General features: G+C 60.1%; 42 protein-coding genes, 1 pseudogene and 1 riboswitch (2 of these 44 cut by a window edge). Of the genes and pseudogenes, 17 read left to right on the forward strand and 26 right to left on the reverse strand.

Annotated features, from left to right (window positions below; genetic code table 11):
• The 8 genes from fabF to RSF91_RS09740 all read right to left on the reverse strand — a co-directional run.
• On the reverse strand, positions 1 to 345 hold the start of the coding sequence (fabF, locus tag RSF91_RS09705) for a beta-ketoacyl-ACP synthase II (RefSeq protein WP_332568224.1). 903 nt of this gene lie to the left of the window's left edge; only the first 345 of its 1,248 coding nucleotides appear in the window; it begins with the start codon at positions 343 to 345; its stop codon lies off the left edge, out of view.
• 37 nt (positions 346 to 382) lie between these two features.
• Positions 383 to 622: an acyl carrier protein gene (gene acpP / locus RSF91_RS09710; protein WP_003058049.1), complete on the reverse strand. Its 240-nt coding sequence runs from the start codon at positions 620 to 622 to the stop codon at positions 383 to 385.
• A gap of 159 nt (positions 623 to 781) precedes the next feature.
• Positions 782 to 1,525 carry a 3-oxoacyl-ACP reductase FabG gene (gene fabG, locus RSF91_RS09715; RefSeq protein ID WP_332568225.1) on the reverse strand — a complete coding sequence of 248 codons (744 nt, stop codon included), beginning with the start codon at positions 1,523 to 1,525 and terminating at the stop codon, positions 782 to 784.
• Positions 1,522 to 2,466 carry an ACP S-malonyltransferase gene (fabD, locus tag RSF91_RS09720; RefSeq protein ID WP_332568226.1) on the reverse strand — a complete coding sequence of 315 codons (945 nt, stop codon included), beginning with the start codon at positions 2,464 to 2,466 and terminating at the stop codon, positions 1,522 to 1,524. The genes fabG and fabD overlap by 4 nt, the downstream gene beginning before the upstream one ends.
• A gap of 51 nt (positions 2,467 to 2,517) precedes the next feature.
• Positions 2,518 to 3,498, reverse strand: coding sequence for a beta-ketoacyl-ACP synthase III (locus RSF91_RS09725; RefSeq protein ID WP_332568227.1), 981 nt, complete (start codon positions 3,496 to 3,498; stop codon positions 2,518 to 2,520).
• An 8-nt stretch (positions 3,499 to 3,506) separates the two neighbouring features.
• Positions 3,507 to 4,547 (reverse strand): phosphate acyltransferase PlsX, encoded by a 1,041-nt coding sequence (gene plsX, locus RSF91_RS09730; protein ID WP_332568228.1) that lies wholly within the window; start codon positions 4,545 to 4,547, stop codon positions 3,507 to 3,509.
• A gap of 197 nt (positions 4,548 to 4,744) precedes the next feature.
• Entirely contained in the window at positions 4,745 to 4,927 is a 183-nt protein-coding gene (gene rpmF, locus RSF91_RS09735) for a 50S ribosomal protein L32 (protein ID WP_099738243.1), read from the reverse strand.
• 236 nt (positions 4,928 to 5,163) lie between these two features.
• Positions 5,164 to 5,718 carry a YceD family protein gene (locus tag RSF91_RS09740; RefSeq protein WP_332568229.1) on the reverse strand — a complete coding sequence of 185 codons (555 nt, stop codon included), beginning with the start codon at positions 5,716 to 5,718 and terminating at the stop codon, positions 5,164 to 5,166.
• Between the two features lie 25 nt (positions 5,719 to 5,743).
• On the opposite strand from RSF91_RS09740, the gene RSF91_RS09745 reads away from it, so the two are divergent.
• Complete coding sequence (locus tag RSF91_RS09745) at positions 5,744 to 6,352, forward strand: Maf family nucleotide pyrophosphatase (RefSeq protein ID WP_332568230.1); 609 nt, start codon at positions 5,744 to 5,746, stop codon at positions 6,350 to 6,352.
• Complete coding sequence (locus RSF91_RS09750) at positions 6,349 to 7,137, forward strand: SAM-dependent methyltransferase (RefSeq protein WP_332568231.1); 789 nt, start codon at positions 6,349 to 6,351, stop codon at positions 7,135 to 7,137. The genes RSF91_RS09745 and RSF91_RS09750 overlap by 4 nt, the downstream gene beginning before the upstream one ends.
• Positions 7,138 to 7,250: 113 nt before the next feature.
• Here RSF91_RS09750 and RSF91_RS09755 read toward each other — a convergent pair whose 3' ends face one another.
• Genes RSF91_RS09755 through RSF91_RS09770 form a run of 4 tightly spaced genes read right to left on the reverse strand, consistent with a single transcriptional unit; the run spans position 7,251 to position 10,437 of the window.
• Positions 7,251 to 8,312 carry a S49 family peptidase gene (locus tag RSF91_RS09755; RefSeq protein ID WP_332568232.1) on the reverse strand — a complete coding sequence of 354 codons (1,062 nt, stop codon included), beginning with the start codon at positions 8,310 to 8,312 and terminating at the stop codon, positions 7,251 to 7,253.
• A gap of 1 nt (position 8,313) precedes the next feature.
• Positions 8,314 to 8,679, reverse strand: coding sequence for a Rieske (2Fe-2S) protein (locus RSF91_RS09760; protein WP_332568278.1), 366 nt, complete (start codon positions 8,677 to 8,679; stop codon positions 8,314 to 8,316).
• Positions 8,680 to 8,727: 48 nt separating this feature from the next.
• Positions 8,728 to 9,423 carry an HAD family hydrolase gene (locus tag RSF91_RS09765; protein ID WP_332568233.1) on the reverse strand — a complete coding sequence of 232 codons (696 nt, stop codon included), beginning with the start codon at positions 9,421 to 9,423 and terminating at the stop codon, positions 8,728 to 8,730.
• A 9-nt stretch (positions 9,424 to 9,432) separates the two neighbouring features.
• On the reverse strand, positions 9,433 to 10,437 hold the full coding sequence (locus RSF91_RS09770; RefSeq protein WP_332568234.1) for an RluA family pseudouridine synthase: 1,005 nt from the start codon (positions 10,435 to 10,437) through the stop codon (positions 9,433 to 9,435).
• Positions 10,438 to 11,033: 596 nt separating this feature from the next.
• Between RSF91_RS09770 and RSF91_RS09775 the strand changes: the two genes are divergently transcribed.
• The 4 genes from RSF91_RS09775 (at position 11,034) to queF (ending at position 16,913) form a co-directional block, all read left to right on the forward strand.
• Positions 11,034 to 14,159 carry an Rne/Rng family ribonuclease gene (locus RSF91_RS09775; RefSeq protein WP_332568235.1) on the forward strand — a complete coding sequence of 1,042 codons (3,126 nt, stop codon included), beginning with the start codon at positions 11,034 to 11,036 and terminating at the stop codon, positions 14,157 to 14,159.
• A gap of 104 nt (positions 14,160 to 14,263) precedes the next feature.
• A complete protein-coding gene (gene yaaA, locus RSF91_RS09780; protein WP_332568236.1) occupies positions 14,264 to 15,049 on the forward strand; it encodes a peroxide stress protein YaaA in 786 nt (261 codons plus the stop codon).
• Positions 15,050 to 15,091: 42 nt separating this feature from the next.
• Complete coding sequence (locus RSF91_RS09785) at positions 15,092 to 15,991, forward strand: 2OG-Fe(II) oxygenase (RefSeq protein WP_332568237.1); 900 nt, start codon at positions 15,092 to 15,094, stop codon at positions 15,989 to 15,991.
• Positions 15,992 to 16,067: 76 nt separating this feature from the next.
• The gene (gene queF, locus RSF91_RS09790) at positions 16,068 to 16,913 is read left to right on the forward strand and encodes an NADPH-dependent 7-cyano-7-deazaguanine reductase QueF (protein WP_099738253.1); all 846 of its coding nucleotides are present in this window, start codon (positions 16,068 to 16,070) and stop codon (positions 16,911 to 16,913) included.
• A gap of 106 nt (positions 16,914 to 17,019) precedes the next feature.
• On the opposite strand, the gene RSF91_RS09795 is transcribed toward queF, so the two are convergent.
• The 4 genes from RSF91_RS09795 to RSF91_RS09810 all read right to left on the reverse strand — a co-directional run bounded on the left by RSF91_RS09795 (position 17,020) and on the right by RSF91_RS09810 (position 24,100).
• A complete protein-coding gene (locus RSF91_RS09795) occupies positions 17,020 to 19,359 on the reverse strand; it encodes a hypothetical protein (protein ID WP_332568238.1) in 2,340 nt (779 codons plus the stop codon).
• 84 nt (positions 19,360 to 19,443) lie between these two features.
• The gene (locus RSF91_RS09800) at positions 19,444 to 21,000 is read right to left on the reverse strand and encodes a methyl-accepting chemotaxis protein (protein ID WP_332568239.1); all 1,557 of its coding nucleotides are present in this window, start codon (positions 20,998 to 21,000) and stop codon (positions 19,444 to 19,446) included.
• 135 nt (positions 21,001 to 21,135) lie between these two features.
• On the reverse strand, positions 21,136 to 22,353 hold the full coding sequence (gene dinB / locus RSF91_RS09805) for a DNA polymerase IV (protein WP_332568279.1): 1,218 nt from the start codon (positions 22,351 to 22,353) through the stop codon (positions 21,136 to 21,138).
• A gap of 214 nt (positions 22,354 to 22,567) precedes the next feature.
• On the reverse strand, positions 22,568 to 24,100 hold the full coding sequence (locus RSF91_RS09810; protein WP_332568240.1) for an amino acid permease: 1,533 nt from the start codon (positions 24,098 to 24,100) through the stop codon (positions 22,568 to 22,570).
• A gap of 531 nt (positions 24,101 to 24,631) precedes the next feature.
• A riboswitch (glycine riboswitch) is annotated at positions 24,632 to 24,730 on the forward strand.
• A 171-nt stretch (positions 24,731 to 24,901) separates the two neighbouring features.
• Here RSF91_RS09810 and RSF91_RS09815 point away from each other — a divergent pair.
• Both RSF91_RS09815 and RSF91_RS09820 read left to right on the forward strand, forming a co-directional pair.
• Positions 24,902 to 26,170, forward strand: coding sequence for a D-amino acid dehydrogenase (locus RSF91_RS09815; RefSeq protein ID WP_332568241.1), 1,269 nt, complete (start codon positions 24,902 to 24,904; stop codon positions 26,168 to 26,170).
• A 106-nt stretch (positions 26,171 to 26,276) separates the two neighbouring features.
• On the forward strand, positions 26,277 to 27,707 hold the full coding sequence (locus tag RSF91_RS09820; protein ID WP_332568242.1) for an amino acid permease: 1,431 nt from the start codon (positions 26,277 to 26,279) through the stop codon (positions 27,705 to 27,707).
• Between the two features lie 167 nt (positions 27,708 to 27,874).
• Here the strand turns inward: RSF91_RS09820 and RSF91_RS09825 are convergent, their stop codons facing one another.
• The gene (locus RSF91_RS09825) at positions 27,875 to 28,807 is read right to left on the reverse strand and encodes a DMT family transporter (protein WP_332568243.1); all 933 of its coding nucleotides are present in this window, start codon (positions 28,805 to 28,807) and stop codon (positions 27,875 to 27,877) included.
• Positions 28,808 to 29,161: 354 nt separating this feature from the next.
• On the opposite strand from RSF91_RS09825, the gene nhaA reads away from it, so the two are divergent.
• The 3 genes from nhaA to RSF91_RS09840 all read left to right on the forward strand — a co-directional run bounded on the left by nhaA (position 29,162) and on the right by RSF91_RS09840 (position 32,605).
• The gene (gene nhaA, locus RSF91_RS09830) at positions 29,162 to 30,550 is read left to right on the forward strand and encodes a Na+/H+ antiporter NhaA (protein WP_332568244.1); all 1,389 of its coding nucleotides are present in this window, start codon (positions 29,162 to 29,164) and stop codon (positions 30,548 to 30,550) included.
• 386 nt (positions 30,551 to 30,936) lie between these two features.
• A complete protein-coding gene (locus tag RSF91_RS09835) occupies positions 30,937 to 31,803 on the forward strand; it encodes a tetratricopeptide repeat protein (RefSeq protein WP_332568245.1) in 867 nt (288 codons plus the stop codon).
• A gap of 43 nt (positions 31,804 to 31,846) precedes the next feature.
• A complete protein-coding gene (locus tag RSF91_RS09840; RefSeq protein WP_332568246.1) occupies positions 31,847 to 32,605 on the forward strand; it encodes a tetratricopeptide repeat protein in 759 nt (252 codons plus the stop codon).
• Between the two features lie 55 nt (positions 32,606 to 32,660).
• Here RSF91_RS09840 and RSF91_RS09845 read toward each other — a convergent pair whose 3' ends face one another.
• A complete protein-coding gene (locus RSF91_RS09845) occupies positions 32,661 to 33,839 on the reverse strand; it encodes an alpha-hydroxy acid oxidase (RefSeq protein WP_332568247.1) in 1,179 nt (392 codons plus the stop codon).
• 198 nt (positions 33,840 to 34,037) lie between these two features.
• Between RSF91_RS09845 and RSF91_RS09850 the strand changes: the two genes are divergently transcribed.
• The 4 genes from RSF91_RS09850 (at position 34,038) to lldD (ending at position 39,670) form a co-directional block, all read left to right on the forward strand.
• Positions 34,038 to 35,696, forward strand: coding sequence for an L-lactate permease (locus RSF91_RS09850; protein ID WP_332568248.1), 1,659 nt, complete (start codon positions 34,038 to 34,040; stop codon positions 35,694 to 35,696).
• Between the two features lie 391 nt (positions 35,697 to 36,087).
• The gene (lldP, locus tag RSF91_RS09855) at positions 36,088 to 37,752 is read left to right on the forward strand and encodes an L-lactate permease (RefSeq protein WP_332568249.1); all 1,665 of its coding nucleotides are present in this window, start codon (positions 36,088 to 36,090) and stop codon (positions 37,750 to 37,752) included.
• Positions 37,753 to 37,769: 17 nt separating this feature from the next.
• Positions 37,770 to 38,540 carry a transcriptional regulator LldR gene (gene lldR, locus RSF91_RS09860; protein WP_332568250.1) on the forward strand — a complete coding sequence of 257 codons (771 nt, stop codon included), beginning with the start codon at positions 37,770 to 37,772 and terminating at the stop codon, positions 38,538 to 38,540.
• Entirely contained in the window at positions 38,537 to 39,670 is a 1,134-nt protein-coding gene (lldD, locus tag RSF91_RS09865) for an FMN-dependent L-lactate dehydrogenase LldD (protein ID WP_332568251.1), read from the forward strand. Before lldR ends, lldD begins: the two co-directional genes overlap by 4 nt.
• 160 nt (positions 39,671 to 39,830) lie before the next feature.
• On the opposite strand, the gene pbpC is transcribed toward lldD, so the two are convergent.
• The 8 genes from pbpC to argH form a co-directional block, all read right to left on the reverse strand.
• Positions 39,831 to 42,200 (reverse strand): penicillin-binding protein 1C, encoded by a 2,370-nt coding sequence (gene pbpC / locus RSF91_RS09870; protein WP_442878832.1) that lies wholly within the window; start codon positions 42,198 to 42,200, stop codon positions 39,831 to 39,833.
• A gap of 179 nt (positions 42,201 to 42,379) precedes the next feature.
• Positions 42,380 to 42,940 (reverse strand): HdeD family acid-resistance protein, encoded by a 561-nt coding sequence (locus RSF91_RS09875; RefSeq protein ID WP_332568253.1) that lies wholly within the window; start codon positions 42,938 to 42,940, stop codon positions 42,380 to 42,382.
• Positions 42,941 to 43,023: 83 nt separating this feature from the next.
• Positions 43,024 to 43,905 (reverse strand): endonuclease/exonuclease/phosphatase family protein, encoded by an 882-nt coding sequence (locus RSF91_RS09880; protein WP_332568254.1) that lies wholly within the window; start codon positions 43,903 to 43,905, stop codon positions 43,024 to 43,026.
• Between the two features lie 80 nt (positions 43,906 to 43,985).
• Positions 43,986 to 44,381 (reverse strand): VOC family protein, encoded by a 396-nt coding sequence (locus RSF91_RS09885; protein ID WP_332568255.1) that lies wholly within the window; start codon positions 44,379 to 44,381, stop codon positions 43,986 to 43,988.
• A 110-nt stretch (positions 44,382 to 44,491) separates the two neighbouring features.
• Positions 44,492 to 46,573, reverse strand: coding sequence for a BCCT family transporter (locus tag RSF91_RS09890; protein ID WP_332568256.1), 2,082 nt, complete (start codon positions 46,571 to 46,573; stop codon positions 44,492 to 44,494).
• A 367-nt stretch (positions 46,574 to 46,940) separates the two neighbouring features.
• Positions 46,941 to 52,955 carry an alpha-2-macroglobulin family protein gene (locus RSF91_RS09895; protein ID WP_332568257.1) on the reverse strand — a complete coding sequence of 2,005 codons (6,015 nt, stop codon included), beginning with the start codon at positions 52,953 to 52,955 and terminating at the stop codon, positions 46,941 to 46,943.
• 151 nt (positions 52,956 to 53,106) lie between these two features.
• On the reverse strand, positions 53,107 to 54,087 hold the full coding sequence (locus tag RSF91_RS09900; protein ID WP_332568258.1) for a Bug family tripartite tricarboxylate transporter substrate binding protein: 981 nt from the start codon (positions 54,085 to 54,087) through the stop codon (positions 53,107 to 53,109).
• 98 nt (positions 54,088 to 54,185) lie between these two features.
• Entirely contained in the window at positions 54,186 to 55,634 is a 1,449-nt protein-coding gene (gene argH / locus RSF91_RS09905) for an argininosuccinate lyase (RefSeq protein ID WP_332568259.1), read from the reverse strand.
• A 339-nt stretch (positions 55,635 to 55,973) separates the two neighbouring features.
• On the opposite strand from argH, the gene RSF91_RS09910 reads away from it, so the two are divergent.
• On the forward strand, positions 55,974 to 56,918 hold the full coding sequence (locus RSF91_RS09910) for a DMT family transporter (RefSeq protein ID WP_332568260.1): 945 nt from the start codon (positions 55,974 to 55,976) through the stop codon (positions 56,916 to 56,918).
• A gap of 129 nt (positions 56,919 to 57,047) precedes the next feature.
• A pseudogene (locus tag RSF91_RS09915) lies at positions 57,048 to 57,671 on the forward strand (sensor histidine kinase) (it continues 443 nt past the right edge of the window).

The following is a 57,671-nucleotide window of genomic DNA, read 5'->3' on the forward strand; positions in this document are numbered from 1 at the left end:
ACCTCCGATACCCGAGCCGATCACGCAAGCAATGCGTGTGGCCAGGTCTTCGGACAGGGCTTCGCCCGTAGGCAGGCCCGCGTCTAAAACGGCTTGCTCCGCAGCCGCGATACCGTAATGAATGAAGCTGTCCATGGTGCGCGCATCTTTCGCGCTCATGTACTTCTCCACATCAAATCCCTTGACCTCACCCGCAATTTTGCAGGAGAAGTTCGACGTATCGAACTTGGAAATGAGACCAATACCGGACTGGCCGGCCAACAGATTGGCCCAGGCGTCTCCCACCGTGTTACCCACGGGGGAAATGCAACCCAGACCGGTCACGACAACGCGACGACGGCTCATGCGTTCAAACCTTTAACTGATCGCTGAAAAAAGACCCTTAGGCCTTTTGGTGGGTGTTTGCGTAGTCGATGGCGTTTTGCACCGTCGTGATCTTCTCTGCGTCTTCGTCAGGGATCTCGATGCCGAATTCATCTTCCAGGGCCATCACCAGTTCCACGGTGTCCAGGGAGTCAGCGCCCAGGTCAGCCACGAAGGCCTTTTCGTTGGTTACTTGAGACTCTTCAACGCCGAGTTGTTCAGCAATGATTTTTTTGACACGTGCTTCGATATCGCTCATGGTTTCCCTCAGGGGGTTGTGAATGAACCCGCGATTCTAGCCGTTTCGGGAGAAGCCCCTTGGCGGCAGGCCGTCGCGAGGACACGGCCACTGAACTTGCAAAAGTGTTCAGCTTCTGGCAGCAGGTGTGACAAATGCCACCACTGCTACCGAAATTTCTTACATGTACATGCCGCCGTTGACGTGCAATTCCTGCCCCGTAACATAGCCTGCACCGGCCGAAGCCAGGTAGGCTACGGCATGTGCAATGTCGCTAGGCTGGCCCAGATCACCCATGGCGATTTGCGCCTTCAGCGCAGCCTTCTGCGCCTCTGGTAGGTCTGCCGTCATATCGGTGGCAATAAAGCCTGGAGCCACGCAGTTTGCGGTGATGCCGCGGCTGCCCAACTCCTTGGCCAGAGCACGCGTCATTCCAGCCACACCAGCCTTGGCTGCAGCGTAGTTGACCTGACCTGCATTACCCGATGCACCAACCACACTGGTGATGCTGATAATGCGGCCAAAACGCTGCTTCATCATGGGGCGAATAGCCGCACGGCTGACTCGGAAAACGGCCTTCAGATTGGTGTCAATCACGGCATCCCAGTCGTCATCCTTCATGCGCATGGCCAAGGTGTCGCGGGTAATACCGGCGTTATTGACCAAGACATGCAAGCCGCCATCGTTTTTCACGATGGAGTCAATCAGTGCGTCCACGGCAGCGCCGTCGGTCACATTCAGCGTAACGCCACGGCCGCCAAAGGCAGACAGAGCCTGCGTAATTTTTTCAGCACCGGCGTCAGAAGTCGCCGTGCCGATCACTTGATAGCCCTTGGAGGCCAGCTCCTGTGCGATGGCAGCGCCAATGCCACGGGTGGCACCGGTCACCAGGGCAACCTGGGGCTTGGTCTGGTTATCAGTCATGCGAGCAATTCTTTCACGTCAGCCAGAGTGGCTGGGTCATACAGTGCGGCACCCGTCAGGTCCGCGTCAATTCGCTTGGTCAGGCCCATCAGCACCTTGCCGGGACCGCACTCCACCAGATGGCTCACGCCACGGGCCTTAATGGCCTGCACGCATTCCACCCAGCGCACAGGACCAAAAGCCTGACGATACAGCGCATCGCGAATCGCGTCAGCGTCCGTTTGGACGGTAACGTCAATATTGTTGATTACAGGAATCTGGGGAGCAGCAAAGCTCAAATCGGCCAGCGCGGCCTTGAGCTTTTCAGCCGCAGGCTTCATCAGACTGGAGTGGAAAGGCGCCGACACAGGCAGCGGCAGAGCACGCTTGGCACCAGCCGCCTTCACCGCCTCACAGGCCTTTTCAACGGCCAGCTTGCTGCCAGCAATCACGGTTTGCGATGGGTCGTTGAAATTCACGGCTTCCACCACTTCAGCGCCGCCCAACTGGGCAGTCACTTCAGCGCAGATGGCTTGCACCTTGACCGCATCCATACCCAGCACAGCAGCCATGCCGCCCGTACCCACAGGCACGGCGTCTTGCATGGCAGCAGCGCGCAGGCGCACCAGAGGCGTCGCCTGAGCCAGCGTCAGCACACCAGAAGCAACCAGCGCCGAGTATTCACCCAGAGAGTGACCTGCCACCGCATCAGGCAGAGCACCGCCCTCAGCCTGCCAGACACGCCAAGCGGCCACACCAGCCACCAGCATCACTGGCTGGGTGTTGGTGGTCAGAGCCAGCGCTTCTTTGGGGCCTTCCTTGATCAGTTGACCGACATTCTCACCCAGCGCCTCAGAGGCTTCAGCCACGGTTTGTGCGACCACGGGATGATCAGCCCAGCCGTCCAGCATGCCAACGGACTGCGAACCCTGACCGGGAAATACAAATGCGAATTTCTTCATATTTCTTAGTATTAAATTTGCCTTAAACACCTACCTAGCTTGCGCTGAGTGCTACATCTTAAGGAGCACTGCACCCCAGGTAAAGCCACCGCCAACGCCTTCGAGCAACACGGTCTGGCCTTTTTTAACCTGACCGTTGCGAACGCCATGATCCAGCGCCAGCGGAATCGAGGCCGCCGAGGTGTTGCCATGCTGATCGACAGTGACAACCACCTTATCCATGGAAAGCTTGAGCTTGCGCGCCGTGCTTTGCATGATGCGGATATTGGCCTGATGAGGGATCAGCCAGTCTATATCAGCATCCGTCAGGCCAGCCTTGTCCAGCGCAGAGCGAGCAGCCTTATCCAGCACGCTCACAGCCAGTTTGAAGACCGCTTGGCCATCCATCTTCAGGACAGGGTCACCCAGCACATTGCCGCCGGACACATGGCCGGGCACGCAAAGAATGCCGACATGGCTGCCATCGGCGTGCAGCTCGGTTGCCAGAATGCCGGGTTCATCAGAAGCTTCCAGCACCACAGCACCAGCACCGTCACCGAACAACACACAAGTAGTGCGGTCGTTGAAATCCAGAATGCGGCTGAAAACTTCAGAACCCACTACCAGCACGCGCTTGGCTGCACCCGACTGAATCATGGAATCAGCCACCGTCAGCGCATAGACAAAGCCGCTGCAGACCGCCTGCACATCAAAGGCCGGGCAGCCATTGGTTATACCCAGCTTGTTTTGCAAGATGGCTGCGGTCGAGGGGAACACCATATCCGGCGTGGACGTGGCAACAATGATCAGGTCAATATCCTGCGCAGTGATACCTGCCGCTTCGATTGCCTTGCGGCTGGCTTCCAGAGCCAGGTCACTGCTAGCCACCTCAGGCGCAGCAAAGTGGCGCGCACGGATACCGGTGCGCTCAACGATCCACTCATCCGAGGTTTCAAGACCGCGCTGAGCCAGCTCGGCCGCGAGGTCGTTATTAGTCAGGCGACGGGGAGGCAGGTAGCTGCCAGTGCCAGTGATGCGTGCGTAGCGTCTCATGTCTTCTATCAGGGCGCCGAATTTCCAGGTTCCGTATGGGCCGCCAGCAGCAAAGGCGCTGCAGCAGCAATACGGCTACGGACACGGTCAAGCAGGTTGTTTTGTGCTGCATCATACGCGCGCTTAAGAGCGAACTCGAAAGCCATCACGTCAGCCGAGCCGTGGCTTTTGAAGACCAGACCACGCAGACCCAGCAAGGCAGCGCCGTTGTAGCGACGATGATCCACGCGCTTCATCAGTGCAGATAGCACCGGATAAGAGATGATGGCCGCGAATTTCGTAAAAATGTTGCGTTTGAATTCAGCCTTCAAAAGGCCCGAGATCATGGAAGCCACGCCCTCGGTCGTCTTGAGAGAAACGTTACCGACAAAGCCGTCGCAGACCACAATGTCCACCACACCCTTGAAGGTGTCGTTGCCTTCCACGTTACCGTAGAAGTTCAAGTTACCGGCCTCACCCGCTGCCCGCAGCAGCTCGCCGGCGCGCTTGATGACTTCGCTACCCTTGATCAGTTCTTCACCGATATTGAGCAGGCCCACGCTAGGGGCTTCCGTATTTTTGAGAGCCGAAACCAGCGCCGATCCCATGACGGCAAATTGCAGCAAATGCTCTGCCGAGCAATCCACATTGGCCCCCAGATCCAGCACCGTGGTTTCGCCACCGGTGGAATTAGGCAAGCCAGAAGCAATGGCAGGACGATCAATGCCATCAAGGGTTTTGAGGACATAGCGGGAGATAGCCATCAACGCGCCAGTATTGCCCGCAGAAACAGCCGCCTGAGCCGCGCCTTCCTTGACCTGCTGAACGGTCACGCGCATGGACGAATCCTTTTTCTTGCGCAGAGCCACTTCCACAGGGTCATCCATCCGCACTACTTCAGTAGCGGGAACAATGGTGACACGTTCATGCTTGAAATTTTCAAGCTCTTCCACCTTACCGACCAGCAGCAGGTGAGCATCAGAGTGAGTATTCAGAAACTGACGGCACGCAGCCAGCGTGACGCGGGGGCCATGATCGCCCCCCATGCAGTCAACAGCCAAAGTAATCATGGGCGACTGATAAGCCCATCAGGGCTTGGGTAAGAGGTTGTAGGGTCCAAGACCCGAGCAGGAGTTATTTACAAAAACAGCTTGATCATTGTGCGACAAGGTCGCAGCAAGGCTGATTTTGTAAATATCTCCTCGAAAAAACAAAAGCCCGTTGCTACAAATAATGTAGCAACGGGCTTTGCGAATGCAGTCGTCGCTTAGGCTTCAGACTTGTTCTTCAGCACTTGGCGGCCACGGTACACGCCGGTAGGGCTGATGTGGTGACGCAGGTGAGTTTCGCCAGTAGTCGCTTCAACAGCGATTCCAGGCACATTCAGTGCGTTGTGCGAACGGTGCATGCCGCGCTTGGAGGGAGACTTCTTGTTTTGCTGAACAGCCATGATGGCTCCTGTGTATCTTGAAAGGGTTGGTAACACGACCCACACATAAAGATCAGGCAAAGATTTTTGCCCTTTGACACACCCGTTAAGTGTGTGCTTTCTTGTCCGTGCAAGTCCTAAAAAAACGCGATCAGCCCATTAAAGACACGAGGGGGTTTCGCGCGAAGCTCACGATTATAGCGCAAACGCATTTCGTGACTCACGCAAAATCAAATCCCATCGTGTTCTTATCTGGATCAGTCGGCAGATTTGCCTACATTGAGGGATTGCAGCACGGCAAAAGGATTTTTCTTCTCCTCGCTTGCCTGCTCGAAGTCGGGGTCAACGACCTCCAGCTTGACCGGCACCGGGCAGACCTCGTGGCGTGGCACCACGGGGACTTCCATCAGCAGCTCGTCTTCAATCAGCTCTAGCAGATTGAATTCGCTGCTCATGGCCAGCACATCCTCATCGCTGTCGTCATCTTCCAATTCTGCCGTTGCTTCGTCTGTAACGAAGCGGAATGACCGATCCACATAAAGGGGAATATGTGCCTCAGTCAGGCAGCGCTGGCAGGTCATTGGCAGCTCGACCTCAGCAGACAGATGCAGCCAGACATGGCCTGCGCCGCCGGTTTCCTCAACCAGCTCGCCTTCAGCCTCCCAGTGCACCAATGGTTGCTCGCCCGTAATAGCCAGCGCATCCGCTGCCAGACGCTTGAAGTCCGACAATGGCGCTTGACCATGAAAATGACCATCGGCTTGCGCGAAGTTACGCACTTCAAGCCGGGTCGCAGAAAAATCCTTGCTCATGTAGTGAGTGTAAGAGAATCCCGCAATGCCTGACTTATTGATTACCGGACGCCTTGAGCGCCCATTGGTTCTCGGCTCCACCTCCCGCTATAGACGTGAGCTGCTTGACCGCCTGCAACTGCCGTTTGAAACGGTGTCGCCTGAGGTGGATGAAACCCCTTTGAGCAACGAAGCCCCTTATGACCTGAGCCTGCGCCTAGCACGAGCCAAGGCCCAGGCCGTGGCTCAGCTACACCCCGGCTCCATCGTGATTGGCTCTGACCAGGTGCCAGAGCTGGATGGACAACCGCTATCCAAGCCCGGCACGCACGAGCGCGCTACCGAGCAGTTGCGCCAGATGAGTGGCCGCCAGATGAATTTCCACACCGGTGTCTGCGTGACTTGTGCAGAAACGGGCTTCATGGAATCCAGCGTGGTGACGGTGCAGGTGCGCTTTCGCGAGCTGAATGATGCCGAGATTGAGCGCTATCTGCGCGCCGAGCAGCCCTATGACTGCGCTGGCTCCGCCAAAAGCGAAGGCCTGGGAATTGCGTTGCTCGACGCCATCATCAGCGACGACCCCACGGCCTTGATCGGCTTGCCGCTGATTCGCACTTGCCAGTTGCTGCGCGCTGCGGGAGTTGTTCTGCCATGAGTAACACTCCTAAAAACAAAGCAGGCACCCTTTATCTGGTGCCCGCTCCACTCGATTTTGGCTGCGATAGCCAGACCGTGCTGACTGAAGTTCTGCCCGAAGGCACACTGCGCCGCGCTGCATCGCTGACGAACTGGATCAGCGAGAACGCCAAGACGGCTCGCGCTTACCTCAAGCGTATTGATGCACTGTTTCCGCTGGCAGCTCCGCTGCAAGCCCAGAACATTGTCGAGCTTCCACGCGAAGCCCATAAAAAGGGTGACCACGGCAACAAGGGTGCTGCCGTGTTTGACCCAAAGCCCCTGCTGGCGGCAGCCCTTGCAGGCGAGGACATGGGACTGATCAGCGAAGCCGGCATGCCCGCCGTGGCCGACCCCGGAAGCTCCATCGTGCGCGCGGCGCATGATCTGGGCATTCGCGTCGTGCCGTTGATTGGCCCGGTTTCGCTGTTGCTGGGTCTGGCTGCCAGCGGCCTGAACGGCCAGAACTTCGCCTTTGTGGGCTATGTGCCGCAGGATGGCGCCGAGCGCACCGCACGCCTCAAGGAACTGGAAAGCCTGGCTCTGCGCCACGGCCAGACCCAGCAATTCATCGAGACACCCTATCGCAACGCGGCACTGTGGCAGGCACTGTTGCAGACCTTGCAGCCCAATACCCGCCTAGCACTGGCCAGCGGCTTGACGCTGGAGACTGCACGCATTGAAAGCCATCTGGTGCGCGAATGGAAGCAGCGCAATGCGCCACCCGACAACCGCACGCCAGTGGTGTTCTCTATCGGCCGATAAAGCACCCAAAGCTTCAGCAACAAAAAAGCCCGCTGTATTTGCAGCGGGCTTTTTCAATATTGATAGCTGCTTGCGCTTTATACACAAGCGCTAGCAGCACTTTTCATCACTCATTAGTGAATCGCTGGCACCAGACCACGCACGGCCTGCACAGAGCCAGCTCCAATCGATGCGCCAAACTTCTTGACCAGACGCTCAGCCACGTTGTCACGACGGGTGTAGTCGATGACCTCTTCAGCCTTGACCACTTCACGCGCCACATAGTCGAGGCTGCCCAGCTTGTCGGCCAGGCCCAGCTCTACGGCCTGCTGACCTGTCCAGAACAGGCCGCTGAACATTTCAGGTGTTTCTTTGAGCTTGTCGCCCCGCCCCGCCTTCACCACGCCAATGAACTGCAGGTGAATTTGCTCCAGCATTTCTTTGGCAAATTCTTTTTGCTGTGCCGACATGGGGCTGAACGGATCAAGGAAACCCTTATTCTCGCCCGCGGTCAGCAAGCGGCGCTCTACGCCCAGCTTGTCCATCACGCCAGTAAAGCCAAAGCCATCCATCAGCACGCCAATGCTGCCCACGATGCTGGCTTTGTCTACAAAAATCTCGTCAGCGCCAGCGGCAATGTAATAAGCAGCCGAGGCGCAAGACTCTTCCACCACGGCATACAAAGGCTTGTTGTACTTGGCCTTGAGACGCACCATCTCGTCGTTGATGATGCCCGCCTGCACAGGGCTGCCACCGGGCGAGTTGATCAATAGCACCACAGCGCGCGAGCCTGAGTCTTCAAAAGCGCTGCGCATGGCGGCAACCACAAACTCGGCGCTGGCATCAGCACCCGAGGCGATTTCACCCTTGATTTCAACCACGGCCGTATGGGGCGTCGTGCTGGTCTTTGTGGCCGTGTCTTTGAAGAACACCACCCACAGCACCAGCAGCACGACCACCGACCACAGCAGGCGACTGAAAAAGCGCCAGCGACGCGAGGCACGCTGCTCCTTGATGGATGCGAAGACCAGCTTTTCCAGCACATCGCGCTCCCAGCCTGCGCCCCCTGAGGCCTTGGCTGCAGAAGGCGCCTCGGCGGACGCAGCTGGCGCAGCAGCCGCGTTGGACCAAAGGTCCGCGCCCGGCGTTACATGCGGCTGGGAGTCATTGTTATCAGGGGTGTTTGGGGAGCTCATCTCAAAACTTTAAAGGTTTTAGTTGTGGGGCAGTATGCCAGCGCACCACGCCGCCGCTTTCGCTCAAGGCAATTTTCACCAATCCACCCCGGCAAGGCCCGCTTGAGCAGGCCCCGCTGTCAGGTTCATAGGCCGCACCGTGGGTAGAACACAACAGCCAGCGCCCCGAGTCATCGAAAAGCTGACCATCCTGGTAGTCCATTTCCATGGGGATATGGCTGCAACGATTCAGGTACGCATGAACTTGCCCCTGATAGCGAATGGCAAAGGCGCGGCTGCTCTGGCCTGCATAAAGCACATCAAAGCCAAAGGCCCGCCCACCATCGACCAGATCGGCGCTGGGGCACAGTTCCACGCTATCCATCATGTCCATGGGCGTCATCTCCATCCCCGTCATGCTCATCCTCCCACCTGGTCAGGCGTTGGTCAGCAGCCATTCACGCAACTGCGCCGCCGAATCTGCCACAAACAGCGGGTTGAACTGGGCAAAGCTATCGGGTGCATGGGCACCGTAAGAGACGCCCACACAGGGGCAACCGGCATTCACAGCCATTTGCAAGTCGTGGGTGGTATCGCCAATCATCAGCGTGCGCTCGGGCTCCACACCAAACTCGGCCATCAGCTCATGGAGCATCAGCGGACTGGGCTTGCCGGCGGTTTCATCGGCCGTGCGCGAGCCATCGAACAAACCTTTGAACTGCGGGTCTTGCAACGCATGATTCAAGCCCATGCGGCTTTTGCCTGTTGCCACGGTCAGCCAGTGGCCGCGTGCGCGCAAATCAGCCAGCAACGGCAAGATGCCATCAAACACGCAGATATCGTCCTGGCGCTTGAAAAAGTGAAAACGATAGCGGTTGGCCAGCTCCTGATATTTTTCAGGCGGCACATCGGGGGCAGCTCTGGCCAGCGCTGGCATCAGCGCCATGCCGATCACATAGGCGGCCTGCTCATCGCTGGGCACTGTGCCCCCCACATCGCGCACCGCATCTTGAATGCTGCGGCTGATGATGGCCGTGGAGTCTGCCACGGTGCCATCCCAGTCAAATGCAATCAAATCGAAGCGGCGCGGGCGCTGCTTGCTATAGTTTTCGCTATGGTTTTCAGTAGTCATGCAGGCTTTTTAGTTCACAAAATCTGCCAGCTCCGGCGGCAGCTCGGCACGCAGCTCCACTCGCTCACCGCTGGCAGGATGGTTGAACTGTAGCCGCCAGGCGTGCAGAAACATGCGTTTGAGGCCCTGCTTTTGCACACGACGGTTGAGATCAAAATCGCCATATTTGTCGTCACCCACAATCGGATGGCCTTGCGACGAAAGGTGCACGCGAATCTGGTGCGTGCGCCCGGTCTTGATGGTTACTTCCAGCAAACTCATGGCGGGCAGGCCCTGCAGGGGCCTGGCTTCCATCACCTTACGCACCTTGACCAGCGTGATGGAGCGCATGCCATCGGGGTCATCCACCGTCGTCACGCGCACGCGGCGCTCGCCATCCGCCTGCAAATACTTGTGCAGCGGCTGGTCAATCACCTTTTTGTTGGCAGGCCATGCGCCCTGCACCAGAGCCAGATAGGTCTTGCCCGTCTCACGCTCGCGGAACTGGTCTTGCAAGTGAATGAGCGCAGAGCGCTTCTTGGCCACCAGCAAAATGCCCGAGGTTTCGCGGTCAAGCCGGTGCACCAGCTCCAGAAACTTGGATTCGGGCCGCGCTTGACGCATCTGCTCGATGACGCCAAAGCTCACGCCCGATCCACCGTGCACGGCCACGCCCGCAGGCTTGGACAGTGCGACCATGTGTTCGTCTTCCAACAGGGCGGGAAAGTCCTTAGCAGGCGCTGGGCGCTCTGCTTTTTCCGCCACTTTCTCGGAAATCCGGACCGGCGGAAGTCGCACCACATCGCCCGTCTGAACACGGGTCTCAGCGCTCACGCGCCCTTTGTTGATGCGGACTTCACCACTGCGGATGATGCGGTAGACATGGGTCTTGGGCACCCCCTTGAGGTGACGCATGAGAAAGTTATCAAGACGCTGTCCTGCGGAGTCTTCATCGACCTCCAGGAGGCGTACTGAAGCGGCGGTCGTATTCTGGGACCGGTCCTGCGCCGGTTTGCCCTCTATAATGTGTTTCACCTGTGCCGAGCTTACTTGTAAGTGGTTGATTCTCATGGAGTTTAGTCCATACAACCATTCCCTACCGCACAGGCAGGTCGATGCCCGCCAGTTTTGCACACGCAAATTGCAGTCAAGAAGCGCTGCAGCAGCCTGTGAAAGCCTGGCAAAGGCTGACGAATTGAAACACTGATACGGAATCTCACCCCGGCAGTTGACCCAGGCAAAAGCAGCCTGCAACTACCGGTGATCACAACGAGCATGTGGATCTTCTGGACATTGCTGATCAACTTCTGGGGCAAGGCACAGCCGGCCCTTGAGGGATGCTGCGCCCTGAAGAAACCACCCACCTCCCTAGCACGCGCCTCGGCTTCTTTTATTCCTCGATTGCATGCGCGTCCGCTCCCGCTCGTCCCCCGGCCTGTACCTCCGCTGCTGACTTGAGATCAAGCCAGTAGCGCAGTCCTGTACCGCCCCAGATTCCTCATTCGTTTCAACGCGTTCGTCTGGCATTACGGCTCCTGTAGAGCCTGTCTTTGATTACCAGTCAAGGTACGTTGGTCCGTGGCAAAAGCCCATCACCAACGTGCCCAGAAAACGAATAAAGGAAACGCATCATGAAACGGATGCTGATTAACGCAACGCAGTCTGAAGAACGCCGTCTGGCCATTGTTGATGGTCAAAAACTGCTGGACTACGAAATCGAAATCGAAGGCCGCGAACAGCGCAAGGGCAACATCTACAAAGCGGTCGTTACCCGCGTAGAGCCCTCCCTTGAAGCCTGCTTTGTGGATTACGGCGAAGACCGCCACGGCTTCCTGCCCTTCAAGGAAATCTCCAAGCAATTCTTTGCCGAAGGCGTCTCCCCCAGCCAAGCTCGCATCAACGATGTCATCCGCGAAGGCCAGGAACTGATCGTTCAGGTCGAAAAAGAAGAACGTGGCAACAAGGGCGCAGCCCTGACCACCTTCATCTCGCTGGCCGGCCGCTATGTGGTACTGATGCCCAACAACCCCCGTGGTGGTGGTGTGTCGCGTCGCATCGAAGGCGAAGACCGCGCTGAACTCAAAGAAGCCATGGACCAGCTGGAATACCCCAAGGGTATGTCCATCATTGCGCGTACCGCCGGTATCGGCCGCACCGCACCTGAGTTGCAGTGGGACTTGAACTACCTGCTGAAGTTGTGGAACGCCATTGACGGCGCCGCCAAGGGTGCCAAGGGCGCTTTCCTGATCTATCAGGAATCCAGCCTGGTGATTCGCGCTATTCGCGATTACTTCAGTGACGCTATTGGCGACATCCTGATCGACACTGACGACATCTATGAGCAGGCCCAGCAGTTCATGGCACATGTGATGCCTGAACATGCAGCCCGCGTAAAGCGCTACCGCGACGACGCCCCCCTGTTCTCGCGCTTCCAGATCGAGCACCAGATCGAGTCGGCTTACTCGCGCACCGTGACCCTGCCATCGGGCGGCGCCATCGTGATCGACCACACCGAAGCACTGGTATCGGTGGACGTGAACTCGGCCCGCGCCATCAAGGGCGGCGACATCGAAGAAACCGCTACCCGCACCAACCTGGAAGCCGCTGACGAAGTGGCCCGCCAGATGCGCCTGCGTGACTTGGGCGGCCTGATCGTGATCGACTTCATCGACATGGAAGAGTCGAAGAACCGCCGCGAAGTGGAAAACCGCCTGCGCGACGCTCTGCGCCAGGACCGTGCCCGCGTGCAGTTCGGCACCATCAGCAAGTTCGGCCTGATGGAAATGAGCCGCCAGCGCCTCAAGCCCGCCCTGTCTGAAGGCGCGCACATCAACTGCCCACGTTGCAGCGGCTCCGGCCATATCCGCGATACCGAATCGTCGGCACTGCAAATCCTGCGCATCATCCAAGAAGAGTCCATGAAGGACAACACGGCCGCCGTGCACTGCCAAGTGCCAGTGGAAGTGGCTTCCTTCCTGCTCAACGAAAAGCGCGCAGAAATCACCAAGATCGAGCTCAAGCAGCGCGTTAACGTGCTCATGGTGCCCAACAAGTCCATGGACACGCCGCACTACAAGCTCGAACGCTTGAAGCACGACGACGCCCGCCTGGAAACCATGGAAGCCAGCTACAAGCTGGCCGATGAGCCCGAAGATGTGACAACCGTCACACGCCGCTCGCAGGAACCCACCAACAAGCAGACTCCCGTGATCAAGGGTGTTTTGCCTGATGCGCCAGCACCGATTGCCGAGCCCCGTGCTCCACGTCAGCCCCGTACCGGTGCAGCGGGTGCTCCTGCTGCAACGCCTGCCCCGGCAGCCGCTGCTCGCCCACCCGTGCGTGAACAAGGCTTCTTTGCCTGGCTCAAGAACCTGTTCGGCTTTGGTGCACCCGCCCCTGTGGCTGCCCCAGTCCCCGTGGCCGAGGCACCAGCCCCTGTCGCCCGCGAAGGCAACCGTGATGGCCGCCGAGGCGAAGGCCGTGGCGGCGACCGCAACCGCCGCAACAGTGGTGACCGCAACGAGCGCAATGAACGTGGCGGCGACCGCAACAATGGCGAACGCGCAGAGCGCGGTGGTGATCGCAACAACGCCCGTCGCAATGCCCCCGGCCGCGATGCTGAACAGCAGCAGCGCAACGAGCGCCCTGAGCAGCAACAGCAGCGTCAAGATCGCCCCGAGCGCGGCAACCGCCGCAATGGTGAACGCAACGAACGTCGTGACGAGCGCCAGCCACAAGTGGCCGATGCCGCTCTGAACGCCAGCGAAGAGTTCAACACTCAGGCCGCACCTAAGCCCGAGCGCACCCGCCAGGAGCGTGGTGAGCGTACAGAGCGTGGTGAACGTGGAGAACGTGGTGAACGTGGAGAAGGCCGCCGTGAGCGCCAGAACCGCAACCCCGAAGCCCAGCCCGCCATGCTGCCTGTGGCCGATGAAGCAGCAATGACTTCTGCGCCCATTGCGCAAGCGGAAGGCACTGAAGCTCAAGGTCAGGATGGGCAGGGCGACTCCACACGTGAGCCACGTCAGCGCCGCTCGCGTGACCGCTACGGCCGCGACCGTCGTGACCGTGCGCCTCGTGAAACGCAGGCAGAAGGTCAGACTGCAGAGATGTTTGCACCTTCCGAAGTGCAAGCGCCTGTGACTGCTCCTGCAGCACCTGCAGTGGCAGAAGCTGGCGAGCAGCCCGCACGCCGCAGCTACTTTGACACTGCTGCTCAAGCCCAGACAGAGCAAGCGCCTGTTGCTACACAAGTGCAAGCACCTGTGGCCGCAGCACCCGTGACTGCTCCTGTTCCTGCACCAGCACTGGCGATTGCACCCGTAGAAGCCACCGAAGCTGCGCCTGTTGCAGCTCCAGCACCTGTGGCTCAGGCTGTGGTTGCTGAAGTGGTGGCCGCACCTGTGGTGCAAGCCCAAGCACCAGTCGCAATTGCAGCACCCGTGCCCGCACCTGCTGTCGTGGCTGCTCCAGCCCCTGCAGCCGCCAAGGCCGAGGCTTATGACCTGCCCATTCCCGCACTGCAAGCTCTGGCTGCAGCATCGGGTCTGCAATGGATCAATTCCGACGCTGAAAAAATCGCTGCTGTGCAAGCCGCGATTGCTGCTGAGCCTAAGCCTGTGCGCATTCCCCGCGAACGCCCAGCGCCCGTGGTGCACGATGAAGGCCCACTGATTCTGGTTGAAACCCGCAAGGATCTGAGCCTGATGCAGCTGCCATTTGAAAAGGAAGAACAGGCTGCCGGCCACAACGCCTAAGCAGACTGCCTTCCGGCATCACAGGGCCAAGGGCACTGTCCACTTCGGTGGATAGGCCCCTGGCCCTTTTTCATTGATCGTCTTCTGATTTTTAGTGTCAAGCCATGCTGTTTCTGATCTCTCCGGCCAAATCACTGGACTACGAAAGCCCTGTCCCCGCCGACCTGCCGCACACGTTGCCGGTCTTCAAAAAGCAGCCGCTTGAACTGATTGAAGTGCTTCGCGAAAAATCGCCCCAGCAGCTCTCTCAGCTGATGAGCATCAGCGACAAGCTGGCCGTACTCAACGTGGGCCGCTACGAAGCTTTCAGCCCTCAATTCACCACCAAGAACTCCCGCCAGGCCGTACTTGCCTTCAATGGCGATGTGTACGAGGGGCTGGATGCCGCCAGCCTCAAGCCCAAGGAGCTGGACTGGGCGCAGGGGCATGTGGTCATTCTCAGCGGCCTTTATGGCGCGCTGCGCCCGCTTGACCTGCTGCAGCCCTATCGCCTTGAAATGGGCACAAGGCTTGAAAACGCCAAGGGCAGCAATCTCTATCAGTTCTGGGGCACGCAGATCGCGGACTACCTGAACGAGCGCAGCGGCGAGCAACCCGAAGCCGAGCGCATCGTAGTCAACCTCGCATCACAGGAATACTTCAAATCGGTGGATCTCAAAGCACTCAAAGCACCAGTGGTGGAGTGCGCGTTTGAGGACTTCAAGGGCGGCAAATACAAAATCATCAGCTTCCACGCCAAACGCGCGCGTGGCCTGATGGTGCGCTGGGCCGTTCAGCACAAGGCAAAGAAGGTTGCAGACCTGCGCAAATTCGATCTGGAAGGCTATGCACTGGCCGAACAAGCCAGCACGCCCCATAAGCTGGTGTTCCGCCGCAAGCTCGAAGACTAAAGCGCATTGAAATTGAGCGCAGTGCACACTAGCATAGTCATCATGAGCATATCCACCCCAGATCAGTTCGCCACCCCGCCCGGCTTGACCCCTGAGTTGATGCAATGGGTGCGCACGCAAAGCGCGGCCGGTGTGCCGCTGCCATCGCTGCTTCACTCCATGCGCACGGCAGGCTGGGCCGAGTATCTGGCCCGCCGCGCACTGGCTTTGCCTGAGGCAGGCGATCTGCCTCACCCCTTCGACGCAGCCAAGCCGCAGAGCGATGCACAGCAGTCCGCACATGATGGACATCTGCCTGAGCCCGACCTGCAGACCGACCCCTGCTGCATTGATGCAGGCGACCGTCAGGTTCATGTGCTCATGAGCATGCGCCACCCGCGCGTGGTGGTGTTCGGCAATCTGCTTTCCGATGAGGAGTGCGAGGCCATCATTGCTGCGGCCAGCCCACGCATGCAGCGATCACTGACGGTGGACAACCAGAGCGGCGGCGAAGCCGTCAATGACGACCGCACCAGCAATGGAATGTTCTTCCAGCGCGGCGAGCTCGATCTCATCAGCCGCATCGAGGCGCGTATTGCCCGCCTGCTGAACTGGCCCATTGAAAATGGCGAAGGCTTGCAGGTGCTGCACTACCGCCCCGGCGCCGAATACAAGCCGCATTACGACTACTTTGCGCCCAACGAACCCGGCACGCCCACCATCCTCAAACGTGGCGGTCAGCGCGTGGGCACACTGGTCATGTATTTAAACGAGCCCACACGCGGCGGCGGCACCACCTTCCCTGATGTGGGTTTGCAGATCGTGCCCCGCCGTGGCAATGCCGTATTCTTCAGCTACGAAAGCCCCGACCCGGCCACCAAAACCCTGCACGGCGGCGCACCCGTACTGGAGGGAGAGAAGTGGATTGCCACCAAGTGGCTGCGAGAACGCGAGTTCAAGTAAAAAAAGCGGCTCAACCCCTTACTAATAAAGCGCTAGCAGCTATTGTTTTTGCTGCTAGCGAGTCTGTTTTTCCATCATGCAAACACCTGAACAATCGCAGCTGGGCAAAAGCTCGGCCTATGTGGACCAGTACGACGCGTCCCTACTCTTCCCCCTGCCCCGCCTGACCAAGCGCGAAGAAATCGGCGCGGGCAGCAACCCGCCCTTCTTTGGCGCCGACCTCTGGACGGCCTTCGAGCTGTCCTGGCTCAACCTGCGCGGCAAGCCCCAGGTTGCGCTGATGCACTTCACCATTCCCTGCGAGACGCCGAACCTGATCGAGAGCAAGTCTTTCAAGCTCTACCTCAACAGCTTCAACAACACCCGCTTTGCCGATGCCAGTGAAGTGCTGGCCCTGCTGCGCACCGACCTGGCCGAAGCGGCCTGGCGCGGCAGCGAAAGCAAGGGCAGCGTTGGCGTACGCCTGCTGGAGGCAGAGCAATTCGACGCCCAGAAAGTGCATGAGCTGGACGGCCTGCTGCTGGACCGCCTCGATGTGGAATGCACACAGTACACGCCCGCCCCCGAGCTGCTGACCGCCAAACAAGATGAGCCGCCCGTGACCGAGTCCCTGGTCAGCCACCTGCTCAAGAGCAACTGCCTGGTGACCGGCCAGCCCGACTGGGGCAGCGTGCAGATTCAGTACAGCGGCGGACAGATCGACCAGGAAGGCCTGCTGCAGTATCTGGTGAGCTTTCGCAACCACAACGAATTCCATGAGCAATGCGTGGAGCGCATCTTCATGGACATCTGGGCGCGCTGCAAACCCATCAAGCTGTCGGTCTATGCCCGCTACACCCGCCGCGGCGGTTTGGACATCAACCCCTTCCGCACCAGCCACCCCGGTGCCCTGCCCGCCAACGTGCGTACCGCACGCCAGTAAACAGACCTCAAGTCAAGCACACCCCAGCCAAGAGACCGCAAGCAAGGGCCGCCCCGCAGCGATGCTGTCGTCCCCCTTGGGGGAAGAGGCAAAGCCTCTCAGGGGGTTATCCAGCCCAAGGGCAATCATCCTGCACAAGCAAAGTCTGTGCATAGCGCAGATCCTGCTTGCGTAGCCACAGCCCGCCCGGGCCTTGGCGCAACGGTTCGACCTCGGCCCGGTTCCACATCGATAACGTCACCAGTTGCGGGGCAATCACTTCGCGCTTGTCTGCATCGCCCTCTTCAGGGGCCAGATCAGCCCAATGAAGGCCCTGTGTGTCCCAGCCCTTGAGCTGGGGCATATTGACCGCCAGCTCCAGCGTGCGCACTTCTTTTTCAACCGGGTTAAGCCAGTGCAGCTTCCACTGGTCAGGTTTGCCATAGCGGCGCTCCACATACTCCAGTACCGCCCAGCCTTCCCCTGCAGGGTGCGGGCAAGCGCCAGGCCCAGTACCACATAGCGCAAGACCGCTGCGCGTCATGCTCACGCCCTCGATGCGACATTCATCCTCACTCCAGTAGCTATTGATACGCTCGTTCTGCCCGCCCCACCACCACAGGGCATCGCCACGCACGGCATCGCGCCAGACATTGTCGCCGTCGGCGCAGGGGTGCTGAATTTGCTTGGCCTCGCGCCAGCGCGGCAGCAGACGCCAGTGGCCTTGGGCATCGGGGGCAATTTCACGGCGCTGGTAAAGCGCGCGCCAGTCCGGGCGCGAGAGATGGCTGGACGAAACCGAGTGCATATTCCAGCGCCAGCTGCCCGTGCTGGGATTCCAGTCCTTTTCATCCAGGCAGGCTGTCAGCGCAATCAGCTCCACGCGCATTGCCATGCTGCCATCCAGCGCAGGCAACGGGCACAGGCGCATTACCGGCCAAGGTAAATCCACAGTCTGCAGGCGTTCACCGTCCCAGATTTGAACCTGCCCCGCGCCGCCACGCTCTGGCGCACGCCCAAAGGGCATGAGCACGGCCCAGCGGCCCTTAAGGATCACATGCTCCAGCGCCCAGCTACCGCTCAGGTGCTTGTCGCCCCATTGCAGATTCCAGGCCGATGTCTCGCCCTGCTCATCCTTGGCTTCTTTGCTCAGCGTCCAGATCAGTGGCTTGCCCATTACCGGCTCGCTCTGCGCACGCCAGACATGGGGCTGGGCCGGGTCACGCAGCCAGCAAAAGGTGGTGACGGGTTGAGCCTTGAGCTGCACTTGTCCATCTGCCGCATGCCCGGCACAGGTTTCGGTGCGGCTGGTCAAGCAGCTGAGGCTGGTGCCGTCATGCAGTCGCTCAAGATCAGCGGTATCGACCTGCACGCGCTGCAGCAACATGGAACCACTCCATTGCAGCGGTGCACGCGGGTCCACTTCATCGGGCCAGAAAGACTCTACCGCCCAAGACTTGCGATCGGCAGGCAGAGGCTGGGGCCACTGCTGCCAGTTCTGCTCTGCCGTCCAGACCACCAGTCGGCGCAGAGAACTGTCCTCCCCTTGGTCGGGGATAGCGTACAGAGCCAACCCCTGTCCATCGTCACGCCAGACCATGGCGGGGTCCTGATCCAGCAGCCAGCCCGTGGGCTTGCCATTCATGCTCAGCGCCCAACTGGCCTGGCGCAGAGGCTGCAGCGGGTCAGACAATCTGCGCAGCGATGCGGGCCAGTGGCGCTCCACCGTCAGCTCGGGTGCCGCCACATTGGGTGCCTGGGTTTTCCCATCTTCCCGTAGCACTGGTGGTGCTAGAGGCAGGTGTGGCTGCTGGTCGCCCGCTTCTGCAGGCACGCATTCCAGCGGCACCCAGATATCGCGCAGAGCCACCAGCGGCTGGGCCGTGGCGTCCACATGCTCGGCCAGCCAGGCTTCAAAACTGGCATCGGACATGACCACATGTGCATCGTCTGCAATGCCGCTTTCGTTCAGAGTCTCGCCACTCCAGCGCGGCACGCGCCAGTGCACGGCGTCCAGCACCTCAGCATCGCCCTTTGAAATCAGCCAGCTGCGGCGTGATTTGCGGTCCACCAGATGCGCGGTTTCGCTATCGTAAAAGCCCGTGCGCAGCCAGCGCCCGTCGTACGAGGTATGCAGATCACTCTCCCAGACATGGGGCAGGTAGACGCCGTCAGCACACATCACATCGCCAAAGATCGGCCCGCCCATGCCGCGCTCGCCCTGCATGCGAAAGCTCACATCCTTATTGGCCTCTGGCGCTTTATCTGCACGTGCTTGAAGCTCTTTATTTGATAGCAATGCCTGCGAATGCGTCTGCGCGCTAACCACACCCGCCGGTTTGTCAGCAGCTGAAGCAGGCTTTGAAAACGATGAAGGTCTGGAGTCATCGCGCAAACGCGAGAGCAACCAGACCAGTAAACACAAGGCCAGCGCCGCAACGGCAATCAGGATCAGCACAACACTCATGTCGCAATCCTACCGAAAGCAGGCACAAAAAAGGCAGCTTCTGCAGCTGCCTTTTCGTTTTAAGGGGGGAGGGAATCTACGCGTTCAAAGATGGAACACATCCACCGAGCGCTCCAACGTTTTGGCGCTCTGGCGCAGCGACTGGGCAGAGCTGGTGGACTGCTCCACCAGCGCGGCGTTCTGCTGCGTCACAGAGTCAAGCTGGGCAACGGCCTCGTTAACCTGCGAGATGCCAATCGACTGCTCGCGCGTGGCAATGCTGATCTGGTGCACCAGAGAGCCCACCTTGTCCACGGCCTGCACCATGCCGTCAATCGTCTGACCTGCAGAGCGCATGCGGGCATTGCCGTCGTTGATGCCATCCACCGTACGGTTGATGAGCACGCTGATTTCCTTGGCCGCCTCGGCGCTGCGCTGGGCCAGCGCCCGCACCTCGCCCGCCACCACGGCAAAGCCACGGCCTTGCTCGCCCGCACGCGCGGCTTCCACGGCCGCGTTCAGCGCCAGCAGATTGGTCTGAAAGGCAATGCTTTCAATCACGCCAATGATCTCGCTCATGCGGGTGGATGAGCCGCGAATATGCTCCATGGCCTGTCCCACCTCGCTGATGGCCGCGCCGCTGCGGCTGGCAACTTTGCTGCTTTCATCGCTGGCACCCGCCATGTACTGCGCGGTGTCTGCCGTCTGCGAAACCGTGCCTGAAATCTCTTCCATCGATGCCGCCGTCTGCTGCAGGTTGCTGGCCTGCGACTCGGTGCGCCCCGCCAGATCAAGGCTGCTCTGGGCAATTTCATGGGCAGTCTGAGCAAAGCCCTGCACCTCGGTTCGCACATCACCCACCACGGCGCGCAAGTTGATCTGAATTTGCTGCAGCCTCAGCATCAGCGCGCCCATGGGTCCGTTGTAGCTCTGATTGGACTCGGTGCTCAGATTGCAAGCCGCCACATCGGCCGCAAAGCGGCTGGCTTCTTCAAGCCCTGCCACGCAGCGGCGATGAAAGCGCCACAGCACAAACACACCGCCCGCCACCAGACTGGCTGCGCGCCAGCCCCAGGCGGCTGCCCCCTGCCAGCCCAGCATGTCGGGCAGCAAAACCATCAGCGCCAGCACCGCCAGCAACCACGCCATGCGTGCGACCAGGCCCACATCCTTGCGGCTGTCCCACAGGCCCATCAGGCCAAGGCTGCGCACCTCGCCTGCACGCAGGCGAAAGCTGGACTGACCTGACTTTTCCTCCGTGCGCATGCGTGCGTACAGGGCTTCTGCCTCGGCCACTTCCTTGACTGAAGGCTTGGTGCGCACTGACAGATAACCGCGCGGCTTTCCGCCTTCCATGATGGGCGTGACGTTGGCACGCACCCAGTAATGGTCACCATTCTTGCGGCGGTTCTTGACCAGCGCCGTCCAAGGGTAGCCGTGGGCAATGGTGCGCCACATGTCCTTGAAGGCTGCGGCGGGCATGTCGGGGTGGCGGATCAGGTTATGCGGCTGACCAATCAGCTCCTCATACGAATAGCCGCTGACCCGCACGAACGCGGGGTTGCAATGCGTGATCTCGCCCTTGGTGTTGGTGCTGGAGACCAGCAGCTCATCGCCAGGGAAGTTGTAGTTTTGTTGGGATACCGGCAGGTTTATGCGCATGGCTTGCACTCCTCGAAAGAGCCTGTTTTTTTAATGAGAGAGTGAGCGATCAGGCATTCCGACGATGGTGGTTAACCAGATACACAAATTCACACTTCGGATCATCGCACAGCAAAGATGCTGGATTAGCGACTCTCAGAACAGAGATGCTGTGTAGGGATCCAGGTTCTTGATGGAAGTCAAGACCTGCGGCCTTAGCAAGGACTCCCGCGCCACAGGGTCGTGCGCACTGGCCTGCCAGGCCTGCTCTGAAATCAGGCCCGAGACCTTGACCCCCAGCAGCCTCATGCGCTTGCCCAGCGGCACCCGCTTCAGGCATTGCCCCGCGGCTTGGCGAATGGCCGCAGCATCTTGCACCGGCAGGGCCAGAGTCTGATCGCGGGTTGCAATCTTGAAGTCGTCATAACGCAGCTTGATGCCCACGGTGCGGCCCACATAGCCTTTGCGCTGCAAGTCATCCGCCACGCGCTCGCACAGGTCTGTGAAGATGGCCCCCAGTTCAGCCCTGTCATGCACGGCATGCAAGTCGCGTTCAAAAGTGGTTTCGCGGCTCATGGATACCGGCTCGCTCTCCGTCACCACAGCCCGCTCATCGCGGCCCCATGCGGATTCATGCAGCCAGTGCCCATAGGATTTACCAAACCATTGCAGCAGCTGCGGCAAGCTCTTGGCGGCCAGGTCGCCAATGGTTTCTATGCCCAGATTCTTGAGCTTTTCATCGGCTTTGGGCCCTATGCCGTTGACCTTGCGGCAAGCCAGCGGCCAGATCTTGGTCTGCAAATCGTCAGCCTGAACAACCGAGATGCCGTTGGGCTTGTTGAACTCGCTGGCCATCTTGGCCAGCAGCTTGTTGGGCGCCACGCCCACCGAGCAGGTCAGGCCCGTGGCTTCAAAAATGGTTTTCTGAAGCAAGCGCGCCAGCACGCGCCCGCCTTCGCGCTGGCCGCCGGGTACATGGGTGAAGTCGATATAGACCTCATCCACGCCCCGGTTCTCCATGACCGGAGCGATAGAGAGAATGATTTCTTTGAATTCGCGCGAAAAGCGCCGGTACTGCGCAAAGTCCACCGGCAGCAAAATGGCCTGCGGGCAGAGCTTGGCAGCCTTCATCATGCCCATGGCCGAGCCCACGCCGAACTGCCGGGCCGGGTAGGTCGCGGTAGTGATGACGCCGCGCCCCGTGTAGTCGCGCAACAGAGGGAAATCAGCCACCGGAATCTCTGAGAGCGGCAGCCCCGCGTGCTTTAGCAGCAAGGCGTTATCAGGCGCCCTGCGCCCGCCGCCAATCACCACCGGCAAACCCTTGAGCTGCGGATAGCGCAGCAGCTCCACAGAAGCGTAGAACGCATCCATATCCAGATGCGCAATGCGTCTGGGAAGGTCTGAAGCATCTGAAAAGGGGGCTAAAGAATCACTCACGCTGCCGATTTTGCCTGCGCTGGCAAGAATCAGCAGCAATGCCTGAAACAGGCATACACCGACCAGGAAACAGCAAGAAAGGGCCGCCCCTCAGCAGTGCTGTTGCCCCCCTCCCGCAAAGCGAGAGAGGGGGAAGGCGCAAAGCGCCTCAGGAGGAGATTTTTTCTCGCTTGATTTCTTCCAGCTCATCAAACCGCATATCGGCATAGCTGACCCAGGTATTGCGCTTGACCAGCCAGTAACCCAGCCAGAACACCAGAAACAGCGGAATACCCAGATAGGTCGACACGACTCCGCCCCAGTCAATACGGTCTTCCAGGAAGGCTTGATAGTTCTGGCCCAGCGTCACCACCAGACACAGCACAAACGCGAAAATGGGGCCAAACGGGAAGGCGCCCGCTTTGTAAGGCAGATCACCCACGTCATGCCCGTGCATCACATAGCCACGGCGAAAGCGATAGTGGCTGACGGCAATGCCCAGCCAGACGATGAACTCCGTCATGCCAGCCAGATTCAGCAGCCAGATATAGACGGCCTGCGGGCTGTACAGAGACGAGAACAGGCACAGGCTGGCAATCAGCGTGCTGCCGATCAGCGCATACAGCGGCACGCCGTTCTTGGTCAATTGAGAGAACATGCGCGGCGCATTGCCCTCGGTCGCCATATTGAAAAGCATGCGCGTGGCCGCATACATGCCCGAGTTACCGGCAGACAGCACCGAAGTCAAAATCACCGCGTTCATCACCGTAGCGGCAGACAGCAGACCGGCATGCTGGAACACCAGCGTGAACGGGCTCACCGCAATATCGGCCACATCCGTGCGCAGCAGTTGCGGGTCGGTATAAGGAATCAGAAAACCGATGACGATGATGGCCAGTACATAGAACAGCAGAATGCGCCAGAACACCTGGCGAATGGCACGCGGCACGTTCTCGCGCGGGTTCTCGGATTCGCCAGCGGCCACGCCAACCAGCTCCGTGCCCTGAAAGGAATAGGCCACGATCATGGCCACGCCCACAAAGGTGGCGAAGTTGCCCACAAACGGCGCATCGCCCGTGGTCCAGTTCTCAAAACCGGGCACATGGCCGTTGCTGATGATGCCAAACAGAATCAGCACGCCGGTGATCAGGAAGGCCACGACGGCCACCACTTTGATCAGCGCAAACCAGTACTCGGCTTCGGCAAAACCTCGGGCAGAAAAAGCATTCAGGCCCACCATCAGCAGCAGAAAAATTCCGCTCCAGATAATGCCCGGCACATCAGGCAGCCAATAGGCCATCACCAGCTGTGATGCCACCAGATCGACCGCCACCACCACGGCCCAGCTGAACCAGAAGTTCCAGCCCAGCGCAAAGCCAAAGCCGCGATCCACATAGCGCGATGCGTAGGTCGAGAAGGAACCAGCCACCGGCATGAACGCGGCCAGCTCGCCCAGACTGGTCATGATGTAGTACACCATGATGCCGATGAGCAAATAAGTCAGCACCGCGCCGCCGGGGCCGACCTGCGAAATAGCCGAGCCAGAGGCCACGAACAGACCCGTGCCGATGGCTCCGCCAATGGCAATCATGCTCAGGTGGCGCTGCTTGAGCACCCGGTGCAATTGGGGTTTCGCGTTGTCACTGCTGCCAGTCTCCAGCGCGGCCTGCGCGGGTTGCTGGCTTGAGTTGGGTTGGGACATAAATGTCTTGTTGTATTGGTTTGCGCCCATCTACACAAAACACCCAACCATCCCGCAGGCGTTGCAGCAAGCAACGCAAAAAAGCGACCAATGCGATCGCAGACAACAAGGACACAGGAACGAAGCCATGAAGCAGAACGCCAAGGCCGGTAAGGCCCGTCGCATCCTGTATCGGCAGCCACCCCAGTCGGGCGCTTCAGTGGCAAAGCGGTGATATCGCTAGGCCAGTTGACAGGCAAAGATGTCATTTTGCCCAAAACCTTCAACGGCCATAGCCAGCTGCGCCAATGCAGGGGCTGGCTCTGGGGCTGCTCAACCCCACTTGACAGCCGTTTACGCTATGAAATTGGGAGCTTCTTGCGCTTACCTTTAGGGCACTCTCGCATGATCAAGTATAAAAACTCATCAAGAACAGGCGCAAGCCTGCTATCTATTTTTCAGAGACTTGAACGTCAGCAAAGCCAGTAACTCTAGAAAACCCGTATACCCAACCACCCGACTTTTTCCTACATTCGCCATCAGGCTCTCAGCCTAGCGATGCCGAGAGAGACTGCAGCGAAAACTTCCGTATGCAGCGCCGAAGGAGCAACCGCCCCGGAAACTCTCAGGCAAAAGGATCGGCATCACTGCTTCAACACTCTGAAGAATGTCCAGACGTCATCGTCCGCCGGGCATACCGAAGGAGCAAGCGAGCAGCGCATCAGCGCCCTGCTCGTGAATCTCTCAGGTCCAGAACAGAGGGGGCGTCCGCTGCGCATGTTGCGCACGGGCTCCACCCTTGACGTGTCTGGAATCTGATTCATGAAAACAATCGCCGTTATCGGTGGTGGTATCACGGGCGTGACCACCGCCTACGCCTTGGCTCGCCGCGGTTTTTCCGTCACCCTGTTCGAAAAGCAGCGCTACGCCGCCATGGAAACCTCGTTTGCCAATGGTGGGCAGCTATCGGCATCGAACGCCGAGGTCTGGAACCACTGGTCCACCATTCTCAAGGGCCTCAAGTGGATGCTCAAAAGCGATGCGCCGCTGCTGCTCAACCCAAAACCCAGCTGGCACAAGATTTCGTGGTTCTGCGAATTTCTGGCCGCCATTCCTCACTACGAGAAAAACACCGCAGAAACCGCCCGCCTCGCCATTGCGGCACGCGAGCATCTGTTTGACTGGGCCGCGCGTGAAGGCATTGATTTCGACCTGAAGAAGGAAGGCATTCTTCACATCTACCGCAATCAGGCGGGCTTTGAGCATGCGGGCCGGGTGTCCAAACTGTTAGCCCAGGGCGGGCTGGAGCGCCGCGCCGTGACGCCGCAGGAGATGCGCGCCATAGAGCCCACGCTATCCGGCAGCTACTATGGCGGCTATTACACCGAGAGCGATTCCACCGGCGATATTCACAAGTTCACCAGCGGTCTGGCCGCCGCCTGCTCACGCCTTGGCGTGCGCTGCCTGTATGAGCAGGAAATTCTGTCCGTCAACGCCCATGGCAAGCAGGCCAGCGTGACGGCCCGCCAGGGGCAAGAAACCAGCACAGCAAGCTTTGACGGCATCGTCGTCTGCGCAGGCACGGCCAGTCGCACGCTGGCGTCGCAGCTGGGTGACCGGGTCAACATCTACCCCGTCAAGGGCTACTCCATCACCGTCAATCTGCTCGATGAGGTCAGCCGCTCGGCAGCGCCCATCGTCAGCCTGCTCGACGATGAAACCAAGCTGGTCACCAGCCGTCTGGGCGATGACCGTTTCCGCGTGGCGGGCACGGCAGAGTTCAATGGTCACAACAAAGACATCCGCGCCGACCGCATTCGTCCGCTGATCGAATGGGTGCAGCAATGCTTCCCCGGCGTCAGCACCCGCAGCGTCGTGCCATGGGCGGGCCTGCGCCCCATGATGCCGGACATGCTTCCCCGCGTAGGTCGCGGCAGCAAGCCCTGCGTGTTCTACAACACCGGCCACGGCCACCTGGGCTGGACGCTGTCCGCCATCACGGCTGACATGGTTGGCGACATCGTGCAGCAGTCTCTGGGCAGCACCTCAACTGCACCAAGGCCCGCGTCCATGACGCCCGCCAGAGCCTGATTCAAGCCTCTCATTCCTGATAACGCTTAAGCCATTCACGGCTGCCTTGGCTGCCCCGTGCGGGGTAGCTGCGGCCGTGCGCAGGCAAAAAACGGAGACATTCATCATGAACAACAGAAAAGACGCGGCAGCCCCAGGCTTGCCCGATACATCCAACGGGCTTGAGCGCGGCCTGAAAGACCGACATATCCAGCTGATTGCGCTGGGCGGCGCCATTGGTGTGGGCCTGTTTCTGGGCTCTGCCAAGGCGATTCACAAGGCAGGCCCCCTGCTTCTGGTCAGCTATGCGGTGGCAGGGCTGGCCATTTTTTTCATCATGCGTGCGCTCGGTGAGCTGCTGGTGCACCGCCCGGTGGCAGGCTCTTTTGCCACCTATGCGGAAACCTATGTCAGCCCTTGGGCAGGGTTTGTGACCGGCTGGACTTACTGGTTCACCTGGATCGTCACCGGCATGGCAGAGCTCACGGCCATCGGCATCTATACGCATTACTGGTTTCCCAACATTCCGCAGTGGGCACCGGCGCTAGCCACACTGGCGGTTCTGCTGGCAGTGAATCTGATCGCAGTCAAGGTCTTTGGCGAGCTGGAATTCTGGTTCGCACTCATCAAGGTGGTGACCATCGTTGCCACGCTGGTGCTAGGTGTGGCCATCATCACCACAGGCTGGGGACCTCTGGGGCCGACAGCAAGCTTTACCAACCTCTGGTCACATGGTGGCTTCGCACCCATGGGCATGGTCGGCGTGGTGTTTACCTTGCAGATTGCCTGCTTTGCCTATACCGGTGTGGAGCTGATCGGCGTGACTGCAGGCGAGGCCGAGCAGCCCGAAAAAGTGCTGCCCCGCGCGACCAACAGCATCGTCTATCGGATTCTGATCTTCTACATCGGCGCACTGGTCATCATCATGTCGCTGGTGCCGTGGAACGAGCTGAGCCCCGACATGAGCCCCTTCGTCTACGTGTTCGACAAGCTGGGCATTCCTGCCGCCGCAGGCATCATCAACTTTGTGGTCATCACGGCTGCCGCATCGTCGTGCAACAGCGGCATCTTCAGCACCGGGCGCATGCTCTATACGCTGGCCCAGTTCAAGCAGGCTCCTGCCAGGCTTGGCCGGGTCAATGCGCGCCATGTTCCAGCGGCGGGCATTCTGCTGTCCGGTGCCTGCATGCTGATCGGAGTGGTGCTGAACTATCTGGTGCCAGAGCAAGCCTTCATCTACGTCACCAGCATCGCCACCATTGGCGCGGTGTGGACCTGGGGCATCATCGTCTTTGCGCACCTGCGCTATCGCCGTGCCGTCAAGCAAGGGCATGCGACAGCCGTGGCCTACCGCATGCCAGGCGCACCGTTTACCAACTGGTTTGTGCTGGCCTTTTTGTTCGTGGTTCTGGTGTGCCTGTCGCTGGATGCCAGTACCCGTGTCGCGCTCTACATTGCACCCGTGTGGTTTGCACTGCTGACGATTGGCTACCGCCTTTATGCAGCCAAGCCTGAGCAGCGCCAGCGTCTGCCTCAGGCACAGCAGCAAGCCGCCTGATGTGTAAATAGCCAGCGCAGTACCAAACCTTTACCTGCAAAGCCTGGTACTGCGCTGATCCGCTATTGATTCAAGAGCTGCCTGCGCTTATTCACTGATCACTTCATGCACTATTAAAGGCCGAAGTGACCAAAAATATGCGCAGGCAGCTCTCAAATTCAGAGCATTCAGAGCTGCAAGCAGATCAACACCAGACCTAGCATCATCAGCGCCATGCCCAGCTTTTCCGTCAGCGAAAGCTGCTCGCTAAACACGCGGCGCGAGACGAGGTAGCTGAACACCACCTCCACCATGCCCAGCGTGCGCACCGCCGCTGCGCCCTGCATGGCGTAGGCGGTAAACCACGCCAGCGATGCCGCCGCACCCATGCTGCCTGCCAGCAGCGATATGCGCCAGGCCTTGAAAATGGGGCGCAGGCCCTGTTCATGAGTCTTCGCAATCCAGACGCCCAAGACCAATGACTGCATGCTCTGCGCTATCAACACGCCCCATGCGCCAGATAGCCAGGGCGAGTCCACACCCAGCCGTGCAATCTCTACCGCGCCGCCACGAAAGCCAATTGTGGCCAGAGCAAAACAGGCTCCGCAAATCAGGCCATACATGGATGACTTGCTTGCCCATGCCGACAGCGTAAAAATCTGCCCGCGCGGCGGCAAGGAGAGCATGAACACACCAATAGTGGCCAGCACCATGGCCAGCAGCGCCCAGCGTGTGGGCAGCTCATGCAAGAACATGGCAGCAAACAAGGCCACCTGCAGCACCTCGGTTTTGGACAGCGTGACCGCCACGGCAAAGTTGCGCTCTTTCATGGCCATCAGCAAAGCCGCCGTCGCCGCGACCTGAAACGCCGCCCCCATCGCAATCCAGCCAAGATACTCAGCGCTGAACTGCGGCAGCGCCCGTGGCTGATCGCCAAAGCCATACAGCGCCAGCAGATAGACGGCGGCAAACGGCAAGCCGTAGAGAAAGCGCACCAGCGTGGCAGGCATGGTGCCGACCTGCGCCGTCAACGAGCGCTGGGCCGTGTTGCGCACCGTCTGCGCAGCAGCCGCAAATAGCACCACGATCACCCACACATATTCCATTCCAATGCCCGACATGACTCGCCTTCTCTCTTGTTGCCGCACCAGCATAGCGCCGCCCATTCGCGACTGCTGACGCAATTCATGCAGCCCGCCTGCTTGAGCCAAGGCGACGTGAAATGCGAATGGATACAGGACTGATCGCGACAGAAGCATCAGATACAAATATCCTCAAATCGAAGCCAATCGAACAGCTTTAGCTACAATTCACACCGGGTGCCCGCCACATACGGTGGTGATGGCAGGTGAATCTTCATGCGCAGGTCGGGCCGCCAGCGCGCCAGTCGTTTGCAGCGTTTGATGCAGCAATGAGGCATTGCCTCATGCCTTTATGCATCTCGGGCAAAGGACTTCAGACACCTGAATCGATAGATGGACCCACAGACCCTTGTGCAGGCCCCTGCGCCTTCTGCACCCCAAAACTCTCCTCGCATCCCTGCCCTGCAAACTGCGACCGAGCGCATACAGGCAAAAATTGCACATCTGCTGCATATCGAATCCTTTGCCGGCATGGTGCTCATGCTGGCTGCGGCTGCGGCGCTGATCTGGGCCAACTCCAGCAACGCTGAAAGCTACTTCGCCCTGTGGCACGCCCCCGTCGCCATGACACTGGGGCCCTGGAGCTTCAGCACCGACCTGCATTTCATCGTCAACGATGTGCTGATGACCGCCTTCTTTCTGGTCGTAGGCATGGAGATCCGGCGCGAGCTGCACAACGGCGCGCTGGCCAGCCTGCGCCAGGCCAGTCTGCCGCTGATGGCCGCCATGGGCGGCGTGGCAGTCCCCGCGCTCATCTATGTAGCGCTGGTGGGCAGCGACAAGACTTTGATCAACGGCTGGGCCATTCCCACTGCCACAGACATTGCGTTTGCCGTGGGTGTACTGGCCCTGCTGGGTCGCAACATCCCATCCTCGCTGCGCATTTTTTTGCTGGCGCTGGCCATCATTGATGACATCGTGGCCGTGCTCATCATTGCCTTCTTCTACTCCGGCGGTCTGCAGGCCATGGGCTTTGTGATTGCCGGTGCGGGCGTGCTGCTGGTGCTTCTGTTCAACCGCATGGGCATTGCCACTGCGCCGCTGTATCTGCTGCCCGGCGCGGTGCTGTGGTTTGGCCTGCTCAAGACTGGTGCCCACCCCACGCTGGCCGGCGTGGTACTGGGCCTGATGACGCCCGTTTTTGTACGCCCTGCCAAGCAGCCACCGCTTATCACTGCACAAGCCGCCATGCGCAAGGCCAGCGAGCAAGTGCATGCGGGCCAGCCCGATCCGCAGCACCTGCTTCAAGACTTGCGCACCGCCCAGTCGGCCCAGCGTGATCTGCTGCCGCCCGCGCTGCGCCTGCCCATGATTCTTCACCCCTGGGTGGCTTTTGGCGTCATGCCCATCTTTGCATTGGCCAATGCGGGCGTGCAGTTTTCCGGCATCGACCTGAGCGCGGCAGCGCCGCAAACCACAGCCATGGCCGTGCTGGTTGCGCTGGTGCTGGGCAAGCCTCTGGGCGTCTTTCTCTGCACCTGGCTGGCCGTGAAAAGTGGCCTTTGCAGCCTGCCCCAGGGCCTGAACTGGCACGGTGTGTTGCTGGTGGGTCTGCTGGCCGGTATTGGCTTCACCATGTCGATCTTTGTCGGTGGTCTGGCCTTTGAAGATGCCGCTCTACTGGGTGCCTCCAAGCTGGGCATTCTGGCGGGATCAGCGATTGCCGCAGTGCTGGGCCTGAGCTATGGCTTTGCCGCGCGCAAGCGTTTGCAGCGTAGTTAAGCGCCTCTTAGTCACGATGCTCATGCAGGCCAACACGCCCTGATCAATGAGGCTTCGCCGCCAGTCGATAGAGCCGACTTGGCGGCAATCAAGCCCGCGACGTGACTAGAATGCCTGCTCGCTGCGGCCTGCCGTCTATGCATCTGGCACCGGTCCAACTGGTCGCCATGAGCGGCGCTTTATAGATGCTCAATCCATGAGAAAGCGTGCGCAAGCACGGGCCAGATGATCTGGTCTGCCACAGCCCGCTTACGCCCGACGAATTGCTTCACGCGACCCCGGCTCGACCCTTCATGGAAAAGGGCTAGGGACCGCCTGAGGTCGTGTCGAGTTTTGCCGCAGCAGGCCGGTCACAGCGTATCTACCGCAGGAACATCAGGAAAAAAATGAAGAAATACATGATCCCTCTTTACTCCGCTGCTGCATTGCTGCTTGCCAGCACCTTGGCAGTGGCGCAGCCCACAGACCTGGTGCACAAAGCACAAGCCGGTGATGCCCAGGCCCAGCTTGACCTTGGCCAGATGTATGTAGAGGGCCGTGGTGTGGCACAGAACGATGAGAAAGCCGCGCAATGGTTTGGCCTGGCGGCTGCACAAGGCAATGCCTTGAGTCAGAGCAATCTCGGCTTGATGTACGACCAGGGCCGTGGCGTGGCGAAGAACGATGTGGAAGCCGTCAAGTGGTATCGCCTCTCGGCGGCGCAGGGCGAGGCCAACGGTCAGTTCAATCTGGGTGTGATGTACGAAGACGGCCGCGGTGTGGAGCAAAGCGATCAGGAAGCCATCAAGTGGTACCGACTCGCGGCAGCGCAAAACCTTCTCGACGCCCAGTACAACCTGGGGCTGATGTATGTCAGCGGCCGCGGTGTGGAGCAAAACGACAAGGAAGCGGCCAAATGGTTTGGCATTACGGCGGCCAAGGGCCACGACTCGGGGCAGGTCAACCTTGCCGTGATGTATGCCACCGGTCGCGGCGTGCCGCTCAATGAGAAGGAAGCCGCCAGACTGCTGGGCCTGGCCGCAGAGCAAGGCAATGCAACGGCGCAGGTGAACCTTGGCACGATGTTTGAAGAAGGGCGCGGCGTCAAACGCAGCCTGTCTCAGGCCTATTTCTGGTATGCCTTGGCGGCCGCTCAGGACCTGGAGGACACGGAGTCGCTGCGCGATGCAGCCGCCCAGAAGCTCAAACCTGCAGAGCGCGCGGCACTGGACAAGAAGATCCGTGCGTGGAAACCCAAGACAACGAGCCGCTGAGTTTGCACGCTCGAAACCGCCACTCTTTATCGACAAGCACGCCATGAAAAAGCCATTCAGCCATCTCCTCTGCGCAGCCGCCTTGCTGCTCTCCAGCCCTCTGGTCATCGCGCAATCCGCAGACCTGTTGCAAAAAGCCCAGGCGGGCGATGCACAGGCCCAGTTCAAGCTCGCCGCCGTCTACCTCACAGGCCGTGGCGGGCCCAAAAATGATGATGAAGCCGCCAAGTGGTTCATGCTTGCGGCAAAACAGGGCCATGCGGAAAGCCAGGCCAATATTGGATTGATGTACGGACGCGGGCGCGGTGTACCGCAAAGCGATGAAGAGGCGGTCAAATGGTATCGCCTGTCCGCAGAACAAGGCGATATCGATGGCATCTTCAACCTCGCCGTGATGTATGACGATGGCCGTGGCGTTGCGGAAAATCAGGAAGAAGCCGTCCGACTGTACCGACTTGGGGTGGCTCAAAACCATGTCTCAAGTCAAAGCAATCTCGGCTACATGTACGACCATGGCCGCGGAGTAGCGCAAGACAGCAAGGAGGCCTTCAAGTGGTACATGATTGCCGCCGAACAAGGCGATGCCAACAGCCAGTTCAACGTGGGCTCCATGTATGCCCTGGGCCGCGGGATTAAGCAAAGCTGGCCCCAAGCTTATTTCTGGGCACTGCTGGCAGCCAGAGATGGCGAGAAGGATTCGGCCAAGCAGCAGGAAATCATCGCCAAGAAATTGAAGCCGACGCAACGGCTCAAGATCCAGCAGCAAGTGCTTGAATGGAAGCCCAAAGCTGGCAACTCCTAAACGCCAGCCTGATATCGCGGCGGCTTGCAGCGCAGCAAGCCGCCAGCAACTCAGATCAGATCACTGCAAATGGCTTGGGGTAAGTGCCGGGCAACAGGATTTCGCTGCCTACCTTGTTGATATTGGTGTGGCCGCAAAAAGCCATGGTGGTGTCCAGCTCCTTGTGGATGATCTGCAGCGCCTTGGTCACACCCTCCTGGCCGTAAGCACCCAGGCCATAGAGAAAGCTGCGGCCGATCATCGTGCCTTGCGCACCGAGCGCGCGGGCCTTGAGCACGTCCTGGCCGCTGCGAATGCCGCCATCCATCCAGACCTCAATGTCCTTGCCTGCCGCCTCGGCAATCGATGGCAGGGCCGCAATCGAGGAAGGCGCACCATCGAGCTGACGACCACCGTGGTTGCTGACCACCAGCGCGTCGGCACCGCTTTGCGCGGCCAGTCTGGCGTCTTCGGCGTCCATCACACCCTTCAGAATGATCTTGCCGCCCCAGAGCTTCTTGATCCACTCCACATCGCTCCAGTTCAGACTGGGGTCGAACTGATCCGCCGTCCACGACGACAGCGAGGACACATCGCCCACGCCATCCACGTGGCCGACGATGTTGCCAAAAGTGCGGCGCTTGGTACCCAGCATGCCCATACACCAGTGCGGCTTGGTAGCGAGATTAATCAGATTGGCAATCGTGGGCTTGGGCGGGGTGGAAAGGCCATTCTTGATGTCCTTGTGGCGCTGCCCCAGAATTTGCAAGTCCAGCGTGACCACCAGCGCCGAGCAGTTCGCCGCCTTGGCGCGGTGGATCAGCCGCTCCATGAAGGCCTTGTCGCGCATCACATAAAGCTGAAACCAGAACGGATGGTTGTTGGTGTGCTCGGCAATGTCTTCCAGCGAGCAGATGCTCATGGTCGACAGCGTGAACGGCACGCCAAAAGCCTTGGCCGCCTTGGCACCCAGAATCTCTCCATCGGCATGCTGCATGCCAGTCAGGCCTGTGGGCGCAATGGCCACTGGCATGGCCACATCCTCACCAATCATGGTCGTGCGAGTGCTGCGCCCTTCCATGTTCACAGCCACGCGCTGGCGCAGCTTGATCTTCTGGAAGTCGTCTTCGTTGGAGCGATAAGTGCCCTGGGTGTAGGAGCCCGAATCCGCATAGTCATAAAACATGCGCGGCACGCGGCGCTTGGCCACCACACGCAGGTCTTCGATACAGGTGATTTTGGAAAGATCGCTCACGATTTCTTGCCTTGTTATTGGAACTGGACCCGATGGTAGCTTCCATCACTGCCACGCGAACAGCTCTTTGGGTTGAAGTGATTTATGCCGGTATTGAAATTTTCTACAGCGGCGTTCAATCAAGGGCTAATGCTAGGTCTGTAAGCCCAGTCGCACAGCCACCATCCTCGTCACCCATACAACAAGGAGACAAAAGCAATGGTTTGGCAACAGGTCTACGACCCTCTCTCGAATATGTGGCTATCCACATTGCTTGCGGCCATTCCGGTCGTGGTGATGCTGGTTGGCCTTGGCTTTTTGCACATGAAGGCCCATCTGGCCGCAGGGGCCGGGCTGATTGCCGCGCTGGTGATTGCCGTGTTCGTCTACAACATGCCTGCCGAAATGGCGGGGCGCGCAGCCTTGTTTGGCGGCTTCACCGGTCTGCTGCCCATCGGCTGGATCGTGCTGACCATCATCTTTTTGCACCAGCTCACTGAACAGAACGGCAGCTTCAAGGTGCTGCAGGATTCGCTCTCGGGCATCACCCCTGACCGGCGCATCCAACTCTTGCTGATTGCCTTTGCCTTTGGTGCCTTTTTCGAAGGTGCAGCTGGCTTTGGCACACCAGTGGCCGTGACGGCTGCCATCTTGATCGGTCTGGGCTTCTCTCCTCTGGCCGCTTCGGGTCTGTCGCTGATCGCCAACACGGCGCCCGTGGCCTTTGGTGCGCTGGGCACGCCGGTGATCACCCTGGCCAAGGTGCATGGTTACGACCTGATGGAAGTGACGGCCATGATTGGCCGCCAGCTGCCCTTCTTCTCGGTGCTCGTGCCCTTCTGGCTAATCTGGGCCTTTGCCGGCCGCAAGGGCATGATGGAAATCTGGCCCGCCATTCTGGTGACTGGCCTGTCGTTTGCCATTCCTCAGTATCTGGTCTCCAACTTCATCGGCCCCGAGCTGGTGGACATCATTGCCGCCATCGTCTCCATGGTCAGCCTAGTGCTGTTCCTGCGCGTCTGGCAGCCCAAGAGAATCTGGACCTCGGCCTCGCTGCGCGGCAAGGACGTCAGCGCTGCTGAAGCCAAGCCACCCCAGCCCGTGGTCAAGCACAGCCGCTCCGCGCTGATCGCCGCCTGGATGCCTTGGCTGATTCTGTCGGTCTTCGTGTTCATCTGGGGCCTGCCTCCGTTCAAAGCATGGCTCAACAGCATCTTTGCCCCGGCCTTCCCCATGACGGGCCTGCACAATCTGATCGAGAAAATGCCGCCCGTGGTGCCCCAGCCCACCAAGGAAGGCGCGGTCTATACGCTGAACCTGCTGTCGGCCACCGGCACCGGCATTCTGCTGTCGGCCATCGTCAGCGCCCTGATCATGAAGTACAGCCCGGTGGCCATTGTGCGCACCTTCTTCAAGACCATCTGGCTGGTTCGCTACTCGCTGCTGACCATTGTGCTGATGCTAGCCCTGGGCACGCTGACCCGCTACTCGGGCACCGACACCACCCTGGGCCTGGCCTTTGCCAACACCGGCATGTTCTACCCCTTCTTCGGCACCTTGATGGGCTGGCTGGGCGTGGCGCTGACGGGCTCGGACACGGCATCCAACGTGCTGTTCGGCGGCATGCAAAAGGTAGCGGCCGAGCAGCTCGGCCTGTCGCCCAACCTCATGGGTGCAGCCAATAGCTCGGGCGGCGTGATGGGCAAGATGATCGATGCGCAGTCCATCGTCGTGGCCTCCACCGCCACCCGCTGGTTCAACCATGAAGGAGACATCCTGCGCTATGTGTTCTTCCACTCGATTGCGCTGGCCTGCCTGATGGGTCTGTATGTCACATTGCAGGCCTATGTCTGGCCCTTCCATCTGATGGTCAATTAACCGCTCACTGAGCAATAGCAACGGCCGCAAGTCCCATCAGGGCTTGCGGCTTTTTTGCACCCTATTCCTGGCTTGCGGCGCCCTTCTTCCACCGCTTCATCGCATGCAGAAATACCTCGAACGGTCTCTTAATTTTTTGAATTGGTATTACCAATAAACCAAGTAAATCAAGGGAAAACCACTAATTTATTCATTGAAATCGATTTCTATAATGCAATCCACTCGAATTTACTCATATTGGTCATACCAATTTACACCAAAGCACAAGCCAGCTACCCAGTGCCGGGAACGGCGCAGCCGCTTGCTGCACGGTGTTAATAAAAATTGACGGGAAGACTTCTGGATAGTCAGGAGGCTTGCCCTTCCCGCGCATATCCAGGAGATCAAGGCAATGCAAGAAATCTGGTCGCAGAACTACGACCCCGCAGGCAATGTGTGGGTGTCGGCGCTGGTGGCGCTCATACCCATACTGTTTTTCTTCCTCGCCTTGACCAAGCTGCGACTCAAGGGCTATGTGGCGGGCACCATCACGGTGGTCCTGTCGCTGGCCGTGGCGCTGCTCTTTTATCGCATGCCGGTCGCCAACGCCCTGGCGGCGGGCGTCTATGGTTTCTTCTACGGTCTGTGGCCCATCGCCTGGATCATTGTCGCGGCGGTGTTTCTCTACAAGGTTTCGGTCAAGACCGGGCAGTTCGACATCATCCGTTCGTCGATTCTGTCGGTCACGGAGGATCAGCGCTTGCAGCTGATTCTGGTGGGCTTTTGCTTCGGCGCCTTCCTCGAAGGTGCCGCCGGCTTTGGCGCGCCCGTGGCCATCACGGCAGCATTGCTGGTGGGCCTGGGCTTCAAGCCTCTGTATGCGGCCGGCCTGTGCCTGATCGGAAACACCGCACCGGTGGCTTTTGGCGCCATGGGCATTCCCGTCATCGTGGCCGGTCAGGTCTCGGGCATCGACCCCATGGCCATCAGCCAGATGGCGGGTCGCCAGCTGCCGTTCATGACCATCATCGTGCTGTTCTGGCTCATGGCCATCATGGACGGCTGGCGCGGCGTCAAGGAAACCTGGCCTGCCGTGCTGGTCGGTGGCGGCAGCTTTGCGCTGACCCAGTTCCTGACCGCCAACTACATCGGCCCCGAACTGCCCGACATCACCTCGGCCATCGTCGCCCTGGTGACGCTGACGACCTTCCTCAAGTTCTGGCAACCCAAGCGCATCTTCCGCTTCGAAACCGAACCCGGCAGCGTGAAAGCCCATTCCGCCGCCCCCATCAAGCTGACAGCCGGTGTGGTGTTCAAGGCCTGGTCGCCCTTCATCATCCTGACGGCGATGGTGACGATCTGGAGCCTCAAGCCCTTCAAGGCGCTGTTCGCCGCAGGTGGCGCACTGTCCAGCACGGTGTTCAACATTCCCGTGCCCATGCTGCACAACCTCGTGCAGAAGATGGCTCCCGTGGTGGCCGCGCCCACGCCCTATGGCGCGGTGTACTCCTTCAACTGGCTGTCGGCCACCGGCACGGCCATTGTGATTGCCGCCGTTCTGGCCATCATCTTTTTGCGCCTCAAGCCTGCAGTAGCGATCAAGACCCTGGGCGAGACCTTCAAGGAACTGGCCCTGCCGATTTACTCCATCGGCATGGTGCTGGCCTTTGCCTTTATCGCCAACTACTCAGGCCTGTCCACCACACTGGCCATGGCGCTGGCCCATACTGGCAAGGCTTTTGCCTTCTTCTCGCCCTTTCTAGGCTGGATCGGCGTGTTCCTCACGGGCTCGGACACCTCGGCCAACGCCCTGTTCGGCGCACTGCAGGCCACAACCGCCGCACAACTGGGCCTGCCCGAGGTGCTGGCCGTGACCGCCAACACCACAGGCGGTGTGACCGGAAAAATGATTTCGCCCCAGTCCATCGCCATTGCCTGCGCGGCCGTGGGCCTGGCGGGCAAGGAGTCTGACCTGTTTCGCTTCACCGTCAAGCACAGCCTGGCCTTCCTGGTGCTGATCGGCATCATCTGCACGCTGCAGGCCTATGTGTTTCCGTGGATGATTCCAACCACGTAAAACTCTCGGTAGATTCCATGCCCGCCCCACGCCTGTCCGACCGCGTTGCCCAGCAATTGCAGGAGCTGATCCAGAGCACCCATCTCCAAAGCGGCGACAAGCTGCCCACCGAGCGGGCGCTTGCCGAACAGCTGGGCGTGTCGCGCACGGCCTTGCGTGAGGCCATTCAGAAGCTGTCCAGCCGGGGCCTGCTCGAAAGCCGTGTGGGCTCCGGCACCTTTGTCTGCTCGCGCGTGCCGCTATGGCACCAGCAGGCCGTCGCGCCGCTGGAGCCGCTACTGCTTGACGACCCGCAGTACCGCTACGACGTGCTGGAAGCCCGACAGGCGCTGGAACTCAGAACCGCTTGGTATGCGGCACAGCGCGCCACAGCCAAGGACAGGGATCGCATCCGTCACTGCTTTGACGACATGTTGCTCCACCAGCAGGCGCGCGATGCAGCAAGCGCGGCCCGCTCGGACGCCCAGTTCCATCTGGCCATCGCCGAAGCCTCGCACAACGCGGTGCTGGTGCAGCTGATGGGCAGCCTCTTCGAGCTGGTGCTGGGCACCGTGGCCCAGAACCGGCGCCTGATGTTCGTTCACGACGATCCATCGACACTGGAACACCTGACGCACCAGCATCAGAACCTCATGCAGGCCATCCTCGACGGCGAGCCCGAGCAGGCCAGAAGCGCCATCGGCCAGCACCTGGTCTATGTGCACGACAAGCTTTCCGAGTCCGATGCGGACGCCGCCCGGCTCAAGCGGTTGGACCGTCTCTCATCCAGCACAGCCTTTTTTTCATGATCATCTCCTCCACCACCGACTACCGTGCGGCCGCGCAAAAGCGCCTGCCGCCCTTTCTGTTCCACTACATCGACGGCGGCGCCTACGCCGAAAAGACGCTGGCTCGCAACGTCGATGATCTGGCCGACGTAGCCCTGCGCCAGCGCGTGCTCAAGGACATGAGCCAGCTCGACACCAGCATCGAGTTGTTCGGCGAAAAGCTCTCGATTCCCGTGGCGCTCTCGCCCGTGGGCCTGACCGGCATGTACGCACGCCGCGGCGAAGTGCAGGCGGCCATGGCGGCCGACCAAAAAGGCATTCCCTTCACCCTGTCCACCGTCTCGGTCTGCCCCATCGAGGAAGTAGCACCCAAGCTCAGCCGCCCTATGTGGTTTCAGCTCTATGTGCTCAAGGACCGGGGCTTCATGAAGAACGCGCTGGAGCGCGCCCAGGCCGCCGGCGTCTCCACCCTGGTGTTCACGGTGGACATGCCCGTACCCGGCGCACGCTACCGCGATGCACATTCGGGCATGAGCGGCCCCAACGCCGCCATGCGCCGCTATCTGCAGGCCGTGACCCACCCGCACTGGGCCATGAACGTGGGCCTGATGGGCCGTCCGCACACGCTGGGCAACATCTCCACCTACCTGGGCAAGAACGTCAGTTTGGAAGACTATATGGGCTATCTGGGGGCCAACTTCGACCCCTCGATTTCCTGGTCAGATCTGGAATGGATCCGTGACTTCTGGAAGGGCCCGATGGTCATCAAGGGCATCCTCGACCCCGAGGACGCCAAGGATGCCGTGCGCTTTGGTGCCGACGGCATCATCGTCTCCAACCACGGCGGTCGCCAGCTCGACGGCGCGCTGTCGTCGGCGCGTGCGCTGCCGGCCATTGCCGATGCCGTCAAGGGACAGATCAAGATTCTGGCCGACTCGGGCATACGCAACGGTCTGGACATCGTGCGCATGCTGGCCCTGGGTGCCGACTGCACCATGATTGGCCGCGCCTTCATCTATGCGCTGGCAGCCGAGGGCGGCGCGGGAGTGAGTAATTTGCTGAGCTTGCTGGAGAAAGAAATGCGCGTGGCCATGACGCTGACCAGCGTCAAGAATGTGAGCGAGATCACCGGGGATCTGCTGGTGCGCTGAGAACTAAGCCCCCTGAGCGGCTGCGCCGCTTCCCCCTGAGGGGGACGACGACCTCGCTGCGGGGCGGCCCTTGCGTGTCGTCCCGCGCTTCAGGCCATGACTGTTTTAGCGCAGCGCACTGTTTGAGAACCGCTGGTCTTGGCCAGCGGTTTTTTCATGCCTATCTTTTTTTCTTGATGTCTTCAGGCCCTGCGACCAGCGCGCCAGCGCCGCGCACTTCGATATAGACGCTGTCCAGCGACTTGCCCGATGCATCCTGCAGCTCCAGTTGATGACGCCCCGGCCATGGTAACCAGCCAAGCTGGCTGCCGCGCCCAAGTTCTCGGCGCACTTCGCGCATCACGGGCTTGGTGTCAGGGGGCGATCCAGCAGGTGGTGCGGAGTATTGGCGTGTCACCAGCTGCCAGCGCAGACTGTTGTCATGCCAGGCCTGCTCTGAAGCCATACCGGCCTGCCGCGCTACCAGTTGCACGCGCTGACTATCAGGTGGAATGTCTGGGTCCAGCGCCAGAATGGTTCCACTCGCCGGGCGCAAGATACTGGCGGATTCTTTTGCCTGCTCGGGGTTCGCTGCAGACTTTAAGTCTTTTCGCCCTCTAGCCTTTGAATGATCAGCGCTAGCAGCTATGGAGTCCATAGCAAACAGCGACTGCTGCGTGCCAGTCATAAACCATTCGCTGCGCGCACTTTCAATCGGCATGCTGCCATTACTCGCAAGGCCAAACGTCACTTGCTGATTCAGCACTCCGGCCGGTGCCTTTGGCGGCCTGCTGGGTGTGTTGCGGTGCAAAAATCCCATCACCTCAGCCCAGATGGGCGCTGCACCGCTGGTGCCGCTGACGGAGTGCATGGCCTCGCCTCCCGCATTGCCCACCCACACGCCCACCGTGTATCGTTCAGACCAGCCCACGGCCCAGTTGTCGCGCATGTCCTTGCTGGTGCCGGTTTTCACCGCTGACCAGAAGCGCGTGGCCAGCACGCTGTCGGTACCAAACGTGGGCGCGCGCGCCATGTTGTCGGAGAGGATGTCACCCACGATAAAAGCGGCCTGGGCATCCAGCGCCTGCACGGGCTTGTCTTCCAACGAATCACTGGGTTTGCCACCGGCCTTGCGGCTGTCTGCAGGCAGCGCCCAGTTCACCGGCTGATAAACACCGCCATTGCCCAGCGCGCGGTAGGCGTTGGTCAGTTGCAGCAACGGCACCTCGCTGCTGCCCAGCGCCAGACTGAAGCCGTAGTAGCCGCCGCTTTCGCGCAGCGGCAGGCCCAGATTTTTGAGCTGGGTAAAGAAAGCATCAGGCGTGACCATGACCAGCGTGCGCACCGCCGGCACGTTAAGCGATGAGGCCAACGCAGTACGGGCCGACACCCAGCCCTTGAAGCGGCGGTCGTAATTCTGTGGAATGTAGAGGCCGTTTTGCGTGTTGATCTGGGCCGAAGAATCTTCAATCAGCGATGCCGCCGTGATGCGTTTTTCAGCAATTGCCTGCGCATACAAGAACGGTTTGAGCGTGGAGCCAGGCTGGCGCATGGCTGTTACGCCATCCACTTCAGAGGCCTGGCTCATCGCACCCGATGATCCCACCCACGCCAGTATTTCTCCCGTGCGGTTGTCCAGCACCACCAGCGCACCATCTTCCACATTGCGGCCTTGCAGCTCACGCAGATGCTGCTGCAAGCTACTCACCGCAAAGCGCTGCAAGGGCGCGCTCAAAGTGGATCGCACCTGCGCCTGCCCTTTGTTTTGCGGCTGTGCCAGCCAGCGGCGTGCAAAGTGCGGCGCTACGCCTTCGCTCGCAAGCCACTGGCGGCGCTGCAGCACGCTGGCGGTGTAGAGCTGCAGGGCAGAGCCTGTCTCAGAGCAATTGCGCGCCGCCACATCATCAGGAATCATGACTTGCAACACGCCGCAGGCACGCTGAGCCACGCGTTCCACCGAGGCATTAGGCGCACGCACCAGAGCCGCAGCAATTGCAGACTCACGGGCATCCAGCCCATGCGCGGCCTTGCCGTACAGGCTTTGCGACAAGGCATCGATGCCAACGATCTCGCCCCGGAAAGGCACCATATTCAGATAGGCCTCCAGAATCTGATCCTTGCGCCAGCGCCTGTCCAGCACCTGCGCGGCCACCGCCTGCCCGACCTTCTGCACCACGCTGCGCCCGCCCGGCCCCTGGCGCCAGTCGCCATCCAGCAAGCCGGCCAACTGCATGGTGATGGTGCTGGCACCCCGGGTGCGCGTGTTCCAGAGATTGCCCCAGGCGGCAGATGTGACAGCCGCCCAGTCCACACCGCTGTGTTCGTAAAAGCGTTTGTCTTCGCTCAGCACCAGCGCGGTGCGCAAAGCAGGTGACACATCGGCCAGCGGCACCCAGGGGCCGCGGCGCACCGTGCTGTCGGTGCGCTGGCGCTGCAGCTGCTCCCCTTCACGCGAAAGCAGCAGTGTCTCTGACGATCGATGTTCGCGGTGTACCTCATCAAAACTGGGGACCGCGTGGCTGGCAGCCGCGAGACTAAGCAAGCCCGTCATCACAGCCAAAGAACGCCAGGTCTTTCCCGGCTTCAGGGTCTTGAAATACCGCCACATGCCTTGTTCCATGTCTGTTGTGCACCGTTTGAATTCAGCAAGCATTGTCCCAAAGATGCACCAGCAGCTACGGGATAAAAAAAGCGGCTCCGGGGAGCCGCTGATGGGAGGCGCATTCGCTTTTAGATAGCGGTGACTTTTTTGATCTTGAAGGACAGGATCACCATCAACACGCCAAAGATCACCGCATAGGTTGCCAGAACCCACAGCATGGCCATCAGGCCCGCGCCGGGCTGGGCCAGCACGAAGATGCCGAACAGCACCGAGAGCAGACCGCCCAGCACCAGTATCCATTCGCCGTCAATTTCCTTGCGCAGACGCAATGCCGCCACGATTTGCAGCACGCCGGTTATCAAGGCCCAGACGCCAATATAAATGGTCAGCACCAGCGCGGTGACTGCCGGATTAATGGCAGTGAGCACGCCGACGATCACGCCCGTCAGCCCCCAGAGCAGCACCAGCCACCAGTGGCGTGACTGCTTGCGGCTCTTGATGGCGGTATAGATGCCCAGCAGCCCATCGACAAACACATAGGCCCCAAATACCAGCACCAAGGCCGCTGCGGAAGCCACGGGCTGCATCCAGGTCAGCACACCAAAAATAATGGCAGCCGCACCACGCAACAAGAGCACCCACCAGCTGCGGTGCAACATGATGGACATGGATGGAATTTCTACAGGCATGAAAACTCCTCTCGTAAAGGGTTCAACAACATTACAGCTTGCGCTGCAGCTCGTCTATTTCAAGCTCGACCATAACGGTTAGTTCAAGCCAGCGTCAACATCACAGGCTGATGGTCGGACGACTGCGTAGAGCCATCTACCCGCCAAGCTTGCACATATTCACTTAGGCTCTCACTGACCCAAATCAAGTCACAGGCACCTGGCTCAGCGCCCCAGGTTCTGTCCACCAGCCTGAATGTTGGCGGCTGCGGCTGCCCCGGGTTCAGCACGTTCCAACTGTTGAGCCACTGGCCGGGCTGCAGACTGCCCTGCTCGCCCGCTGCCCAAGGTGCAGACAAGGCCGCATATTCAGGCTCATGCGGCTCGAAGTTGAAATCCCCGCACAGCAAGGCATGGCGGGTGTGTGGCTTGATTTGATAAGGCGATCCATCGCTGGCAGGCTGCGGCGGCGCATCGGCCAGCGCGCAAGCCTGTATCTGCAAATCACGCAAGGCTAGGGCCTGCGCCATGCGCTGGCGTTTAGAGAAATATTCAAGGTGAGTCGTCATGATGCGCACCGGCCCCAGCGCCGCATCCCTCACGGTCACCACCGAGCACATGCGCTGCATGCAACGCATGTTTGCATCGGCAGGCATGGGCAGCGGGTAGTGCTGAACCTGCAGCACCGGCAGCCGCGTAGCAATCACATTGCCAAAGCGCTGATGGCCCTGCGCGGTGAACTCATCAATGGATGCGCCCAGAAAGATCTGCCAGCCCGGCAGCAGTGCTTGCAGCTCGCTCAACTGGTCGCCGGGCCTGCCCTGAAGATCGGGATAGTTGACTGCAATTTCCTGCAGGCACAGCACATCGAGACCGCCAGCATCGCCTTGCTCACCCATCTGCAAAGCGTGCTGCACGATACGCGCCACACTGACCTTCCCATCAATGCCGCAGCACCATTGCGTGTTCCAGGTCAGGATCTTCATCTCTTCGCTTTCTTATGCATTGAAAATGGCTGAGTCGCTTATCTTTAAGGCGCTAGAAGCTATTATTTTTACAGCGCCGACTACTGATCTGCGGGCAGATTCTCGCGCAGCTGGAATACATTGCCTTCGCAATCCATGGCGTTGCAGACCGCAAAGCCAGGGCCTTGCCAGCGCTCATCAAAAACCTGCCCGCCAAGCTCTTCTGCCGCTATTGCGGCCTCGGCAATCACAGGTACGGTGACGAAGAACTTGAGCGCCACATCGGCACGGCGCTGCGGTGGTGTGCCGATGTGGACCTGCGTTGCAATCTCGGCAGGTATGGCATGAATTACCAACTGCAGCGCGGCGGACTCCAGCACGATGATGTGCTCATCTGCATGCAAACGCTGCATTCGCAGCACCTGCTCATAAAAGCGGGCCAGAAGATGGAAATCCTTGGCATAAATCAGCACACCAGCAGCAGCGGGACCGGCCATATTCAACTCCTTGAACAAAGCATTGAATGTAGCCCCGTCATTTGACGCCCGCGTGAATGAGGTGCTGCACAGAAGCAGCAGACACCTCTCTTCTCACGAGCTGCCCTTGTTCAACTATGCCCAGGAGCGCGATTGAGCAGCTGAGTGCGCTGATCTGCACTGAGCGACAGATAGCGTTCGTAGTGACGCAGTATGTCGGCAATGATTTCTTCGGATCGCAGGTACTGAATGTCGTAGCCCTGACGACCATCCTCGAAGAAGGTCATGGGCTCGTAAACATGGCGACGTGTGCTTTCGCTGGCCGCATCCCGCACCATGAAGGTAGGCACGGAACGACGCGTGCTGCGCACGCCATAGACGAAATCACGCAGCGCCGGATTGGGAATCGTAAGACGCAATTCCCCATCGGCAACAGACTCCTCGCTGACAACAGCCTGCACGCCACGCTTTTGCATTTCGACCGCAACCTCTCGCATGGCTGGAAGCACCACGCCCGCAAGAAATTTGCCAACATCCGCACTCGAAGGCTGCTGCACGATCTGCTCCAGACGTTTACGCCAGTGCAGGCCGCTCCAGAAACTGGTGGCCGGTGCCAAGTCCTGCGTGAAATGCGCACGGTCAGCCAGCAGTCCCCTCCATAACCCATAGCACAGCGCCAGCATGATCATGGTCACAGGCACGGCCGCTACCAAGGTCATCGCTTGCAGGGCCTTGAGGCCGCCCGCCAGCAGCAGCACCAGAGCCGTCAAACCGAGCACTACTGCCCAGAACAGGCGCTGCCAGACCGGCGAGTGCGGGTGGCCGCGCGAGGCGATGGTGTCCACCACAAAGGCACCCGAGTCCGCCGAGGTGACGAAGAACACGGCGATCAGCAAGATGGCGAGCCATGCCACCACCTTGAACCAGGGCAGATACTCAAAGAAACGAAACAGCAAGGCATCGACATTGCCCACTGTCTGGCCGAGCGCCCCCTGTGCCACATGCGTATCAATCCAGATGGCGCTATTGCCGAAGGCTGTCATCCACACCAGATTAAAGGCCGTCGGCACCAGCAGCACACCGATGACGAACTGGCGAATGGTTCGCCCGCGCGAGATACGCGCGATAAACATGCCTACAAAGGGTGACCAGGAAATCCACCAGGCCCAGTAAAGAATGGTCCAGCCGCCAAACCAGGACGGGTCGTTTGCCGGTTCATAGGCAAAGGTGCGTAGCGACAGCCGCACCAGATCAGAAAGGTAGTTGCCAATATTCTCACTGAGTGCCTGGAACAGAAACACCGTGGGACCAGCGATGATCACAAACCCAAGCAACAGAAAGGACAGCGACAAATTGAATTCACTCAGACGCCTCACGCCCTTGTCCAGCCCCGATACGGCCGAGATACCCGCCAGCACCACCACGACAACGATGACCCCAGCGCGAAACCCCATCGTAGACGTGTCCCAGCCCGTCAATGTGTGCAAGCCCGCAGCCAGCTGCAGCGCGCCATAGCCCAAGGTTGTGGCGATCCCCGCGATCGTCCCCACCAGGGCAAAGGCATCGACGCCATGACCTATCGGGCCATTAATGCGCTCCTTGAGCAGTGGATACAGGCCTGAGCGCATGGTCAGCGGCAGGTTGTAGCGAAAACCAAAATAGGCCAGCACCAGCCCCATGGTTCCGTAGACCGCCCATGCATGAAACCCCCAATGAAAGAACGTTGACTGCAAGGCCTCACGCGCTGCAGCCGGCGTACCTCCCGCAGCGGTAGGCGGTTTCAAATAATGCTGCAGCGGTTCACCGACGCCGAAATACATGAGACCGATACCCATGCCCGCAGCGAACAGCATGGAAGTCCAGGAGAGAAAACTGAACTCCGGCACGGCATCGTCAGGACCCAGCCGGATATCGCCAAAACGGCTGGCCGCGACGAGCACGAGAAACACCAGAAACAGCGTGACAGAGACCGTGTAGAACCAGTCCAGATGCCCTACCACCCAGGCCTGGACACCCGAGAACAAGGCATCGGCACGCTGCGGCATGAGTCCGCAATACAGCAGCAGAACACCCAGCGCCAATAGCGCAGGAACGACCACCGGCGCGGCGAAGGTAGTACGCGGAACAGAATCCTCACCAGCGCCCACAGACGAAGGCGCAGAGGCAGCAGACGGCTTGGAGGTTTCCGTTGCTTTATCACTGGCTTCAGGCATGGATTTCTCCCCTGGCAGGTGCTCCATGATCCAGGTGTCAGATGCCCACCGGCATAGCGGACAAAAGGTCTTGGCGCATTAGGTTGCAGAAGCTCACATTGTGTAGTAAATACCAAAACGAAATGCGTGGGACGGCGGCCAGAAATATCTTAGGGCAACATTTTTGCGAAGCCGTCTGACACTCAAGCTGGGCAGATGCGTGCAAATCGTTCTGGATTCGACTTCTGTCTCGCATGTGTCGCAGGATACGTGTCTGCCCCAGGCAGGGGCATCAATTAAAAAGCACCCAGTGCTTGTTTCAAAAGCGCTGGATGCTATTTTTCACTCAACTCGAGTCCGCTAAAGACGAGGCATCAGCCCCAACTCATCAGCGCTTGTCGATGACCTTCACGCGTGCGTTGGGCACCTCACCAAACATCTCAGGTGCATACAGCGCTTCGGCGCGTGTGGGCGGCAAGGCGAAGTCACCGGCGTTGTTCAGGCGCACGGTGTATTCAACCTTGGTCGTGCCTGCAGGCAGGTACTGGTAGTAGGCGCGGTAGGACTCGAAGCTTCGCTCTTCATAGGCCAGCCAGCCGGCTCCCTCCTGCTTTTCACCCTTGGAAGCGATTTCCGAATCACGGCCCAGACCGCCACCCAGAATGGTCGCCCCCGTGGGTACAGGGTCGGTAATCGCCACCCAGGTCATATCGGTCTTGGCCTGCACTTCCAGCGTCACGCGCAACACATCGCCGCGTGAGTACTGGCCGCCACCGAACATGCTCTTGTCCGCCTGCTCCACCGGCGTGATGGTCTTTTTGATGGTGTAGCCAGCGCTGAACGGGGCCTTGAGAGCCACCGCCGCCACGGACTGCACGGTCAGCCAGGGCTTGCCTGTGCCTTGCTGGGTCACGCTGAGCTGGCCCTTACCGGCCTTGGCCCAGGGCATGAACATGCTGTTGTTCAGCAAGCCACCAGCTCGCACAGGCTCACCAAACATGCTCGTCGCATGGGCTGCACCCTGCACATCTTCAGATGTAGCGCGCTTCACATCGGCCCAGTTCACCTTGGCTTCGTTGCCGTTCATGGTGGCGACTGTCGTACCAGCCACAGGCTCGGACTCAAACTTCTGCGAGAAGCGACGCAGTGCCAGCGCCCCCCAGAGGTTGGCCGTGGTCGTGCTCCAGGCACCGCCCTGCTGACGCGCAATGAAGCCGCTGACCAGGCGAGGCATGTCCTCTGCCCAGGCGGGATCATTGATCGTCACCAGCATCAGGCGCGCCAGGTTCACGTCGGGGCCCTGCATCAGCCACCACCAGCTATCGTCCTGATCGGTCGAGAAGCCGGCACGCGTGCCGTTGAAGGTCAGGCGGGCACGCAGAATCTGCATAGCCTGTGCCAGACGTTCATCACGCTGCGGTGCATCGCTCATGCGCTGCAGCAGCATCACCCAGTCGATGACCGCATGCGTGGGCCACTGGTTGGGCGTGGCGTTGATGCTGTCAAGCATGCGTAGCGTGGCCTTGCCAGACTGCGCCAGCGCGGCAATGGCTGCCAGCTTGCGCATGTCCAGATCCTTGCGCGGGCTCCAGAAGTTGCGCTGAATACGGCCTTCCACAAAGGCGATCAGGCCGTCCTCCATGTGCGCACGCTCGGCCGCTGGCAGCACAAAGCGCTTGTCCACGCCCTGCGCCAAGGCAGACAGATTGATCAGGTGCGCCGTCAGCGTATCGCTGCCGCGATTCACGCCACCATCCGTTGATGGGAAATAGTTGGCCAGACCATCGCCGTCCAGATAGTTGGGCAGCTGCGCCATGGTGCTAGCCCACAGCTCGGCGTTGTTCATGCCAACGGCCTTGCTGGTGATCTGCTCAAGGCAAGAGTAGGGATAGCGGGCCCACCAGTCACGCACGCCTGGCAGACCTTCGGTCAGCTTGGGCACCAGCGACATCTGCAGACCACCACGGCCGGGCAGCGCATCCGCGGGCGGGTTCACGGGCACGGTGTATGTGCCGTTCACCTGCACCAGCGTGGCCTGCTGTACCGTCAATGGCACGGCGGGCACGATGCGCTGGCTGACTTTCAGGGCATCCTGCGCAGCGTCGACACCACCGCTGGTGTCACGCGCAGCGATCTCCCAGATCAGTGCTTCGGCACGCGTGCCTGATAGCTGGGCCGGAGCCTTGACGTCCCATGCCACTTCACGCGCTTCACCTGCGGGAATTTCCACGGTCTGAGGCTTGAGTTCCAGCATGGTGGCGCGCGGCGTCACTTCTACCTTCATGGCCTTGGCCGAGGTATTGCGCAGCGTCACCTGGGCACGGAACTGGTCATCCTCGCGCACCAGCGGGGGCAGGCCGCTGATGATCTGCAGATCCTGCGTGGTGCGAATCGCCGTCTGGCCTGTACCAAACAGGCTCACACCTGCATCGGCTACGGCCACCACCTGGAAGGTGGTCAGCGCATCGTTGAGGGGCACATCGATCAACGCCATACCGTTGGCATCCAGCACCACATTGGGCGCCCACACCAGCAAGGTGTTGAGCAGCTCGCGCGTGGGGCTACGGCCACCGCCACCACCTGCGGGCACGGCCTTCTTGCCATAGTGGCGTCGGCCAATCACTTCCATCTGCGCGGTAGATGTCTGCACACCCCACTCGCGGCGCGTCAGCATGGCGTCCAGCAGGTTCCAGCTGGTGTTGGGCATCAGCTCCAGCAAGGCCTGATCCACGGCGGCCAGCGCCACATGGGCACCTGCAGCAGGCTTGCCGTCAGGCAGCGTGGCCTTGATAGTGACCTTGGCCGTGCCGCGCACCTTGTAGCTGCTCTTGTCCGACGTCACCTTCACATCAAGCGTGTGGTTCTTCAAACCCACGCGAATTTCAGACATGCCGAAACGGAAGGCGGGCTTGGAGAGGTCGACCATCGACGTGGGCGCAATGAACTCCTTGCCATCACTCCAGAAGGCACGCCACCACTCCACCGGCGACTTGAAGCCCCAGGTGAAGAAACTGTACCAAGGCACTTCCATCAGGCGGCCACGCAGCGCCAGCACGCTGACGTAAACATTGGGGCCCCAGTTCTCTTCAATCTTGACGTCTACCGTTGGGTTGTCACCCGTCAGCTCAACGACCTGCGTGCTCACAACACCTTCGCGCTCCACAGCCACCAACGCGGTTGCGCGGCGGAAAGGCATGCGCACCTGAAAGCGTGCGGTCTCGCCGGGCTCGTAGCTCTTGCGCTCGGACAGCACATCCATGCGGTCATGGTCTTCGCCGCCGAACCAGATCTCACCCTTACCCGTCACCCAGACCGATGCAGCGGCCTGGCTGCTGCGCCCGTCTTTGTCAGAGGCCTTGACGATCAGCTCCACCTCGCCGGGCTGAGACAGTTGCGCCTCGCACTGCAGCAGGCCGTGGCTGTCGCTGGTGCCAGAGCAAATAGTGCCTAAAGGCTTGAGCGTGGTCTGGTTGTCATAGCTATAAAAGCCGCCTACCAGTCGCTTGCGGCTGGAGGTCGTAATGCGCGCAACAGCCTCGACCTTCACGGGCACACCGGCTTGCGGCTTACCTGCCGTATCCAGCGTCAGCGCCTGAAAGTTGAGTTTACGATCCACCGAAATCCAGTTTTCGGAACGCACGCCAGCCACCACGGCCGCAGGCCAGATAGTGCGTGTGCCGCGCAGAGTCTGCACCTCGCCATTGGGGTCGGCATAAGTCGCCTCCATCAGCAGCTCGCGCGGCTCGGCGGACTTGGGCAGTTTGTCGATCGTGACCTTGCCCAGACCATTCTTGTCCAGCGTCACGGGCAGCTTGTCTGCCACCACCTTGGTGTCATCGCTGGCAGTGCTCTCCTCATCATCACTGTTGCCCACATCCTGCGCGCTGCGCGGTGGGTTGAAGCTGAAGCCATCCCAGCCAGAAAAATCTGGCGACTTGGAACGCAGCAGCGCCGACACCTTGACGGGCAGGTTAGAAGCCGCACCACCGGAGACGTAGTTGATCTGCACTTCAGCAGGCACACTGCTCGCGCCATACAGCGCATCTTTGCTGGCCGGGCCTACACGGCCCTCCATCACAGGCAGACGAAACTCCTCAACGCGGAAAACACCGGTGCTGAAGCTGGAGCGGCGACCGCTGTTGTTGCCATTCTCATAGCCGAGTTCGACCGAATACTCACCCAGCTTCGCCGCTTTGGAGATAGGGAACTCGGTGATCGCGCTGCCATTGGCAGACCAGCTCAAAGCCTGCGTAAAGCGCTGGCCGCTACCCAGATGGGTAATGGTCAGGCGGTCGGGCTTTTCTGGAGTCTGATCAAAGCCCTTGGAGTTCTTGCCGGCGCCGGTCAGTGCACGCAGGTAATGCTTCATGGACACGGTTTCGCCCGCGCGGAACAGCATGCGGTCAAACACGGTATGCGCCACTTCGTCGCGCTTGCTGCTGGAGCTGGTCGGCACATTGAAGCGCCAGGACTCGATGCCCTTGTTCCAGTTGCTCCAGACAAAAGCCAGCTCCTCGCCCCCATCGGTCTTGGCACGGGCACTCACAAAATAGGAGGCACTGCGGTAGTCGCCGTCATTGTGGCAGTCGGGCGGATTGGGGTTGAGACCGTTGAAGGTCACCACGCCCTGCTCGTTGCTCACGGCCGAGGCAATGGCCTGACCATTGCAGTCCGAAATCTGAACCGTGGCACCAGACACGGCCTTTCCCTTGTCCAGCGTCGTCACCCAGGCCACGGAATTTTCACGGCCCAGCTTGAAGTGCACGGCCAGATTAGTCACCAGCACCGAGGTACGCACATACATGGTGCGACCCGCACCATAGCCCTCATCAAGCAGCGACTGCCCCAGCATGGGCGAGGCGATCTCGACGACCTGGAAGCCGGGATTCAGCGGAATGCCCACCACTTCAAACGGACGCGGGTCATTCTTGGCCGCCTTGGGCAGCTCCAGCGTCTGCGTCTGGCTCTGGCCGTCCAGCAGCGACAGCATGCGTGTCTGCACCCAGTTCTTGTCATCGTTGATGACCGGAGGCAAAACCTTCACATCGCGGGCAGCACGCTTGCGCTCCACGCTATAGTTGTCATAGCGCTCGACCTTCTTGATCCAGGCGATGATGTCCGCGTCAGAGCCACCCTTCTTGGTGCGCACCACGCTGGCATCCAGAGACTTGCCAGTAAGCTGCGGCTCCACATTGCGCAGCGTCACGGGCAACAGCGCCGGGCCCTTGGGACCTTCGGCAAAGCGCTCGACAATACCGAATGGCGAAGCGGCAAACTTCACCAGCGGTGGCATATTGCCCGTGGCCGTGGCCAGCGGGAACATGTTGGCATTGGTCAGCGTGCGACCCGCTGCGTCCTTGAACTGCGGGGGCAGCTCCACCACATACTTGGTGCTGGCTGACATGGTGGCCGGGAAGGTCACGCTGTCCACCAGTGAGTCTTCGGCCAGCTTGTCGCCGTTCTGCTCAATGATGGGAGCGACCGCCGAGGCACCACTCTTCAGGCGAATCGCCTCAACCAGCTTGCGCGGCACAGGCGCACTGAAGGACAGGCGCATGGGACGAATGGGCAGGCAGGCGGCGTTGGCATTTTCACGCTCACAGCTGAAATCGGCCGAAAACGGCTGGCGCACCTGATACTGATAACGCTGCTCATCCTTGCTGGCCAGACCATTGGCCATGACCACGCCCTTGCCATAGACCAGGGTCATCTTGCTGCCCGAAGTCAGGCGGCGATTACAGGCCAGCACGGCATAGTTCTGCGGGTGCTTGGCGGCATCCTTGTCCCAATGCCGCTGCTTGAGCACGGCATCGCGATCCTTGCCCTCGATGAGCTGCACAGGAATGCGCTCACCCACACCTTCAGACGTACACCAGACACGCTGCTTGAGGCTATCTGCCGTGGCAGCGCCCGTCAGGCGCAGTGCAAAGTACTGCTGCTCATCCACCTCTTCATAGGTATCCGGCGCGATATCAGCAACCTGCGGGCCACCCGTCTGAAATTGATAGCTGGCAGCGCCCGTCAGCGCTTTGCCATCGACACCTTTGAACTGAGGATTGAGCGAAGCCGTGCAGCGCACGCCAGCGGGCAGATTCTGGGTGAAGTCAAACACCCATTCCTTTTCGCTGTTCCAGCGGCCTTGTCCCTTGGCGGCTTGAGCATCACTGCACTGCAGATTGACGGGAGCGGCGGCCTTGGGGTCGCCAAAGCGCACAGCCGCTGCATCAAACTGCACGACCACCTGCCCCACCTTGCTCACATCACCCTGCGGGCTGAACTGGCGCACACCGGCTGCATGTGCAGCCACGGCGCTCAGGCCCCACAGCAAACTCGCATTCAGCAGCATGCGCCAGCGCGGCGCATGCCCCTCCGTTCCGCCCGTCGTTGCGTACGGCTTGGTCATACAGTCATCCTTTTTAAAAGCAGGCGCAAGACCTGCTCTGGCTGTTTGAATCTGGAGTCTGGAATCCACCACGACAGCGCGGAAAGTGCATCAACAAAAAAGCCCTGCCTCACAAGTGAGCAGGGCTTTGAGCATGTACTGCAAGCGCGAATTACTGCGGCTGGAACCCACTGCGCTGAATGATACCGGTCCAGACGCGGGTATAGGCTGCCTCTCTGGCCGCCAGTTGCGCAGGATTCATATATCCCACTGTAAGACCCAATGCCGTCAGTTGCGCGTAAACGTCACGTTGTTTAAGCACATTGCCTACGGCGGCCGAAAAACGCTCCACAAACGCCTGCGGCACACCCTTGGGCGCAAAGATGCCGTAGTAAGGCAGCTCTTCAAAACCCTTGATGCCCTGCTCCAGCAGCGTAGGTACATCGGGCATTGATGCCTGACGCTTGGCGCCCAGCACGCTGATCACGCGCATCTTTCCGGCCTTGTGGTTCTCCATGAAGTCCGGCACCGATGCGATGCCTGCCGGAATCTGATTGCCCAGCATGTCGCCCAGCAGCGGGGCGCTGCCGCGGTACGGTGCAGCAACCAGATCGAGCTTGTAGTGGTCATCCAGAATTTTGACCAGAAACTCTGGCGTGGAAGCCGGAGCTGGAATACCAATCGTGCCGCGCTTGGGGTTGGCCTTGATCCATGCCACGTACTCGGCCAGATTCTTGGCTGGCGTGTTGCTGGAAACAGCCAGCGCATTCACAAACGTAGCAATGCCTGCCACGGGAATAAAGTCTTGCTGCGGCTCGAAGCCGGGCTTCTTCACAACCTGAGGCAGGATAGAAATGGTGTGGTCATGCGAGAGAAACAGCGTGTGACCATCGGCAGGCGCTGCCTTGAGCAACTGCGCCGCAATCTGACCGCCAGCGCCGGGGCGGTTGTCCACGACCACCGTCACACCGCCCAGCTCATCCTTGAGTTTTTCAGCCAGCAGCCGCGCAATCGCATCCGAGCCACCACCGGGCGGAAAGCCCACCAGAATGCGAATGGGCTGGCCCGACGAAGCCCAGGCCACCGAACCCAGAGCCGATGCTGCTGCAGCCCCCACACCAGCCTTGAGCAGTTGACGACGAGATTGCGTCATGTGTTTTCTCCTTGTATTTTTTGAGCCTAACCAAAACAAAAGCGCCCGGCAAAGGGCGCTTTCAAGGCGTGATCGTTACGCCACAGTGCGGCTAGTCATCAAGCCAAACGAGCCTGATGCTTGGCCAGCTGGATACGCACCTGAGCCGGAGCCGTGCCGCCCAGCGTATTGCGGGCATTCAGCGAGCCTTCAAGGCTCAGCGCCTCGAACACATCGGCTTCGATGTTGGGGTTAAAGGCCTGCAGCTCTGCCAGTGGCAGCTCGGTCAGGTCCACACCCTTCATGGTGGCCAGCTTCACGGCGTGGGCCACGGTTTCGTGGGCGTCGCGGAAAGGCAGGCCCTTCTTGACCAGATAGTCGGCCAGATCGGTGGCAGTGGCGTAACCCTTCAAGGCCGCAGCACGCATGTTCTCGGCGTTGACGGTGATGCCGCCTTCCTTGGTGCCGGTGGCAGGGTTGAGCTGGCCGCCAATCATCTCGGCGAAGATGCGCAGCGTGTCCTTGAGCGTATCGACGGTGTCGAACAGCGGTTCCTTGTCTTCCTGGTTGTCCTTGTTGTAGGCCAGGGGCTGGCCCTTCATCAAGGTGATCAGGCCCATCAGATGACCGACCACACGGCCGGTCTTGCCGCGTGCCAGCTCGGGCACATCGGGGTTCTTCTTCTGGGGCATGATGGACGAGCCGGTGGTGAAGCGGTCGGCAATCTTGATGAAGCCAAAGTTCTGGCTCATCCAGATGATCAGCTCTTCGGACAGACGGCTCACGTGCACCATGCACAAGCTGGCAGCGGCGGTGAATTCAATGGCGAAGTCACGGTCAGACACACCATCCAGCGAGTTTTGCGACACGCCTTCCATACCCAATGTCTTGGCCACGCGTTCGCGGTCCAGCGGGTAGGTGGTACCAGCCAGAGCGGCAGAACCCAGGGGCAGCACGTTCACGCGCTTGCGCACGTCCAGCATGCGCTCGGCGTCGCGCTTGAACATCTCGACATAAGCCAGCATGTGGTGGCCAAAGCTCACAGGCTGGGCCACTTGCAGGTGAGTGAAGCCGGGCAGGATCACGTCCACATTCTTGGCAGCCACTTCAACCAGCGACAGTTGCAGCTCTTTGAGCAGGCCTTCAATCAGGTCGATCTCGCCGCGCAACCACAGGCGCACGTCGGTTGCGACCTGGTCGTTACGGCTGCGACCGGTATGCAGGCGCTTGCCGGCATCGCCCACCAGCGCGGTCAGGCGCGCTTCGATGTTCAGGTGCACGTCTTCCAGATCCAGCTTCCACTCGAAGCTGCCGGCTTCGATTTCCGAAGTGATCTGCGCCATGCCCTTCTGGATAGAGGCGAAGTCGTCAGCGCCAATGATCTTCTGGGCCGAGAGCATTTCGGCATGGGCCAGAGAGCCCTGAATGTCGGCCTGCCACATGCGCTTGTCAAAGAACACGCTGGAGGTGTAGCGCTTGACCAGGTCGCTCATGGGTTCAGAGAACAGGGCAGACCAGGCCTCGGCCTTGGTGTCGAGCTGGTTGTGCGAAGGAGCAGATGTAGACATGTAAGGACAGCAATCCCGTAAAACCACAGGCCGACAATTCAGAAGATGACTGCGGCAGCTGTGCAAAGCAGAAACAGGGATTTTATCGGCCTGACTCGCCCACAGGGCCAGACAAGCCCAGAGCCATTGCCTTCAACTGCGACAAAGCAGTTTTCATCTGGCAATTACTCATATTTCAATAGCTGTCAGCGCTTGATACATAAGCGCCACAAGGCCATTTAGCTTAAACCCCATGAATCTGGCTACTGTTCTCTGGTTTTTGCCTTGCGCAGAAAATCGTCCCGTCTTCGCTTTCTTTCTCACCGGCCGCAGCCTGCAAGGCTTGTGCGCCGCCCCGGCATGCACTCCCGTTCTTCCCTCATTTCTGGCTTTGGCTTTGCGCTGGCGGCCTGCGCGCTCTGGGGCGCTATTTTTCTGGTGCCGGCCATGCTGCCGGAGTTCTCCCCGCTGCAAATCACCTTTGGCCGCTTTGTGCTGTATGGCGTGGTGGCCCTGTTTATTTTTTTGCCCCAGGCGGCGCAGTTGCTGCCCAAGCTGCAAAAAGCCGATATCTGGAACCTGCTCTGGCTAGCGCTGACGGGTAACGTGGTGTATTTCGCACTCGTCGCCACTTCGGTGCAGTGGATTGGCATGGCCGTCACATCGCTGATCGTGGGGCTGGTTCCCGTCACCGTGCCACTGCTGGGCCGCAACACCAGCGGCGCGATTCCGCTGCGCCGCATGCTGGCACCCATGGCGCTGATTCTGGCCGGCATTGTGCTCATCAACGCCCACGCGCTGACTGCCGCGCCTGAGGGCAGCCAGAGCCGCTATCTGCTGGGCGTGCTGCTGGCCGTTCTGGCCGTGATCTGCTGGAGCCGCTACGCACTGGACAACACCCGCTATCTGGCGCAAAGCCAGTTCAACGGCACGCAATGGTCCACGCTCTGGGGATTGGTGGTGGGGCTGATCAGCGCCCTGCTCTGGGCCTTGCTGTGGCTGGTGTCACCCGAGAACGATGCACCCGCCATCGCACCCGAACGCTGGCAGATGTTCTGGCTGCTGAACCTGGCGGTTGCCATCTTCTCCTCATGGCTGGGCAACTGGATGTGGAATGCCGCCAGCGAGCGCCTGCCCATTACCTTTGTGGGTCAGTTGCTGGTGTTTGAGACGCTGTTTGCACTGGCCTACCACTACCTCTATGAGCAGCGCCTGCCGCAGGCCAGCGAGCTGGCGCCTATCGCGCTGATTCTGGCCGGCGTGGTCTGGTCGCTCAAACGGTTCAAGGCCGTGAAAAACGTTTAACAAAGCACTGCGGCAGCGCAAGTACTGATGCAACAAACCGACACATACCGGGCTGATAACGGACTGATTGCGCCTACGCACATGGCTATCGGCCAATAATCCAAGGCATCGTCCCGCTTCAAACAGTCTGTGCCCATTTCCCCCATCACCGCTCACGCCATCTCACCACGCAGCGCGCTGGTGTTTGATGCCTGTAATGCCGGCGTGGTGCTGCGTGCCGTGCTGTTTGTGCAAGTCGTGGTGGCCACCGTCGCCATTTACGGTGCGGATTCGATCTGGGAGTGGTTTTCCTCCACCGCCCTGCTCACCGGTGCCTGCCTGCCGGGCACGCTGGTCTGGCTGATTACGGCCTGCAGCCTCAAGCACCAGTTGCAGCGGCTGGGCACACGCGGCCAGTATCTGGCGGGGGTGCTGCTGGGCGCGCTTGCCGGGCTTTATGCCTGCGCAATGCTGCAGTTAGCAGGCATTGGCAAAGCCCCCTGGCTGGCCAGCGCAGTCACCGGCGGCCTGCTGGCCGCCTTGCTGGTGACAGCACTGGTGCTGCGTGCTCGCGGCAATACGCCTGCGCAGACACAGGCCCGCCTGACCGAGCTGCAATCGCGCATACGCCCGCATTTTCTGTTCAACACCCTCAACAGCGCCATCGCTCTGGTGCGTGCTGAACCGGCCAAGGCCGAGGCGCTACTGGAAGACTTGAGCGACCTGTTTCGCTACGCGCTGGCCGAGCCCAATCTCACCACCACGCTGGCGCAA

This window comes from Comamonas sp. (assembly GCF_036643215.1).
Lineage (GTDB): Bacteria > Pseudomonadota > Gammaproteobacteria > Burkholderiales > Burkholderiaceae_C > Comamonas.

What these genes read in the sequence shown, in the direction of transcription:
- RSF91_RS09740 (WP_332568229.1), bottom strand. Translation starts at nt 5,718, where the DNA reads ATGAGCAAGGATTTTTCTGCGACCCGGCTTGAAGTGCGTAACTTCGCG.
- RSF91_RS09795 (WP_332568238.1), bottom strand. Translation starts at nt 19,359, where the DNA reads ATGAGTGTTGTGCTGATCCTGATTGCCGTTGCGGCGCTGGCCTTGTGT.
- RSF91_RS09775 (WP_332568235.1), top strand. Translation starts at nt 11,034, where the DNA reads ATGAAACGGATGCTGATTAACGCAACGCAGTCTGAAGAACGCCGTCTG.
- RSF91_RS09760 (WP_332568278.1), bottom strand. Translation starts at nt 8,679, where the DNA reads ATGATGGATAGCGTGGAACTGTGCCCCAGCGCCGATCTGGTCGATGGT.
- dinB (WP_332568279.1), bottom strand. Translation starts at nt 22,353, where the DNA reads ATGGATGCGTTCTACGCTTCTGTGGAGCTGCTGCGCTATCCGCAGCTC.
- argH (WP_332568259.1), bottom strand. Translation starts at nt 55,634, where the DNA reads ATGTCTACATCTGCTCCTTCGCACAACCAGCTCGACACCAAGGCCGAG.
- RSF91_RS09745 (WP_332568230.1), top strand. Translation starts at nt 5,744, where the DNA reads ATGCCTGACTTATTGATTACCGGACGCCTTGAGCGCCCATTGGTTCTC.
- RSF91_RS09825 (WP_332568243.1), bottom strand. Translation starts at nt 28,807, where the DNA reads ATGTCGGGCATTGGAATGGAATATGTGTGGGTGATCGTGGTGCTATTT.
- RSF91_RS09875 (WP_332568253.1), bottom strand. Translation starts at nt 42,940, where the DNA reads ATGCCTGTAGAAATTCCATCCATGTCCATCATGTTGCACCGCAGCTGG.
- RSF91_RS09910 (WP_332568260.1), top strand. Translation starts at nt 55,974, where the DNA reads ATGCACTCCCGTTCTTCCCTCATTTCTGGCTTTGGCTTTGCGCTGGCG.
- RSF91_RS09895 (WP_332568257.1), bottom strand. Translation starts at nt 52,955, where the DNA reads ATGACCAAGCCGTACGCAACGACGGGCGGAACGGAGGGGCATGCGCCG.
- RSF91_RS09900 (WP_332568258.1), bottom strand. Translation starts at nt 54,087, where the DNA reads ATGACGCAATCTCGTCGTCAACTGCTCAAGGCTGGTGTGGGGGCTGCA.
- RSF91_RS09785 (WP_332568237.1), top strand. Translation starts at nt 15,092, where the DNA reads ATGAGCATATCCACCCCAGATCAGTTCGCCACCCCGCCCGGCTTGACC.
- RSF91_RS09800 (WP_332568239.1), bottom strand. Translation starts at nt 21,000, where the DNA reads ATGCGCATAAACCTGCCGGTATCCCAACAAAACTACAACTTCCCTGGC.
- RSF91_RS09820 (WP_332568242.1), top strand. Translation starts at nt 26,277, where the DNA reads ATGAACAACAGAAAAGACGCGGCAGCCCCAGGCTTGCCCGATACATCC.
- lldP (WP_332568249.1), top strand. Translation starts at nt 36,088, where the DNA reads ATGCAAGAAATCTGGTCGCAGAACTACGACCCCGCAGGCAATGTGTGG.
- pbpC (WP_442878832.1), bottom strand. Translation starts at nt 42,200, where the DNA reads ATGACGGGCTTGCTTAGTCTCGCGGCTGCCAGCCACGCGGTCCCCAGT.
- RSF91_RS09815 (WP_332568241.1), top strand. Translation starts at nt 24,902, where the DNA reads ATGAAAACAATCGCCGTTATCGGTGGTGGTATCACGGGCGTGACCACC.
- RSF91_RS09850 (WP_332568248.1), top strand. Translation starts at nt 34,038, where the DNA reads ATGGTTTGGCAACAGGTCTACGACCCTCTCTCGAATATGTGGCTATCC.
- nhaA (WP_332568244.1), top strand. Translation starts at nt 29,162, where the DNA reads ATGGACCCACAGACCCTTGTGCAGGCCCCTGCGCCTTCTGCACCCCAA.
- RSF91_RS09835 (WP_332568245.1), top strand. Translation starts at nt 30,937, where the DNA reads ATGAAGAAATACATGATCCCTCTTTACTCCGCTGCTGCATTGCTGCTT.
- RSF91_RS09840 (WP_332568246.1), top strand. Translation starts at nt 31,847, where the DNA reads ATGAAAAAGCCATTCAGCCATCTCCTCTGCGCAGCCGCCTTGCTGCTC.
- plsX (WP_332568228.1), bottom strand. Translation starts at nt 4,547, where the DNA reads ATGATTACTTTGGCTGTTGACTGCATGGGGGGCGATCATGGCCCCCGC.
- RSF91_RS09890 (WP_332568256.1), bottom strand. Translation starts at nt 46,573, where the DNA reads ATGCCTGAAGCCAGTGATAAAGCAACGGAAACCTCCAAGCCGTCTGCT.
- fabG (WP_332568225.1), bottom strand. Translation starts at nt 1,525, where the DNA reads ATGACTGATAACCAGACCAAGCCCCAGGTTGCCCTGGTGACCGGTGCC.
- rpmF (WP_099738243.1), bottom strand. Translation starts at nt 4,927, where the DNA reads ATGGCTGTTCAGCAAAACAAGAAGTCTCCCTCCAAGCGCGGCATGCAC.
- queF (WP_099738253.1), top strand. Translation starts at nt 16,068, where the DNA reads ATGCAAACACCTGAACAATCGCAGCTGGGCAAAAGCTCGGCCTATGTG.
- yaaA (WP_332568236.1), top strand. Translation starts at nt 14,264, where the DNA reads ATGCTGTTTCTGATCTCTCCGGCCAAATCACTGGACTACGAAAGCCCT.
- RSF91_RS09765 (WP_332568233.1), bottom strand. Translation starts at nt 9,423, where the DNA reads ATGACTACTGAAAACCATAGCGAAAACTATAGCAAGCAGCGCCCGCGC.
- RSF91_RS09810 (WP_332568240.1), bottom strand. Translation starts at nt 24,100, where the DNA reads ATGTCCCAACCCAACTCAAGCCAGCAACCCGCGCAGGCCGCGCTGGAG.
- RSF91_RS09885 (WP_332568255.1), bottom strand. Translation starts at nt 44,381, where the DNA reads ATGGCCGGTCCCGCTGCTGCTGGTGTGCTGATTTATGCCAAGGATTTC.
- fabD (WP_332568226.1), bottom strand. Translation starts at nt 2,466, where the DNA reads ATGAAGAAATTCGCATTTGTATTTCCCGGTCAGGGTTCGCAGTCCGTT.
- lldR (WP_332568250.1), top strand. Translation starts at nt 37,770, where the DNA reads ATGCCCGCCCCACGCCTGTCCGACCGCGTTGCCCAGCAATTGCAGGAG.
- RSF91_RS09755 (WP_332568232.1), bottom strand. Translation starts at nt 8,312, where the DNA reads ATGAGCTCCCCAAACACCCCTGATAACAATGACTCCCAGCCGCATGTA.
- lldD (WP_332568251.1), top strand. Translation starts at nt 38,537, where the DNA reads ATGATCATCTCCTCCACCACCGACTACCGTGCGGCCGCGCAAAAGCGC.
- RSF91_RS09725 (WP_332568227.1), bottom strand. Translation starts at nt 3,498, where the DNA reads ATGAGACGCTACGCACGCATCACTGGCACTGGCAGCTACCTGCCTCCC.
- acpP (WP_003058049.1), bottom strand. Translation starts at nt 622, where the DNA reads ATGAGCGATATCGAAGCACGTGTCAAAAAAATCATTGCTGAACAACTC.
- RSF91_RS09750 (WP_332568231.1), top strand. Translation starts at nt 6,349, where the DNA reads ATGAGTAACACTCCTAAAAACAAAGCAGGCACCCTTTATCTGGTGCCC.
- RSF91_RS09880 (WP_332568254.1), bottom strand. Translation starts at nt 43,905, where the DNA reads ATGAAGATCCTGACCTGGAACACGCAATGGTGCTGCGGCATTGATGGG.